Annotated in this window: 52 protein-coding genes (2 of these 52 only partly in view); 14 read left to right on the forward strand and 38 right to left on the reverse strand. The window is 31.5% G+C overall.

Going from position 1 to position 57,671, the window contains the following annotated elements; genetic code table 11:
- Nucleotides 1–4,088: the 3' portion of a T9SS type B sorting domain-containing protein gene (locus ACFWU4_RS02760; protein WP_411124634.1), read on the forward strand. Its footprint begins 1,018 nt before the window's first position; only the last 4,088 of its 5,106 coding nucleotides appear in the window; its start codon lies off the left edge, out of view; it ends in the stop codon at nt 4,086–4,088.
- Nucleotides 4,089–4,111: 23 nt separating this feature from the next.
- Here ACFWU4_RS02760 and ACFWU4_RS02765 read toward each other — a convergent pair whose 3' ends face one another.
- The 6 genes from ACFWU4_RS02765 to ACFWU4_RS02790 all read right to left on the reverse strand — a co-directional run bounded on the left by ACFWU4_RS02765 (nt 4,112) and on the right by ACFWU4_RS02790 (nt 12,960).
- Entirely contained in the window at nt 4,112–6,238 is a 2,127-nt protein-coding gene (locus ACFWU4_RS02765) for a c-type cytochrome domain-containing protein (RefSeq protein WP_411124636.1), read from the reverse strand.
- Complete coding sequence (locus ACFWU4_RS02770; RefSeq protein WP_411124638.1) at nt 6,231–7,016, reverse strand: FN3 associated domain-containing protein; 786 nt, start codon at nt 7,014–7,016, stop codon at nt 6,231–6,233. The genes ACFWU4_RS02765 and ACFWU4_RS02770 overlap by 8 nt, the downstream gene beginning before the upstream one ends.
- Nucleotides 7,013–8,059, reverse strand: coding sequence for a 6-bladed beta-propeller (locus ACFWU4_RS02775; protein WP_411124640.1), 1,047 nt, complete (start codon nt 8,057–8,059; stop codon nt 7,013–7,015). The genes ACFWU4_RS02770 and ACFWU4_RS02775 overlap by 4 nt, the downstream gene beginning before the upstream one ends.
- Nucleotide 8,060: 1 nt before the next feature.
- Complete coding sequence (locus tag ACFWU4_RS02780; protein ID WP_411124642.1) at nt 8,061–9,518, reverse strand: DUF1501 domain-containing protein; 1,458 nt, start codon at nt 9,516–9,518, stop codon at nt 8,061–8,063.
- A 2-nt stretch (nt 9,519–9,520) separates the two neighbouring features.
- Nucleotides 9,521–11,884, reverse strand: a complete 2,364-nt coding sequence (locus ACFWU4_RS02785) for a PSD1 and planctomycete cytochrome C domain-containing protein (protein WP_411124644.1) — start codon at nt 11,882–11,884, stop codon at nt 9,521–9,523.
- A gap of 122 nt (nt 11,885–12,006) precedes the next feature.
- A complete protein-coding gene (locus tag ACFWU4_RS02790; RefSeq protein WP_411124646.1) occupies nt 12,007–12,960 on the reverse strand; it encodes an NAD-dependent epimerase/dehydratase family protein in 954 nt (317 codons plus the stop codon).
- A 214-nt stretch (nt 12,961–13,174) separates the two neighbouring features.
- Here ACFWU4_RS02790 and ACFWU4_RS02795 point away from each other — a divergent pair, with 214 nt between their 5' ends.
- Both ACFWU4_RS02795 and ACFWU4_RS02800 read left to right on the forward strand, forming a co-directional pair.
- Nucleotides 13,175–13,657: a hypothetical protein gene (locus tag ACFWU4_RS02795; RefSeq protein ID WP_411124648.1), complete on the forward strand. Its 483-nt coding sequence runs from the start codon at nt 13,175–13,177 to the stop codon at nt 13,655–13,657.
- Nucleotides 13,658–13,755: 98 nt separating this feature from the next.
- The gene (locus tag ACFWU4_RS02800; protein ID WP_411124650.1) at nt 13,756–15,822 is read left to right on the forward strand and encodes a M13 family metallopeptidase; all 2,067 of its coding nucleotides are present in this window, start codon (nt 13,756–13,758) and stop codon (nt 15,820–15,822) included.
- Between the two features lie 68 nt (nt 15,823–15,890).
- Here ACFWU4_RS02800 and ACFWU4_RS02805 read toward each other — a convergent pair whose 3' ends face one another.
- Nucleotides 15,891–16,601, reverse strand: coding sequence for a hypothetical protein (locus tag ACFWU4_RS02805; protein ID WP_411124652.1), 711 nt, complete (start codon nt 16,599–16,601; stop codon nt 15,891–15,893).
- Between the two features lie 71 nt (nt 16,602–16,672).
- On the reverse strand, nt 16,673–17,530 hold the full coding sequence (locus ACFWU4_RS02810) for an NAD(P)H-binding protein (RefSeq protein ID WP_411124654.1): 858 nt from the start codon (nt 17,528–17,530) through the stop codon (nt 16,673–16,675).
- A 64-nt stretch (nt 17,531–17,594) separates the two neighbouring features.
- On the opposite strand from ACFWU4_RS02810, the gene ACFWU4_RS02815 reads away from it, so the two are divergent.
- Nucleotides 17,595–18,083, forward strand: coding sequence for a CBS domain-containing protein (locus ACFWU4_RS02815; RefSeq protein ID WP_411124655.1), 489 nt, complete (start codon nt 17,595–17,597; stop codon nt 18,081–18,083).
- Here ACFWU4_RS02815 and ACFWU4_RS02820 read toward each other — a convergent pair.
- Genes ACFWU4_RS02820 through ACFWU4_RS02830 form a run of 3 tightly spaced genes read right to left on the reverse strand, consistent with a single transcriptional unit; the run spans nt 18,080 to nt 19,577 of the window.
- Entirely contained in the window at nt 18,080–18,430 is a 351-nt protein-coding gene (locus tag ACFWU4_RS02820; RefSeq protein ID WP_411124657.1) for a hypothetical protein, read from the reverse strand. The genes ACFWU4_RS02815 and ACFWU4_RS02820 overlap by 4 nt on opposite strands.
- Nucleotides 18,431–18,470: 40 nt before the next feature.
- Nucleotides 18,471–19,115, reverse strand: coding sequence for a spermidine synthase (locus ACFWU4_RS02825; protein ID WP_411124658.1), 645 nt, complete (start codon nt 19,113–19,115; stop codon nt 18,471–18,473).
- Nucleotides 19,116–19,577, reverse strand: coding sequence for a GNAT family N-acetyltransferase (locus ACFWU4_RS02830; RefSeq protein ID WP_411124660.1), 462 nt, complete (start codon nt 19,575–19,577; stop codon nt 19,116–19,118).
- A gap of 650 nt (nt 19,578–20,227) precedes the next feature.
- On the opposite strand from ACFWU4_RS02830, the gene ACFWU4_RS02835 reads away from it, so the two are divergent.
- Nucleotides 20,228–20,560: a single-stranded DNA-binding protein gene (locus ACFWU4_RS02835; RefSeq protein WP_411124662.1), complete on the forward strand. Its 333-nt coding sequence runs from the start codon at nt 20,228–20,230 to the stop codon at nt 20,558–20,560.
- Nucleotides 20,561–20,633: 73 nt separating this feature from the next.
- On the opposite strand, the gene ACFWU4_RS02840 is transcribed toward ACFWU4_RS02835, so the two are convergent.
- From ACFWU4_RS02840 to ACFWU4_RS02895, 12 genes are all read right to left on the reverse strand, one after another.
- A complete protein-coding gene (locus ACFWU4_RS02840) occupies nt 20,634–21,941 on the reverse strand; it encodes a T9SS type A sorting domain-containing protein (protein ID WP_411124664.1) in 1,308 nt (435 codons plus the stop codon).
- 231 nt (nt 21,942–22,172) lie between these two features.
- A complete protein-coding gene (locus ACFWU4_RS02845) occupies nt 22,173–22,577 on the reverse strand; it encodes a cupredoxin domain-containing protein (RefSeq protein ID WP_411124666.1) in 405 nt (134 codons plus the stop codon).
- Nucleotides 22,578–22,611: 34 nt separating this feature from the next.
- Complete coding sequence (locus ACFWU4_RS02850) at nt 22,612–23,160, reverse strand: carboxymuconolactone decarboxylase family protein (RefSeq protein ID WP_411124668.1); 549 nt, start codon at nt 23,158–23,160, stop codon at nt 22,612–22,614.
- 374 nt (nt 23,161–23,534) lie between these two features.
- A complete protein-coding gene (locus ACFWU4_RS02855) occupies nt 23,535–24,377 on the reverse strand; it encodes a helix-turn-helix domain-containing protein (protein WP_411124669.1) in 843 nt (280 codons plus the stop codon).
- A 53-nt stretch (nt 24,378–24,430) separates the two neighbouring features.
- Nucleotides 24,431–24,607 carry a hypothetical protein gene (locus tag ACFWU4_RS02860; RefSeq protein WP_411124671.1) on the reverse strand — a complete coding sequence of 59 codons (177 nt, stop codon included), beginning with the start codon at nt 24,605–24,607 and terminating at the stop codon, nt 24,431–24,433.
- A gap of 66 nt (nt 24,608–24,673) precedes the next feature.
- Nucleotides 24,674–25,198: a ferritin gene (locus ACFWU4_RS02865; RefSeq protein WP_411124673.1), complete on the reverse strand. Its 525-nt coding sequence runs from the start codon at nt 25,196–25,198 to the stop codon at nt 24,674–24,676.
- Nucleotides 25,199–25,257: 59 nt separating this feature from the next.
- The gene (locus tag ACFWU4_RS02870) at nt 25,258–25,806 is read right to left on the reverse strand and encodes a YceI family protein (protein ID WP_411124675.1); all 549 of its coding nucleotides are present in this window, start codon (nt 25,804–25,806) and stop codon (nt 25,258–25,260) included.
- Nucleotides 25,807–25,816: 10 nt separating this feature from the next.
- The gene (locus tag ACFWU4_RS02875; protein ID WP_411124677.1) at nt 25,817–26,179 is read right to left on the reverse strand and encodes a hypothetical protein; all 363 of its coding nucleotides are present in this window, start codon (nt 26,177–26,179) and stop codon (nt 25,817–25,819) included.
- 11 nt (nt 26,180–26,190) lie between these two features.
- Complete coding sequence (locus tag ACFWU4_RS02880; RefSeq protein WP_411124679.1) at nt 26,191–27,045, reverse strand: DUF5777 family beta-barrel protein; 855 nt, start codon at nt 27,043–27,045, stop codon at nt 26,191–26,193.
- A gap of 51 nt (nt 27,046–27,096) precedes the next feature.
- Nucleotides 27,097–27,843 carry a T9SS type A sorting domain-containing protein gene (locus tag ACFWU4_RS02885; RefSeq protein WP_411124681.1) on the reverse strand — a complete coding sequence of 249 codons (747 nt, stop codon included), beginning with the start codon at nt 27,841–27,843 and terminating at the stop codon, nt 27,097–27,099.
- Between the two features lie 28 nt (nt 27,844–27,871).
- Nucleotides 27,872–28,252, reverse strand: a complete 381-nt coding sequence (locus ACFWU4_RS02890; protein ID WP_411124683.1) for an OB-fold protein — start codon at nt 28,250–28,252, stop codon at nt 27,872–27,874.
- A gap of 9 nt (nt 28,253–28,261) precedes the next feature.
- Nucleotides 28,262–29,326: a hypothetical protein gene (locus ACFWU4_RS02895; RefSeq protein ID WP_411124685.1), complete on the reverse strand. Its 1,065-nt coding sequence runs from the start codon at nt 29,324–29,326 to the stop codon at nt 28,262–28,264.
- Between the two features lie 107 nt (nt 29,327–29,433).
- Between ACFWU4_RS02895 and ACFWU4_RS02900 the strand changes: the two genes are divergently transcribed.
- Genes ACFWU4_RS02900 through ACFWU4_RS02910 form a run of 3 tightly spaced genes read left to right on the forward strand, consistent with a single transcriptional unit; the run spans nt 29,434 to nt 33,189 of the window.
- Nucleotides 29,434–29,958, forward strand: a complete 525-nt coding sequence (locus tag ACFWU4_RS02900) for an RNA polymerase sigma factor (protein ID WP_411124687.1) — start codon at nt 29,434–29,436, stop codon at nt 29,956–29,958.
- Nucleotides 29,959–30,005: 47 nt separating this feature from the next.
- On the forward strand, nt 30,006–30,914 hold the full coding sequence (locus ACFWU4_RS02905) for a FecR family protein (protein WP_411124689.1): 909 nt from the start codon (nt 30,006–30,008) through the stop codon (nt 30,912–30,914).
- On the forward strand, nt 30,898–33,189 hold the full coding sequence (locus tag ACFWU4_RS02910; RefSeq protein ID WP_411124691.1) for a TonB-dependent receptor plug domain-containing protein: 2,292 nt from the start codon (nt 30,898–30,900) through the stop codon (nt 33,187–33,189). Before ACFWU4_RS02905 ends, ACFWU4_RS02910 begins: the two co-directional genes overlap by 17 nt.
- On the opposite strand, the gene ACFWU4_RS02915 is transcribed toward ACFWU4_RS02910, so the two are convergent.
- The 6 genes from ACFWU4_RS02915 to ACFWU4_RS02940 form a co-directional block, all read right to left on the reverse strand.
- Nucleotides 33,186–34,088 carry a histone deacetylase gene (locus tag ACFWU4_RS02915; RefSeq protein WP_411124693.1) on the reverse strand — a complete coding sequence of 301 codons (903 nt, stop codon included), beginning with the start codon at nt 34,086–34,088 and terminating at the stop codon, nt 33,186–33,188. The two genes, ACFWU4_RS02910 and ACFWU4_RS02915, sit on opposite strands and share 4 nt — an antisense overlap.
- Nucleotides 34,088–36,469 (reverse strand): hypothetical protein, encoded by a 2,382-nt coding sequence (locus ACFWU4_RS02920; protein WP_411124695.1) that lies wholly within the window; start codon nt 36,467–36,469, stop codon nt 34,088–34,090. Before ACFWU4_RS02920 ends, ACFWU4_RS02915 begins: the two co-directional genes overlap by 1 nt.
- 86 nt (nt 36,470–36,555) lie before the next feature.
- On the reverse strand, nt 36,556–38,952 hold the full coding sequence (locus tag ACFWU4_RS02925) for a hypothetical protein (protein WP_411124696.1): 2,397 nt from the start codon (nt 38,950–38,952) through the stop codon (nt 36,556–36,558).
- Nucleotides 38,953–39,203: 251 nt separating this feature from the next.
- Nucleotides 39,204–41,270, reverse strand: coding sequence for a methionine--tRNA ligase (gene metG, locus ACFWU4_RS02930; protein WP_411124698.1), 2,067 nt, complete (start codon nt 41,268–41,270; stop codon nt 39,204–39,206).
- Between the two features lie 108 nt (nt 41,271–41,378).
- Nucleotides 41,379–42,980 carry a DUF1501 domain-containing protein gene (locus ACFWU4_RS02935; protein WP_411124700.1) on the reverse strand — a complete coding sequence of 534 codons (1,602 nt, stop codon included), beginning with the start codon at nt 42,978–42,980 and terminating at the stop codon, nt 41,379–41,381.
- Between the two features lie 9 nt (nt 42,981–42,989).
- Nucleotides 42,990–44,447 carry a DUF1800 family protein gene (locus ACFWU4_RS02940; protein ID WP_411124702.1) on the reverse strand — a complete coding sequence of 486 codons (1,458 nt, stop codon included), beginning with the start codon at nt 44,445–44,447 and terminating at the stop codon, nt 42,990–42,992.
- Nucleotides 44,448–44,606: 159 nt separating this feature from the next.
- On the opposite strand from ACFWU4_RS02940, the gene ACFWU4_RS02945 reads away from it, so the two are divergent.
- A complete protein-coding gene (locus ACFWU4_RS02945) occupies nt 44,607–45,632 on the forward strand; it encodes an LD-carboxypeptidase (RefSeq protein ID WP_411124704.1) in 1,026 nt (341 codons plus the stop codon).
- Nucleotides 45,633–45,644: 12 nt separating this feature from the next.
- Here the strand turns inward: ACFWU4_RS02945 and ACFWU4_RS02950 are convergent, their stop codons facing one another.
- Nucleotides 45,645–47,750, reverse strand: coding sequence for a serine hydrolase domain-containing protein (locus ACFWU4_RS02950; RefSeq protein ID WP_411124706.1), 2,106 nt, complete (start codon nt 47,748–47,750; stop codon nt 45,645–45,647).
- A gap of 70 nt (nt 47,751–47,820) precedes the next feature.
- The gene (locus tag ACFWU4_RS02955; RefSeq protein WP_411124708.1) at nt 47,821–48,966 is read right to left on the reverse strand and encodes a helix-turn-helix domain-containing protein; all 1,146 of its coding nucleotides are present in this window, start codon (nt 48,964–48,966) and stop codon (nt 47,821–47,823) included.
- A 105-nt stretch (nt 48,967–49,071) separates the two neighbouring features.
- Here ACFWU4_RS02955 and ACFWU4_RS02960 point away from each other — a divergent pair, with 105 nt between their 5' ends.
- On the forward strand, nt 49,072–49,431 hold the full coding sequence (locus ACFWU4_RS02960; RefSeq protein WP_411124710.1) for a YraN family protein: 360 nt from the start codon (nt 49,072–49,074) through the stop codon (nt 49,429–49,431).
- A 414-nt stretch (nt 49,432–49,845) separates the two neighbouring features.
- Here the strand turns inward: ACFWU4_RS02960 and nadD are convergent, their stop codons facing one another.
- The 3 genes from nadD to ACFWU4_RS02975 are packed head-to-tail and all read right to left on the reverse strand — an operon-like array spanning nt 49,846 to nt 51,889.
- Entirely contained in the window at nt 49,846–50,424 is a 579-nt protein-coding gene (gene nadD, locus ACFWU4_RS02965; protein WP_411124712.1) for a nicotinate (nicotinamide) nucleotide adenylyltransferase, read from the reverse strand.
- Between the two features lies 1 nt (nt 50,425).
- Nucleotides 50,426–51,016, reverse strand: coding sequence for a guanylate kinase (gmk, locus tag ACFWU4_RS02970; protein ID WP_411124714.1), 591 nt, complete (start codon nt 51,014–51,016; stop codon nt 50,426–50,428).
- Between the two features lie 15 nt (nt 51,017–51,031).
- Nucleotides 51,032–51,889: a YicC/YloC family endoribonuclease gene (locus tag ACFWU4_RS02975; RefSeq protein WP_411124716.1), complete on the reverse strand. Its 858-nt coding sequence runs from the start codon at nt 51,887–51,889 to the stop codon at nt 51,032–51,034.
- Nucleotides 51,890–52,020: 131 nt separating this feature from the next.
- Between ACFWU4_RS02975 and ACFWU4_RS02980 the strand changes: the two genes are divergently transcribed.
- Nucleotides 52,021–52,500: an acyl-CoA thioesterase gene (locus ACFWU4_RS02980; RefSeq protein ID WP_411124718.1), complete on the forward strand. Its 480-nt coding sequence runs from the start codon at nt 52,021–52,023 to the stop codon at nt 52,498–52,500.
- Between the two features lie 3 nt (nt 52,501–52,503).
- Here the strand turns inward: ACFWU4_RS02980 and ACFWU4_RS02985 are convergent, their stop codons facing one another.
- From ACFWU4_RS02985 to ACFWU4_RS02995, 3 genes are all read right to left on the reverse strand, one after another.
- A complete protein-coding gene (locus ACFWU4_RS02985) occupies nt 52,504–53,541 on the reverse strand; it encodes a hypothetical protein (protein ID WP_411124720.1) in 1,038 nt (345 codons plus the stop codon).
- Between the two features lie 94 nt (nt 53,542–53,635).
- Nucleotides 53,636–54,529: a DMT family transporter gene (locus tag ACFWU4_RS02990; protein ID WP_411124722.1), complete on the reverse strand. Its 894-nt coding sequence runs from the start codon at nt 54,527–54,529 to the stop codon at nt 53,636–53,638.
- The gene (locus ACFWU4_RS02995) at nt 54,522–54,875 is read right to left on the reverse strand and encodes an arsenate reductase family protein (RefSeq protein WP_411127217.1); all 354 of its coding nucleotides are present in this window, start codon (nt 54,873–54,875) and stop codon (nt 54,522–54,524) included. The genes ACFWU4_RS02990 and ACFWU4_RS02995 overlap by 8 nt, the downstream gene beginning before the upstream one ends.
- A 124-nt stretch (nt 54,876–54,999) precedes the next feature.
- Between ACFWU4_RS02995 and ACFWU4_RS03000 the strand changes: the two genes are divergently transcribed.
- Complete coding sequence (locus ACFWU4_RS03000) at nt 55,000–55,455, forward strand: DinB family protein (protein ID WP_411124724.1); 456 nt, start codon at nt 55,000–55,002, stop codon at nt 55,453–55,455.
- Between the two features lie 3 nt (nt 55,456–55,458).
- Entirely contained in the window at nt 55,459–56,706 is a 1,248-nt protein-coding gene (locus ACFWU4_RS03005) for a cation:proton antiporter (RefSeq protein WP_411124725.1), read from the forward strand.
- On the opposite strand, the gene ACFWU4_RS03010 is transcribed toward ACFWU4_RS03005, so the two are convergent.
- Nucleotides 56,703–57,422 (reverse strand): DUF3298 domain-containing protein, encoded by a 720-nt coding sequence (locus ACFWU4_RS03010; protein ID WP_411124727.1) that lies wholly within the window; start codon nt 57,420–57,422, stop codon nt 56,703–56,705. The two genes, ACFWU4_RS03005 and ACFWU4_RS03010, sit on opposite strands and share 4 nt — an antisense overlap.
- Nucleotides 57,423–57,542: 120 nt before the next feature.
- Here ACFWU4_RS03010 and ACFWU4_RS03015 point away from each other — a divergent pair, with 120 nt between their 5' ends.
- On the forward strand, nt 57,543–57,671 hold the start of the coding sequence (locus ACFWU4_RS03015) for a cystathionine gamma-synthase (protein ID WP_411124729.1). The gene runs 1,011 nt beyond the window's last position; only the first 129 of its 1,140 coding nucleotides appear in the window; it begins with the start codon at nt 57,543–57,545; the stop codon falls past the right edge of the window.

Genomic DNA, 57,671 nt, shown 5'->3' on the forward strand with positions numbered 1-57,671 from the left:
CAACCACTAGTGAAGCCAATCAAGGTATGTTTTTTGTACCTCCATTAAGTTGTGAGGCACGAGGTAATTTAGACAATATAGCTAATATTGAAAATATTGGTACAACCGTTTATTCTGGCGGTGTTTCTGTAGTTACCAAAGTTGGCGCAACGGTTACTATTAATAATTTACCAATTACTAATTTTAATACAACTGGACCCAGTGCAGTAACAGGAAATACTGAATATGTTACTTATAAAGTTACTGGCTTGGCAGGCAATATATCAGTACAAGGTAATGATGAGTTATATTGTGCATATTTTAATTTTAATGGAGCAGCAACATCTGGTAGCTTTTATTCTGGTTTTCCATCAGCACCAGAAATTAATTTTAATGCCAACTTTGAAGCTTTAGGAAATTGTATACCTAATGTGACACTTTCTGCTGCAAACACTCAGAACTTTGATAGTTTTGAATGGTTGTTTGATGATGGATCTGGAATTGGTTTTGTTAATCTAGGTATACCAACACCCGATTTAACACCTTTACAACCAGGAACTTATAAACTTGTAGGTATCGTAACCTGTTCAGGTTTAGTTTTAGAATCCTCAGAAGTTCCGGTAAGCATATGTCCTGATGATACAGACAATGATGGGATTATTGATAACCTTGACATTGATAATGATAATGATGGTATTTTAAATTGTGAAGAGTCTAATGGTAACGTTACCATTGATATTTCAAATTTAAATCAACCAGAGTTTTTATTTATTGATGGCTCTATAAATAGTGCCCTTGCTACTGGTATTTACACCCAGTCGAGTTCTTCAGCAAATACAAATACCTTTACAGGAAATACGATAGGTGATTTTACAAGTGTTGTAAATGCTGCAAATTTGGCTGAGAATGATTATACAGTATCATTTGCTGAATTGGTTAGCATTAAGTTTTCTGAAGACACTACTATTAACCATCTTATAACAGAGGGCGAGTATTTTACTGTGAAAATTACACCAATAAATAAAAATATAACACTGGTAGATAATGATGACAGATTACTTATAGATTCTAATTTTGATGGTGTATTTGAAACAGGAGTCACTTCAATTTCTGGTTCTGAAATAAGATTTAGAATAAATCCGTCTCCAAATGGTACTGAACCGTATCAATTTTTTGCTGATAATATTGATGGATTTTCATTTATACATAACTTAGCTAATGCCACTGAAATTTCTACTTACAGGGCTAATATTTCACTTACTTGTTATAAAAAAGACTCCGATTTAGACGGTATAGAAGATGCCTTGGACCTAGATAGTGATAACGATGGTATACCAGATTATATAGAATCATTAGGTAATAATTTTGTTAATTTATCTGGTACTGATGCAGATAATAATGGGTTAGATGATATTTATGATGGTACAACATTACCCATTGATACAGATTTAGATGGAATTTTAGATTATTTAGACTTGGATAGCGATAATGATGGTATTCACGATTTGCACGAAACAGGCCAATTGGGATTATTATCAGATACAGATACTAACGGTATAGTAGATGGACCAGCACTAAATTTTGGCGCAAATGGTTGGGTAGACGATGCCGAAACATTTGTAGATAGTGGATTTTTAGGGTTTGTTCTTAATGATTTAGATACAGACACTAACTTTAGTTATATAGATTTAGATAGTGATGGCGATGATTGCAGTGATGTTATAGAAGCAGGTTTTTCTGATGGTAATACAGATGATTTATTAGGAGATTTTGCGGTTATAGTTGATGGATTTGGTTTAGTTGTAAATGCTGCAGATGGTTATATAATTCCTAATACAGATTACTTAGATGCTGCACCACTATCTATATCTACTGAGCCTATTGATACCGAAGTTTGCGAAGCTTCCGAAACAAGCATAGTGGTAATTTCTGATACTGCTGAGACCTACCAATGGGAAGTAAGTACAGATGGTATTAATTGGATTATTATTAATGATGATGTTATTTATAGTGGCACCCAAACTAATACATTAACTATTACAAACTCACCACTAGTTTTTAATAACAATTTATATAGGGCACGATTAAATAGAGTGGGAAATAGTTGTGATTTTTATACTGAAGAAATTACGCTTACAGTTTTTGCATTGCCAATAATTAATAATTTTGTCCTTTTAGTTCAGTGTGACGATGATAACGATGGGTTTAGCCCTTTTAACCTTAATGAGGCAAATGCTTTAATCTCTAATAATGCTGCTAATGAAACTTTTTCTTTCTTCATTAGTGAAGCCGCAGCTATAAATGGTGACGAGTCAGGTACAGATTTTATAAATAATCCAACAGCTTATATAAATCAAAATGTGAGTAGCGGCTTAGTTTGGGCAAGGGTAGTTTCACAGTTTGGTTGCGTAGTAGTTTCAGAAGTAGAATTACAAGTTTCTACAACTGCCATTCCTAGTAGTTTTCAGAGGACGTTCAATGTTTGTGATGATTTTCTGGATATCAACGGAAATGATAATTCCAATAATGATGATAATGACGGTATTTCAACTTTTGATTTTAGTAGTGTTAACGCCGAAGTTTTAGCTTTTATTCCAGCTGGTCAAAACCCGTTACCGCCAAGATATTTCAGAAATGAAGCAGACGCATTAGCCGAAGTTAGTGAGATTATGGATATTTCTAATTATAGGAATATTGGTTACCCAGGAACGCAGCAAATCTATATAAGAGTAGATAGTGCTATAGCAAATGATTGTTTAGGGTTGGGAACGCATATTACTTTAAATGTAGAAGAATTACCAGTCGCAAATGCAGTAAGTATTGAAGCGGAGTGTGATGACGATAATGACGGTCTTTTTCCGTTTGATACATCTCAAATTGAGCCAACCGTTTTAAATGGTCAATTACTTACAAATGTAACAGTAACTTACATTGATGCAAATGGAATGCAATTACCAAGTCCTCTACCTAATCCATTTTTAACTAGTAATCAGACGATAACTATTAGAGTAACAAACAATGTAACAGCAGATCCGAATGGAGCTTGTTTTGATGAAACTACTTTAGAGTTTGAAGTGTTTGAGTCACCAATTGCTAACTCTGTTAGTATAGCACCAGTTTGTGATACGGACGATATAGATTCTGATGGTATATTTAGTTTTGATACTTCATCAATTCAGAATGATATTTTACAAGGGCAGACCAATATGGAAGTCCGTTATTATAATAATTCTGGTGAAGAATTATCGAGTCCGCTACCTAATCCATTTATTACAGATACGCAGACGATCACGGCAACGGTTATAAACCCTTTAAATGACAGTTGCACAGATAGTACGTTATTAGAGTTTGTAGTAAACACACTGCCTGAATTTTCAATAGAGACTCCGCAAATTGTGTGTTCTTCAGATCCTAACTTTACAATTATTTTAGATCCAATAGAAGAAAACACAACTGAAGTTTATGCTTATGAATGGGTGTTTGAAGATGGCATATCACTTTCTAACGCCTCAACGCTAGAAGTTTCAATGGCTGGTACTTACACTATAACCCTCACAAAGACTGACGGTACGGGTTGTTCTAGATCTAGAGATGTTTTTGTAGATGCGTCTGAATTGGCCACAATAACTTTAGATGATATAACGGTAGTTGATATTTCAGAAAATAACAGCATAACTATAAATAATGCTAACAATAATTTGGGTTTAGGTGATTACGAATTTGCTCTAGATGACGAAAACTTGTATCAAGACGAACCATTTTTCAATAATGTTTCTCCAGGTTTTCATACCATTTATGTTAGAGATAAAAATAGGTGTGGTACAGTATCAATAGAAGTTCCTGTAATAGGTTATCCTAAGTTTTTCACACCTAATGGTGACGGTACAAATGACACATGGAATTTAAAAGGCATAAATGAGAGTTATCAAGGCAGAAGCAGTATAACTATTTATAATCGCTATGGAAAAGTGATTACCACATTTCAGGCTTTTAACGGAGGCTGGGATGGCAGATATAATGGTGCTAATTTGCCAAGCAGTGATTATTGGTTTAGCGTCATACTCGAAGATGGGAGACAATTTTCAGCACATTTTGCTTTAAAACGTTAATTCATTTTAAAATAAATGGTCCTTTACCAGAAGTAAATCTCATCAACAAAAACCCAAGAAGGATTACCTGCACTTGGATGCCAACTTGGAAGCTCTTTGTGATTTTTTACTTCAATTTTAAAAAATCTCCCTGTTATTTCTGGCATTGTAATAGTGAATTTTTTTTTTCTTAGGTTGGTATCTTTGTTTTTACGCTCTATTTTTAAATCACCAATTTTTTTAAACCTACCATTTTTAGTGTTTGAAACATATATATTAATAGTTGTTGGATATAAAATCCAACTACCAATGTCCTCTAAAGAACTAATGGTAATATTATTAACCTTTTTAGACATCCCTAAATCTATAGAAGTGCTTAGATTTTTTCCAAAATACCCAACCCAATTTCCGTCTCTAAAGTCTGTACTACCTTCTGTTAGATCAAATAATTTACTTTCATCAGAATAGTTTTCATCTGGTTTCTGGGTTACAGTAAAGTCAGTTATCTGTTGCAATATTTTAGCGTAGTTTATTATTAGTGGTTCACTAGGTTTCCAATTGTTTTTAAATACACGTGCTTTTAATATTTTAGAATCGTCTAGAACTAACGTTTTATCAAAAACAGGGGATTTAACTGTTGGTGTTTCACCATTTAGAGTATAACGAATATCTATTTCCTTTAGCCTACTTTTTATGTCTACATGTATTGTATCCACAAAAATTGTTCTATTGGTATTGACAAATGGCATTTCAAGTTGACTATTCATAAAGCCTTTAGCAATGCGATGTTGAATATCTATATTATGACTTTTAATAAGTGTTTCTGCTGTTTGTTGATCTAATCCAGTTTCCCAAGCGTAAATTGTTTTAGGTTGAATACTAATTAGTAAATCTGAAATCCCTTTATTCGTAACATCAGTTTGAAATAGATTGAGAACCTCTAGCTGTTCTAGATTTTTAAGATTCCTCAAAGTTCTATCTGTGATTAAAGTTTTGTCTAGTCGTAATGACTTTAAATTTTTTAGTTTATTCAGAATGCTAGACATATTATCGTTAAAATCTGTAGCATTTAATTCTAACTCTACAATTTGTTCTTCTAAAGGTTTAAGAAAATCAAAAGTTTCTTTAGTAGGTTTTGTGTCTAATAACTTTACATTTAATTCTGCTTCTCCAGAAACTAATTCTAATATTCTAAAACCGCCAGTTTTCGCTATTTCAATAGCATCTTTAGAAGCTTTTGGTATTTTAATTTTATCAAAAATGAGATAGTTTTTTAGTTTAGCTTTAAGTGAATCATTTTCTGAAATTGAGGTTGCATATTGCTTAAAGTCTATACCATTATTTATCCAATGTTCTATTAACCAAATTTCATCTTTGGTTAATTGTTTTTTTCCTTCGGGTGGCATATGTTCTTCATTGGATATAGCCAATTGAGTTCTTGAGAATAATAAACTATTTAGCGCATTTCCTTCACTTATAATTGGGCCACTGACTCCACCATTTAATATGGTAGTGGGAGAAATAAGAGAAAGTTCGCCTTTTTGTTTACTAGTATTGTGGCATTGTACACATTTATCATCTAAAATTTTTGCAATGACATCGTCGTACATTCGCAAACTATCAATAACTTCAATTGTATTTTCCCTTTCTGGTGCTTTAGCATATTCGGTTAAAAAATTATCACCATGAGTTAGTATACTACCGTAATGACCAGCTATACTAATTGTAATTAATGAAGCGATGAATAAAGTTAAGAATAACTTGTTAGCTTTTAAGTTTGGTTTTAAACTTATAAAATATAACATATTGATAAGTAGAGCTGTGCCAATACCAGTATACAAGTGTATATCTAGTGTGTTATTATTATAGCCACCTTCTAACGATAAAAAGTAACCTAAGAAACACGTCAATACTGAAAATAAACCCGTGAAACCAAGTAGATTTTTAATGGTATTGTCGGGATATTTATTCTGAATTCTTCCTAAAACATCTATAAAGAAAGTTACCATTAAAGCACCAATTGGTAAATGCAGTAACAATGGATGAAAGCGTCCTATAAATAGAATTAACCTCGGTGGCTCATTTGTTTTTAAACCATACAAAGTAGCTATGCCAAAAATTAAAATGACAATTAACAACAAGGTTTTATATGTTTGACTACCTCTACTCATTAAATATCCATTCGTCCATAAATAACCAAGCGGGTTTTCCTTTTCCAGGATGCCATTGGGGTAAAATACTATTTTTAAATATTATGTCAATCGAACTAATATCACTATTAATAGGTATTTCTAAAGCTGTTATACTTGTTTCTGCAAATTCATTAATTAAAGGTATTTTAGTTGCAATTGAGTCAGTTTTGTTCAAAATCAAATAAATTTCTTCGGGTGGAAAAATCCATGATTTTGTATCTACTAAATAGCCTACAGTTAACCTATTGATAAAGGTATTTTTTTTAAATTTAATATTTGCATGAGAAATGCTGTCGAATCCAACCCATTGTTTATCCTTAAAATTTTTAGTCGCTTTTTTGTTATTTATAAGTGTATTATAACCTAGACCTGGATAAGCTGAATTTTTCTTTGTTTGCCAATTTAATTCATTTGGCATGATACCTTTTTTAAATATTTTGAGTGTGCTCGTTTTACTTGGCAACCAGTCTTTGTGGTAAGCTTTAAACTTATAGATACCTTCTTTATTAACTTTTATGGGTTGATTATATATTAAAGATGATTCAGAAGGATCTGAACCGTTTATTGTATAAAATAAAGTACAACCTTTCATCTGCAGTTCTGCCTTAATTATAACTGAAGAGTCGATAATAGTATTGGTCGCTTTAACTCTTGGTGCAACCAATTCAATAGTGCTGTCTTGCAAAAATTTATTAGATTTTTTATCGTTACAACTTGTAAGTACAATTAATATAAAAGCAAACCAACTTAATTTCATACTCTTGTTAATTTAATAGGATAGGTTTGTCCAGAATTCCACTGAGCAACATAAAGATTTTCGTCATCATCAATACAAACATCATGAGGATGTTGAAACAATCTTATAGTTTGATATAACTCATCTAATTGACTATTTACATAATTTGGCTTGGTTGCACCAGGACAAGAAACAACTTCATTTTTTTCATTCATAATTAATAAAAACCCCGAGTCTTCATTGTGAGAATTTTTAGAACGCAAAACAGCAAAATAGATATTATTTTTATGAATTACGGGTCTACAAATTAAAGCTCCAGGAACATTTATAGTTTCTAAATAGTCTCCCTTTAAGCTAAAGCGTTTGAGCTGATTTAATTCTCTTGCCGTAATTAATAATGATGGATTATTTTTATCTCTATCATCATAGCAAATGCCATGTGCATTTAAAAACTGATTGTTTTCTGTGCCCTGTCCACCAAATATATTTAGCAATTCGCCTTCATTATTATAATGCGTAATGTATTGTTTACCATAACCATCAGCTACATAAATGTCCCCGTTTTCCGTCACTGTAGTTTCTGTTGGTTTAAATTCTTTTTTGTCTAAATATTTTCCTGTTTCGGAAGGAAAATCAATAGTGAAAACAACTTTTCCATCTATGGTAGTTTTTATAATTTGATGACGTTCATAATCTGTAATTAATAGAAAATCAGTTCCATTTTCTTTTACTAATGATAATCCATGAGCTCCAGGATATTTAGTTCCCCAAGTTTCTAAAAGTTTACCAGATTTGTTATAAATAATGACGTTATTTTTTACATGGTTAGTCAATAAAACAATACGTCCTTTAGAGTCTTGAACCATTTCGTGGCAATCATTAACAGGTGTTTTTAATGCATTAAGTTGCCCCCAATTTAGATCTACTTTATAACGGTGTGAGTTGTGACCAATGATAATATCTTTTGACACTTTTTCTAATGTAAAAGCATTAGCAATATCAGGAAAAGTTAAGCAGCCAAGAGTAGCATAAGAAGCTTGTTTTAGAAATTTACTTCGTTTCATATTAAACTAGTAAGTCATTTACAACATGGCCAAATACGTCAGTTAACCTAAACCGTCTTCCTTGGTGTTTATAGGTGAATTTTGTGTGATCTATTCCCATAAGATGCATCATTGTTGCTTGCAAATCATGAACATGAACAGGGTCTTTAGCGATATTATAGCCAAAATCGTCTGTTTCCCCGTAAGAGAAACCTGGTTTTACACCTCCACCAGCCATAAACATTGTAAAACATCTCGGATGATGATCTCTGCCATAGTTGGTATCTGTAAGTATACCTTGGCTATAATTAGTTCTGCCAAATTCACCGCCCCAAACTACAAGCGTATCTTCTAAAAGACCACGTTGTTTTAAATCTGAGATTAAAGCAGCAGTAGCTTGGTCAATATCTTTGGCTTGTTTAGAAATATGAGAAGGTAAATTATCGTGTTGATCCCATCCCATATGATATAGCTGAACGAATCTTACATCTTTTTCTACTAACCGTCTCGCTAATAAGCAATTTGCCGCATAGGTTCCTGGAACGGCAGCATCAGAACCATACATTTGTATAATGTGGTCTGGTTCTTTATCTATATTCATAGTTTCTGGCACGGAAGTTTGCATGCGATAAGCCATTTCATATTGCGCAATACGACTATTTATTTCTGGATCACCAAATTCTTTTTCTTGCTTTTCATTCAGTGCAGCAATGTAATCGAGCATTTTCCTGCGTTCGCTTCTTGTCATACCTTCAGGATCTTTTAAATAAAGTACAGGATCCTTTCCCGAACGAAATTGAACACCTTGGTGCAAAGAACTTAGAAACCCATTTCCCCAAAGTCTAGAATATAATGGCTGAGCTAATTTACGTCCTGTACCTCTAGATAAAAGCACACTAAAGGTGGGCAAATTATCATTTAAACTTCCAAGACCATAACTCATCCAAGATCCTATACTCGGACGACCCGCTTGTTGAGAACCTGTTTGAAAAAAAGTAATAGCAGGATCGTGATTAATAGCGTCTGTATGCATCGATTTTATGAAGCAAAGTTCATCAACAATCTTTGATGTATAAGGCATTAAGTCACTTACCCAAGCACGAGATTCGCCATATTGTTTAAATTTAAATTGACTTCCAACTAATGGAAAACGTTCTTGTCCCGAGGTCATACCTGTTAACCGTTGACCCTTTCTTACAGAGTCTGGTAGGTCTTGGCCACGCATCTTTGTTAGTAAAGGCTTGTAATCAAACAATTCTAACTGTGAAGGCCCACCACTTTGAAATAAATAGATAACGCGCTTAGCCTTGGGTGCAAAGTGAGGCAGATTGAGACCTTTTAATGGGGAATCCTCTGATTCTACGAGAGAAGAAAATGGATCTAGCATGGATGCAACTGCTAAGCCACCAACCCCAAAACCTAATTTTTTAAGGAAATGTCTTCTATTATTATTTAAGAAATGTTTATTTACCTCTTCCATTTTTATCCTTTTACTATAGCTTCATCTAAATTAAAAATAAGACTAGTTAAAGTCCGATAAGCATATAATTTTTCTTTTGGAATACGTTTAGCATTTTCTTCTAATGCTTTACTTAATTGAACATTTTTTGTTTGGTCATATTCATTTTCTGAAAGTTTTAAAAAATCCAAAAGGCTTTTTAATTCTTCTTCTTTTGGTTGTCGAGATGTAATTTTTTTAAAGATCTGTGAGATGCGCTCACTGTCGGAAACTTTATTATCTTTTAGAACTTGGTATGCTAACGTATTTGATGCTTCAATTAGTTGTGGGTCATTTAGCATTACTAAAGCTTGAAGCGGTGTGCTCGTTTTTTGTCTATTTACAATACAAAAATCTCTATTTGCAGCATCAAAAGTAATCATAGCTGGCGGAGGCACGGTTCTTTTCCAAAAAGTATATAGACTTCTTCGATATAGGTTTTCACCGAAATCCATTATGTATTCAGTGAGACCTTGACCAGAAGTAGTTTCTGCCCAAAGTCCTTCGGGTTGATATGGTTTTACACTAGGTCCACCTATTTTTTCCACTAACAGACCACTTACAGCAAGTGCATTATCTCTAATCATTTCAGCCGATAATTTTTCTCTAGAACTTCTTGCAAGCCATTTATTATAAGGATCTAATTCTATAAGCTCAGGAGATGTTTTAGTTGTTTGCTGATAAGTATGGGACATTACAAAACGTTTAATCATTTTCTTGGTATCCCAACCTTCCGTACGATAAGTTATTGCTAACCAATCTAATAATTCTGGATGCGTTGGTAAAGCACCTTGATTACCAAAGTCTGAACTTGTTGACACAATACCTACACCAAAAATTTGTTGCCATAATCTATTTACAGCTACTCTCGCGGTTAACGTATTATTGTCATCAAACAACCAATTTGCTAAACCCAATCTATTCTTTTCATAACCTTCAAAAGAAAGAACAGCCAATGGTGTATTTGCTTGTACTTCTTCACCATATACATCATAAGCTCCACGTTTTAAAACATAAGTTTTTCGACCTGGTTTGTTATCCTTCATTACCATTAAGGTAATTTCTTTTATTGAATCGGGTTTATTGATAAAGTGAAGTACATCATCAATTTCTTTTTGTGTGATTTTAATATTTGGTTTTGGCAATTCACCATAATCAATTCTCCCTTTTTCATCTAGTTTATTAAAGAAACTATAAAAGCTAAAGTATTCTTTTTGAGAAATAGGATCGTATTTATGATCGTGACATTGGGCACATTCCATAGTTAAACCTAAAAGTGACTTAGAGACTGTATTGGTTCTGTCTAATACATATTCATTTCGATATTCTTCATCTATAACACCGCCTTCTTGAGTAATTTTATGATTTCTGTTAAAGCCAGTAGCTAATATTTGTTCTAATGTGGCATTTGGTAATAGATCACCTGCAATTTGCCATTTTATAAATTCATCGTAAGGTATGTTTCTATTAAAAGCGCTAATTACCCAATCGCGCCAAGGCCACATTACACGTTCTAAATCGTCTTGATAACCATGCGTATCTGAGTATCTAGCGATATCTAACCAGCTAGAAGTCATGTGTTCACCATACCTTGTAGAAGCAATAAGTCTATCGACAACTTTTTCATAAGCATTTTCGGAAGCGTCAGATAAAAAATTATCAATATCCTCTAAAGTAGGTGGTAGACCTGTTAAATCGAAACTAACACGTCTTATGAGTTTTTCTTTCTTAGCTTTTTTAGAAGGTATTAAGCCCTTTTCTTCTAGTTTTTTTAAAATGAAATTATCTACTTCATTTTTTACTAAATGAGCTGTTTTGACTTTTGGTATATCATTTTTTTTTGGTGTAACAAAAGCCCAATGATCTTTCCAGATAGCACCTTGTTGTATCCATTTTCTTAGAATTTCTTTTTCATAGTCGGTTAAAGATAAATTAGAATCTGGTGGCGGCATTAATTTAATTTCATCTTTAGAATAAATTCTATTAACAAGATGACTATTTATTGTATCACCAGCTACAATAGCATACCGATCTAATGATCTACCCAAAGCAGCATACGCGCCTTTTTTTGTATCTAAACGAAGACCTGCTTCTCTTGTGCCTTCATCTGGGCCATGACATAGATAACAACGGTCAGATAGAATTGGCTTTACATGAAAAATATAGTCTACTGTTTCTGGTAACTCTTGGTTTGCGACTAATGAAATTTCAGAATCTTTTGAGGCGACGACATTAGTATTTGCTGAATCTTTAACAAGATATTTATACCCTAATACCAATACAAAAGGAATCGTAAAATAGAGTAACAGGCTAAAAGGTTTAGACTGCTCTTTTTTTGAGTCTTTCAAAGCAAATTTTTATTAATCTGAGTTGGTATCTAAATCTATTTTAGATAGCACTGCATAGCGTCTACAAGATAATAAATAAAATAAGATATCGAATTAAGAACATTGTTTTTAGATCAGCTTAATTAATCGTTGTATTTTTTTCTTAGCGCTTTCAGCATTTCTGCAGTCATAGTATCTAAATTGAAACTATGTTGCCAATTCCAGTCTTTTCTTGCAGCAGTATCGTCAATTGATGACGGCCAACTGTCTGCGATGGCTTGTCTAAAATCGGATTGATATGCAATGGTAAAATCTGGCATATGACTTTTTATGCTTTCGTAAATTTCCTTTGGCGTGAAAGAAATAGCAGAAAGGTTATAAGAAGATCTAATCTTTATACTTTCAGCTGGAGCCTCCATTATATCTATTGTTGCTTTAATAGCATCATCCATAAACATCATAGGTAAGCTCGTGTTTTTTGATAAGAAACAAGTATATGCTCCTTTCTTAATAGCTTCATGATAAATTTCTACAGCATAATCTGTAGTACCTCCTCCAGGCATAGCCTTATGGCTTATTATACCAGGATAACGAATGCTTCTTACATCAACACCATATTTATTATGGTAATATTCGCACCAACGTTCACCAACTTGCTTTGTAATGCCGTAAACTGTAGTAGGTTCGCAGATTGTATATTGTGGTGTGTTCTCTCTAGGAGTAGTAGGACCAAAAACAGCAATACTACTTGGCCAATACACTTTTTTAATAGTACCTCCTTTAGCTAAATTTAAAACATGAAAAAGGGAATTCATATTTAGATCCCATGCTTCCATAGGATATTTTTCTCCAGTTGCACTTAATAAAGCAGCCATTAAATAGACAGTGTCAATATTATGACTTACGCAACAATCCTTTATGGCATTAAAATTTTTAGCGTCTAAAATCACAAACGGACCAGAATTCACCAGTTCTAATTTTCTAGTATTAATATCACTAGCAACCACATTATCTACACCATGAATTTCTCTTAGTTTAGTAGTTAATTCGGTTCCTATTTGCCCACAGGCACCAATGATTAAAATTTTTGAAGACATTCTATTAAATTAAATTATCCTCAAAAATAGTAAGAATTTAGGTGTCCAAAACTTAAATTTTTTAAAAAATAATGAATTTTACTAATAAATTGATAATTTAATGATTTAAGATTATACTAGAAGTTGAAAATTTTAGTTTAATTATATTTACAATCTAATTGCATGAGTTATGAGAAGGAGTTTAATCCTAATAAATATTATTTTATTAGTGCTGATGAATTGCGGAAACGATTCCGTGTCGTCTGAAGTTGCTAATGCAGAAGTTTCTAATCAAAAAACAGTAATCACTGCAAAGGCTATTGAAAATTTTAGTTATAAAGATTATGTGTTGAGTCCGGATGGTGAAAAAGCGGTTGAGAAATGGGAGAAATACCAAGAATTGGGGATTCAAATAAATTACTTGAGAAAAGCAGACCTTTCTTTTTTTAATGGTGATAAGGCGTTGTTAAAGAAGTTTATTGCAGAATTTATTGCTGATTTACCTCCTGATTTTGATACTAAACCGATAGTTTCTAGAACAATAGTAATTAAGACTACGCTTTTAAAATTAAATGAAAATTTAACTTTAGACAACATAGATGGAGCACTAAAATTAGAGAGTGTTAAAGAGGTTATGATTGCTTTTTCTAATCTAAATTATCAAATTAATAAAAAGATAATAGGTGATAAATATGAGCAAATCAAATCAGATTTTTAGTGATTTTATCTCATAAAATTGTATTTGTTTGTAACAATTACCTAATTAACAGGTCTTATACATAACAATATTTAATTTTAATTAACTAAAATCAAATTATGAAAACCAATCTTAATCGCGTTCTAGCGATATCAGGTTTGGCATTTTTTACTATTGTAGGTTGTAAGGAAGAAGCCAAAAAAGATTCTGCTATGGCAGAAGAAAAAATTCCAGGAATTATATTGGAAAACATGGACACAAATGTGAGCCCAAACGAGGATTTTTACAGTTTTGTAAATGGAAATTGGGTGAAAACTACCAAAATTCCTGACGATAAAACGCGATGGGGAGGATTTGGAGTACTACGTGAATCTACAAAAGATGATGTATTAGCAATATTAAAAACGTCTAAAGAGTTAGGTAAATATGGAGAAGGAACTGACCAAAAGAAAGCACTATTAATATTTGAATCTCAATTAGATACGTTAGCCCGTGATGAGGCAGGTATTGAACCTTTAAAACCAATACTTGCAAAAATTAACGGCATAAAAAGTATTAGTGACATGCAAACCGTTGAGGCTACGACTTTAGGAGTTGCCACACCTTTCGCTGGCCTTGGCGCTGGTCCAGATTTAAATGATAGTAGTATGAATACAGCATGGGTTGGTCCTGGTGGAACAGGGTTACAGCGCGATTATTATTTAGATCAAGACGATAAATCTAAAGAGATCAGGGAAAAATACAGAGCACACGTGTCTAGAATGCTTCAATTTATTGAATATAGTAAGGAAGATGCTGATGCTGCAGCTGTTAAAATTATAGAAATGGAAACACAGCTTGTAGAACCAAGACTAGATAAAGTTGCAGCTAGAGATGCTCGTAATTATAATAACCCAAGGTCTATTGCAGAGCTTCAAGATATGTGCCCAGCAATAAATTGGAATAAAATGATTGCTGATTTAGGTATTGAAAAGAAATTAGATACCGTTTTGGTTGCGCAGCCAAAATATATGATTGCACTAAACGATTTTTTAATGAATACATCAATTGATGATATTAAGACATTAATAAATTGGACAACAATAGATAACGCTGCAGGATTTTTAACAACGGAAATTGAAAAAGCAAATTGGGAGTTTTATGCTCAAACATTAAGTGGTGCTAAGAAACAACGTGACGCTGAAGAGCGGGCTTTAGGTACTGTTACGGGTTCTGTAGGTGAGGCTATTGGACAATTATATGTAGAGTCGAAATTCCCACCAGAGGCAAAGGAAAAAGCTGAAAAAATGATTGCTAACGTGATTACAGCTTTTCAAAACAGAATTCAAAAGTTAGATTGGATGACTGAAGATACTAAGACAAAAGCCATTGAGAAGTTAGATAAGTTTACGGTTAAGATTGCCTATCCAGATGAGTGGAAAGACTATTCAGATTTAATGGTGAAAGAGGGTAATACATATGCCGAAAATATGATGGCAATAGGTCATTGGTCATTAAAAGAAAACCTAGCAGATATTAATGAGCCAATTGATAAAAAAGAATGGGGTATGCCACCACAAATGGTAAATGCCTATTATAGTCCAATTAATAATGAGATTGTTTTTCCGGCTGCTATTTTACAACCACCTTTCTATAACTACACAGCTGATGATGCTGTTAATTATGGTGGTATAGGTGCGGTAATCGGTCATGAAATATCACATGCTTTTGATGATTCAGGATCGCGTTTTGATGGTGATGGAAATCTAAAAAACTGGTGGACAGATAAAGATCTTGAAGAGTTTACAAAACGTGGCACTGCTTTAGCTGAACAGTATAGCGCAATTGAAGTTTTAGATAGTGTATATGTTAATGGGCCCTATACTCTAGGTGAAAATATTGGTGATCTAGGAGGCGTACTTGGTGCATATGATGGATTACAATTACTGTTTGAAGAGGAGGGTAGACCTGAAGATATTGATGGGTATTCTGCGGAGCAACGTTTCTTTATGTCTTGGGCTACAGTTTGGAGAACATTAACCAGAGACGATGCTATGCGAAGGTTAATTAAAACAGACACACATTCTCCTGGTAAAGTAAGAGCAACACAACCATTAAAAAATATAGATTATTTTTATGAAGCTTTCGATATTAAAGAAGGTGATGCCATGTATTTAGCGCCTGAGAAGCGTGTAAGAATTTGGTAATTTAAACTAGAGAATAAAAAAATGCAACTCTCTTTGAGTTGCATTTTTTATTTAAAGTAATTAATTTATTAATTCTTTTGTGCTGCGGCAGCAGCTTGTTGTGCTTTCTGATTCTCTAGAGCTTGTCTGCTAACTTTAGCTAAATTAAAATTAGGATCAATAGCAAGCGCATCATTCATTAATTTTATAGCTGAATCTACATTTGCAGTCTTATTTTCTGAGAATGTTAATAGACCTTTTAAACAAAATAATGCGGCCTTCATAGATGTCTCATAAGGCTGTTGTTTTTCATAAAAAGCACGTTTCATATCGTCTTTTACGTTAGCAAGGGCATAATCAATATTTACTTTAGCACCAACTAAATCTTGTACTTGTATTTTAATATCCGCCATTTCATATGCTAAAAAGACATTAGGATTTCGCTTAAATAAAATTTCGTAATGCTCTATTGCCATTTTTGGCTGATTTAAATTCTTAAGAGCCAAAGCTTTTACTTCAACATTCATATCAGAGTCTGTTGTATTTTTTTCAACACCAATAGTATTTAAAGCTTGGACATATTTTCCTTCAGAAAGGTATAAGTAGGCTAAAGTATCTTTTCTAGCAACTGATGGTTCTAAAATATTAAGATGTGTCATGGCATTAATAATACCTTGAACATCACCTTGTTTTTTCATTTGCTGATAATAAGTTTCATAGTGCTTTTTTAATTCCGTATTACTCTGGGCAAAAACGCTTACTGAGAATAACATAACGATTGCAATTGTAATCTGCTTCATAATTTAATCTAAATTTAATGCGCCAAATCTATAAAAATTAATAACAATAGGTCTTAAAAATCTATTAATTTCTATGGCGCTTGTTGAAATGTATAATTCAAAAGCTGTACCAACTTTGAACTATCAATTATTTTTCCATAACTTTTTTTGTCTAAAGTAAACTCTGGCAGCGTTAATTTATGGGCTTTACAATAGGCAGAATAATACGCTTGTTTTTTAGGATGATGCGGATGTGAAGCATTTAGTGTCTCATTCCAAAGATTAGTTTTTAAGATAATAGAGATGATTTTTATACAATCTGTGCGATGAATTAAATTGATAGGAGCATCGGGATTGGAAATATTATTTCTTCCTGACAAGAATTGAGCAGGATGTCTTGAATCATTAAATAAACCTCCAAAACGAAGAATTGTCGTGTTAAAGTTAAGATTATTTTGAAGTATATGTTCAATTTCTATGAGTTGTTTAGAGCTGTTAGAATCACTATTAGGTTCAGACAAATGCGTGATTTGAGGAAAATTAGATTCATCTTTAAAAATAGAAGTAGAACTGATATAAAGTACGTTTTTAATATTTTCCTTTTCTATAGCCAATATTAAATGGCGCATTTCAGAAATATGATTTTTATTGGGATTCTTTCTTAAACCCGGAGGAACATTTATAATAATTGTTTCACTTCCATCAAGAAATTGGGAAAGATTTCCTTTAATGCCGTTCTCATGCAAATTAATCACATAGCCATTGATAGCCGCATTTTTTAGCGTTTCAATTTTAGCGTTCGAAGTAGTGGACCCTTTTATAGTATAACCTTTAGCAATTAAATGTTTTGCTAAAGGAAGACCAAGCCAGCCACAACCTATAATACTAATTTGTTGAATCAATGATTTAATATCTTTTGGGAATAAAAATAAGGAACTCAGATTTGACATTTGTTGATTTTGCTAAACAATTAATTTTCAGTAACTTTAAATTGAACTCAAAAATTATAACGTCATGGGAATTAAAAGCTTTCAAGGTGCACGCAAGCAACAGAAAGATACATCACAGCCAACCTTACTTAAAGTAAAGGACTATATGACGACGAGTCTTATAACTTTTAAACCAGAACAATCGGTGCAGGAAGTTGTGGAGTCTTTAATAAAGTATAAGATTTCTGGTGGACCAGTAGTGAATGATAAACAACAATTAATTGGAATAATATCTGAAGGAGATTGCTTAAAACAATTAAGCGAAAGTCGTTATTACAATATGCCATTAGAGCACGACAAGGTAGAAAAACGTATGGCCGTTGATGTAGAAACTATCGATGGTAATATGGATGTTTTTGATGCTGCCAATAAATTTTTACAATCTAAGAGAAGGCGCTTTCCAATTGTAGAAAATGGTAAATTGATTGGTCAAATTAGTCAAAAGGATATTTTAAAGGCAGCACTTCATTTAAAAGGAGAAAACTGGAATAGCACTACAAAAAGCAGTTCTTAATCATCGCGTTTTACCAAGGCGTAGTAATCACCTTCTAATGGCAAATAGCCTTGGTCATAAACAAAATAATAGGTTGTACCTACTTTGGTTGTGTAAATACTAGTAAAGTAATTAAAATCAAACCCCTTTTCTATTAATTTGCTTCGAGAGCATTTTGTCTTTTTATTAGGATTTAAGAGTTCTAAGATTCTATAATTTTTTCTTAATCGATTGTTTGTATTTCTAATAAGGTTTTTAGAATCCTTGTTAATACGGTTATTATGAGTGTTTCTGCAACCATCACTGCAGAACTTTTTGTCTACCCTACCAATAATTCGATCTCCGCATTCTGGACACTGTCTTTGCATACCACTAAATTAAGTAATTACAATTTAAAAAAATAGTTCATTATAAACCTCTAGCTATAATAATAGTATTTGTTCCATTAACATTAGGGTACACATCTACTGTAAAGACCTTGGTTTTTAAAAACTCAATAACAGCTTTAACTTTATTAATTTTAGTGTTTTGTACAGATGCATTAAATATAATTGAGCCTTTTAAAGATTTACAGCTGAGTACATTTTTCCAAAACTCTACTGATAGAAATTGATCTGGAACGGATAAATCTATATAAATATCTACAATTACTAGGTCGAATTTCTTTATATTATTTTTAACAAAATGAAAAGCATCTTGGCAATGAATGTTTAATAGGTCATTTTGGGATACACCAAACTCTGTCGTTGCAATATCAATAATTACAGAATCTATTTCTACGGCCTCTATCGATTTAGTGAATTTAAAATCGTTTCGTAATGTTTTAATGACGCTTCCGCCTCCCATTCCTAAAACTAAAACCGAATTCACTCTATTAAGATTAATTTTTTCTATTCCAAATTTTAGTATACGCTGTAGCGCACCATAACTGTATATTGCATTTTTAGAGTTGAGGTGTTTTTTACCATTACACCATACAATTTCTAATGTGCCACTGTATTTAGATGTTATAGTCTTTTTTGATGGAATAATATAGCTTAGAAGCTGTTTCATTTAATAGCTGATTAGATTTGTTTTTACAAAAGCCGTTTTTCTAATCCCGAAATCAGTCTTCCATTCTTTTGTTTCTTTAAAACCTAACTTTTTGTATAATTGAATTGCTGGATTGTTATTGGTGCCTGTTTCTACAGTATATAACTCAGACTTAAAATTATTAAAAACGTAATTTAATAACGATTTGGCAATACCAAGTCTAAAGAAATTTGGATGAACTACAAGGCTACATATATCTGTATGGGCCTTATAATTTTTAATTTCTATAATACCAGTTAAGTTTTTATCCATATAATAACCAAAAAAAACAGTATCCGTTTTTTGATAGCTTTGAATAGGTTTTTTAAGTGGAGGAAAATCTGTTGCCTTTAATAATTTTGCTTCAATACTATAAGATAATTGAAATACTTTGAATATTGCATTAGCAATTTCCATTGTTTCGTTTTGCAGCTTTTTTACCATAAATGGTTAGTTCTAAAAAGTTAATTTTTAATTAGATAGTCTAGTTTTATAACTTAAAATAAATGTATATGCGGTTTCCCTTTTCAAATAAGAAGTTCCTTCGGTTTTATATTGGTTAATTATGAAATTACAGTTTCATCTTCAGGGTTTAATTTATAGATTGATTCATTACCTGCTATTTCGCCAAGCCATAGAAATTCTGTATCGAATTCAAGTTCATTGGTGGAACCGACTTAAATAGGTATATCAATTGTTCCTTCAATTATAGATTTAGTTTCATTGTAAATCACAATCTCAGATTCACAAGACTATTATTGATCGTGGGAGTTAATATCTACCACATTGAGTTTATTGAAATCGTAACTATCATTGTTGCAAGAAACAAATGAAAGTATTGAAATAATTAATCCTAAATATGTTTTTGTGCAAATTGTATGCAACATAGATATGCGTATGTCCTAGTAATTTTAAAAATACAATAAATCATAATGAAAACAAACCATTAGTTAATTACAAATGACAACAAACGTTTACAAACGAATTTAAATAGGTAATAACCGACTAAAATTTTAATGTCCTCATAGATTTGCAGTGTTGAATCGATGAAGGTTCAATAGTATTAACTGTTTAACACATAAAATTTAGAACACATGAACACATTAAGAAACAAAGTACAGTTGATTGGTAACTTAGGAAATAACCCAGAAATTATCAATTTAGAGTCGGGTAAGATGCTAGCAAAATTTTCTATAGCAACTAACGAGAGCTACAAAAATGCACAAGGTGAAAAGGTAACTGATACACAATGGCATAATATTGTGGCTTGGGGAAAAACAGCTCAAATTGTAGAGAAGTTTATTACAAAAGGTAAAGAGGTTGCTATCGAAGGTAAATTAACAACACGCTCTTGGGAAGATAAAGATGGTATTAAACGCTATATAACTGAAGTAATTTGTAGCGAACTTTTGATGCTTGGAAAATAATATTTATTTAAAAAGACTATAAAAAAAAGAGATGCCAGTTGGCATCTCTTTTTCAGTTCTTAGTTTAAATCCTTTAGTTTTTAATTACCTTTTTTGTAATACTTTGACCATTTGTAGTATTAGTGATTTTAACAAAGTATAGCGCGTTTTGTAAATTATCTAAATTAGAAATTCTAATTGATCCGTTTACAGATGATGTAGCTTCAGTTCTAACTATACGACCGTTAATATCAAAAAGATTAATATTATAATCACCACTAAGGCTATTAGATAAATTAATAGTAAGTGTTGACGTAAATGGATTTGGGCTTATTTCTATGTTATCAAGCTCAAAATCGTCTACAGAAAGTGTAGCACATAAAGACCAACCCATATCTTCAAAAAATCCTAAGGTTATTGGTCCAGGGTTATGATTAGCTTCACCTGGTCCTATTTGAGGTGTCATTAATGAGTTTACATCTCCCGCTACGTATGTTGCTTCATTCCAATGTGCATAACTAGAGCCTCCACTATAGGTGCTAGGTGCATAAATTTGATTTAATGTACCTGAATTAGCTGCCGTCGATTGTGGACCATTACAAAACAAATCGCCACCAACAAACTCATCATGAAGGTCTGTTGAAGGATCTGGAAAAGACAATATTGAGGCACCAGTTCCATTTTCTACGAAGACATCATAAATGGTTGGGTTAGCTGCCGCTGTTACCCTTATAGAACCAGTCGTTCCATCACTAGATCTTAACGAGGTAAAACCTAATCCGTGTCCAAGTTCGTGCAGTACAATAGAAACAAAATCAAATTGTCCGGCAGGTGGATTGGCATCCGTACCAAAGTAAAAATTAAAAGAGCTACTGAAGTTACAGCTAATATCAGTAGATGTACCAGTATCTGGGCCAAACATACCAGAATCACTATCTCTATTATTTAGTTTTTCCCATAAAGCAACAGGATAAAATGTATTTGGAAGAGTACCTGGCGCACTAGAAGTTAAAAAATTAGTAGGACCAGCCGACCCTAAAACTCCAGCTCCAAGTGCTGTAAAGTTAGCGTCTATTCTTATAGCTTTAGGAGATTCTAGTGTATTTTTCCAGATTTCTACAGCGAACTGAAAAGCAGCCTGTGCTTCAGGTGTAAAACCAGTATAGGCAACAAAAATGTCAGAACAAGCCGTACCTCTCGCTATTTTATCAATAACTTCTTGAGATCTAAAGACAGAAGATGGACCAGTATAATCACGCTCATAAAGGATGCATGAAGGTTCAGTTGGAGTGTAAACTTCTCTAACAAACCCGTTATCTTGTGCTGTGGTTAGTTGCGTAAAAAATACTATACCAAGTATTGGCAATATTCTTTTAAATAATTTTGATGTAAAGTTTTTCATAGACATGAATTTTTGCTTTAAAAATAATATAATTTTAGGTAATAGCTTTTATTGTGTTTAAATAATAGATAAAAGTGCAATTTTGTATGGCTATAAAGATAAATATTTAAGGGCTATAAATAATAATTTCCGCTTTTTTCTAAATAAAGCTGGAGCCTTATTTTGTAAAAAAACAAAGCACGACTTCTGTTCTGAAATCGCGCTTTACCTTTAGCTCTGTAGGCTGCTTATTTACTCAACAACCAAATTGTATTGTGGAGTAGGATTCATTGGGCAGAAATAGACATATTCGCCTTTCGCTAAAGCTGTTACCTTAGACGTTTCTTTTTTGTTGTTATCTACAACTTTTGTGACATAGGCCGTTTTAATATGATTTTCTGGGTTAGAAGCATCTTTACCCTTTGGCACTAATACAAAACCAACTTGATGACCGACATTATTATTTGATATTTCAAAAATATAATTTCCTTCTTTTAAGTTCACTTTTTTCTGAGTAAACTCTCCTTTTGTTTGTTCTAATGAGACAACTGTTGCTTTAATGTCTTTCATCATAACATCTTTCTTCATGCTATCCTGAGCATTAGTTATTATCGTAAATGTTAATGCCATTACTAATGTTGAAATGATTTTTTTCATAATTCTTGTTTTTATAATTTATTAATGTATGTTCTTAAACTGTTTCTAATTTTAAGGGTTGAGCAACCGGAAAGTCTACAGGGACTTGAGTTGTGCTATGTACATAATTTGATATTGTTTTATCGCCAACCAAGGAAATAGCATCAATTAAATTTCCTTTATTATAGCCAGCGTTAAAAAAGTTGTTAAGCACTATTTCGTCCGTTTTACCTCTATTTTCGGTAATATTTTTTGCAAGTTTTGCTAAAGCATCTAATTTTTTATTCACAGTAGAATAACCTGCTCTTAATTCTAAGATTTGTTCGTCTGTAAAGCCGTTCATTTTACCTATAGCAGTATGCGCAGATAAACAATAAATACAATCATTAACTTGGCTTACAGCCAGGTTTACAACTTCTTTTTCTTTTGCAGATAATGATGTTTTGGCATTAGCAAACGTTAAGTAGTTTTCTAAGGCTGTATCACTATGTGCATAAGTAGCATATAGGTTAGGTATAAAACCTAAACCTTTATTAAGATTGTCGAAAATTGCTTGATTGTTGTTACTTACTTCTTCTCTTGTTGGTACATTAAATGTGCTCATAATTTTAAATTTATACTGTGTTTTAATCAGTGTGTTTGTTACTATTTTGTTAATACAAAGTTGTGATATATTAGGCTGCTATGACATGTTTGTTATTCCTTTCGACTTGTCATTATTTCCCTTTTTGTTTTTTAGCCGATAAAAGGTTTCTCAGCATCACAGTAATAATCGTGAATATGTTTTTGCTCACAATGTGTCTTAGGAATTATTGTGCTAATAATGCGTTTAGGGTTACTTCTAAATATTTCAATGAGATTGAATATTGATTTGTTTTTAAATTTCATCTTATTATTGTTTTAGTATTACAATGCAAAGATGGAGTAGAAGTGACTTTAATAAAATGAACAATCTGCCCAAGGACTTGTCAATTTTTCCTAATGTGTAGATCTAAGATTCTTTTTATAATTTGAAGGGGATTGTTGCGTATATTTTTTGAATAAACGACTTAAATGGGAGGCATCTTCAAAACCAATTTCGTATGCTATTTCTTTCGCAGTTTTGTCTGTATATGTTAATAAACGTTTAGCTTCTAAAACAACTCTTTGATGAATAATTTGAAGCGGACTTCTATTTAGTTTTGCAAAATTATTAGATAATGTTTTAGGTGATCTAAAGAGCTTATCTGCGTAAAATGAAACACTATGCTCTGTTTTAAAGTGCTGCTCTACTAGAAAGTTAAATTCACGAAGCAAATCTACCTTTGAGCTTTTTGGAGTTTCAATAATACCTTCTTTAGCTTTTAGTAAGCGTGTACTTTTTATAATGAATCTCGCCATTAACATACGTAGCATTTCCGCTTGTATATTGTCTTCAGTTTCTAATTCATCAATAAATACTTCGTGTAACGTTTTAAATTTTTGTTGCTCAGTTTTATCTAAATGAATTATGGGGATATTGGTATTACCAAAAAATAAAATACCAACACAACTTACTTCTTGGTCATGATCTTTAATACAATAGAATTCTCGATTAAATTGATAAATAATTGCATTACTACCACTAATATATTGAAGGTATTGTATTGGTGTTAAGGCTAAAATACTATGAGGCTTAATTGTAAAAGGAATACTATCTATAATGATTTCAATAGCTTCAGAATTTGCCCAAATGAAAGTGTACAATTCGGTCTGCTTGGCCGTAGCGAATAATTTTAAATCTATTTCATTGCCAATATTAAAAACAGCATTGGTAGAAAATTCTTTAAAGTTGTAAATCATAACTGCTAAGTCTATTTTGCAGGAAGAACATTACAAAAAAATAGAATATTATATTAGGCAACTTTTTTAATAAGGTCAAAACAAGGGCATTTTTTACAGCGTTTATATTCTGCTTTTTTATATTTTTTACAACATTTAGATTTTACTTTACCAAGAGTTTTATAATCATTAGCATTAAGAATTTTAATGCGTTGTTTTTTAAGCTTTTTGTTCTTTTTTTTCTTGCCCATTTAGAGTGTTGTAAATCACTATGGCAAAAATAGTTATTTTTATTTATTCTAAATAAAATTTAACAACTACATACCAGGATTTAAATCTTGTGCGGCAGAATTAACTGTTAATTGCTGTATATCTCTATCAAATAAATATAAACCACCTTTATCGTCTCCAATCATATTTATTTTATCCAAGATAGTTCTTGCCACGGCTTCTTCTTCAATTTGCTCAGCAACGTACCATTGGAGAAAATTATGCGAAGCATAATCTCTTTCTTGCAAAGATATATGCACCAATTCATTAATACTTTGAGATACGAAAATTTCGTGTTCCAATAGTTTTTCAAACATTTCTTTAAAAGAATTGAAAGTAACGTTTGGTGCATTTAATTCTGAAACATGCGCATGTCCGCCACGCTCGTTAACAAACTTTACAAGTTTAAGCATATGATCGCGTTCTTCATCTGACTGATCGTACATAAAGTTAGAGATACCCTCTAATCCTTTTACCTCTGCCCAAACTGCCATAGCAAGATAGACTTGAGAAGATTCAGCTTCAATTCGTATTTGTTTGTTTAATGCAGATTCAATTGTTTTTGATAACATAGCTTTATGTGTTTTAAACAAAGATAAACAGTTATAAACACAAAAGAATATAGATTTAATTACTTTTTAACTAATTCAAAACTAAAATTAATTGACACTTCATCAGAGAGTTTGTTCGCAACTATCTTAGGGATTTCGATATTAAAATCTGAAACTAAAACTTTAAAATTACCTGAAATAAAAATCTGATCTTCAACCTTGTTAATTGTTAAATTGATAGTATTTATTTTTTTAGTTACTCCGTGAAAAGATAGAGTACCATCAATAGTAAATAATTTATCTATTTTGGTAATCGTTTTTAAGCTGAAGTCTTCTAGTTTACCTCTAAATGTAGCTTTGGGATAACTATCAGATTCCGCATAGTTTTCGTTAAAATGTTCTTCCATTAGTGCATTTTTAAACCGAAATGCTTTAACAAGAGCTAGTGCTGCAAAGTCTCCATTCTCAGTGTTTAGTATGGCTGTAACAGATTTATTTTTTGCAGCAACTTCCTCAAAAGAAGGTACAGATGCTTCAAAAGTTAGCAGTCCTGTCTTGGTTAAATATTTGCCTTGCGCAAATACGCTTATATTAATTAATAGTAGTCCTAAAAATGTGATTCTTTTCATAATTAAAAGTTTAATTTTCTATAAGACCGTCAGTTTCCCACTGCATAATAAGATCTATTAAGTTCTGAGGTAATCGCGGACCTCCTAAGGGCATAACTGACGATAAATCGTTTGTGGAAATTCTGCCAATCAGATTTCTGTTTTGTACGGCATCTTTTACAGAATTAAAGTCTGTTAATGCGTTAGGTGCACCATTAACAGGTGGATTATTATGGCAAATAATACAATTATTATCAATGATCGGTTTTATATTTACAAGATAGGTGACCGTATCCTCGATTGAGATATCTTCAGTCAAATCATCTTCACTATTATTAGAACAGCTAAAGGCTAATAAGAGTAATAGTACAGGAATAATATTTTTCTTTTTCATAAAACTAATTTTTAAAATACACGACTTAAATTAAATCCAAAATAGATATCACCATTGCTCCAATCACCTGTTGCCTGACCCAAAAAACCATTTGTGTTCATAGCCTGTGCATTAGAAAAATGCATTTGAAAGACATGACCACCAGTCTCTAAATCAAAACCAACTGATAAAGGATTTTTAAAAGGAGAATTGTCTGCTCTATTTAAGTGCCAGCCATAATCTATATTAATAGACCAGCGTTTTGTTAACTTATGTCTTCCGCCAAAACCAATGGAGTATTGTGAGTTGTCTTGTTCGTCTATAGTTACAAAATTGTCATGGAAAAATGTAGGAGCCAATTCTAATGATAATTTTGAATTTACTTTTTTAGATATTAAAACTTGTGAGGTATATCCAAGACGATCCCTAAATTTTAGCTTTGGTAAATTTTCTTTTTCCAACGCTGTATTTACAAGCAAAGAATTATAAGCAACGATGGTAAATGGAAAACCATTTTCTTTTTGTCTTATTAATCTATATTTTATAGAAGTTTCATAAATTTTTTGAAAAGAACTTCTTGAAATTCCAATATTTATTGCATCTGTGAGACCGTAAACAAAGTTAAGTCTAGTTACCGCATCATCTAATCCAAAAAAGCTATCAAATCCATTTTCTATGCTTCCGAACCTATGAGAAACTATAAGGGTTAATTCTTTTTTTGCAACGAGTTTAGTTGATTCAAAATTCACAATCTTTAAGCCCTTAAAAGCCGCAGTTGCATAATTATTGATTACCGAATCTGTATCAATCTCACTTAATAAATCGTCTTCTTGAGCCTTTAAAATTAGGCATGAGAATAGTATTACGAGTATAATAGGATATCTCATATTTATAAATTGAATGTGTAAAATGTTTGTTTTAAACGCTAATAACTGCTGCTATTGTTTTATAAATCGTTTAGTCTCTTCTCCATTTTCTGACGAAATTTTTAGAAGGTAAACTCCACGATCTAATGCGGTAACATCTATTTGTAAAAAATTGTTAGATGCTATAATCTCAGTGATAATTTGTTTTCCTAATAAGTCATAGATTTCTATTTTACCAGTTGAAATTACTTTCTGAAATTCGATATTTAACTTTTTCTCCGCAGGATTTGGAAATACTTTAAAAGTATTTGAAAGTCCTATGTCACTAACACTAAGTGTACTCCAATTGGCGACTCCATTTTGAGTACCATTGCCATTATATTGAAAAGGAGGTGCATCGGTAATAAATGTATCAGCAACCCAAAGACCAGCAGCTACTGCTACAGACTCTCTGCTATTTGCAGCGCCTGTTCCCCATTGTAAAAAATCTATTATAGCTGCACTCGACCCAAAGCTAGAACTATTGTATAAAGCAAATTCACCACTTGCGACAGGGAAATTTATTGAACTCGCTATATTTAGTTCTTCACCAGGATCTAGTGATGTAACAGTTGTCATATTACTTAATTGTGCATATGCAGGACGCACACAAAACCAGTATCCAGAGATTGGTGCATTTGATGACCCGAAATTTTTAAGTGTTACGGAATTTGTTGCAGGATCTAACTTCAATATTCTAACCTGAGCTGTTAAATTTGTAAAACAGAAAAGTGATAAAACTAAGAATAGTGCTAATGTAATTGTGTAATTTCTTTTCATGATTTTTCTTTTTATAGTTGATTAATTTTTATTTAATAATAGAACATTGGTCTAGTTTTACTTGTTCTAAGAGATCATCATAGCCTATAACTCGACCTTTAATTATTACAGTATTATTTTTTTCTAATGAGTTATTAATAGTATTTAAAAATTGACAAAAGACGCTGTCGTTTATTGTAATATCATTAGTATTTATTTCTGATATTAAGCCAGAAACTTCAATTGTTTTATTTAAAAATTGCTTCTCTGCGGACTCAATGTCTTTAGAAAATAGTTGGGTTATTTCTGAAGACGTCATTGTGAAAATAGCACTTTCTTTTTCTATATTTCGATGGTCTTGATAGATATAATTATAGCCTATATAACTGGCAACTAGCGCTATTAATACTATGATAATCCACTTACGCATACCCTCTAATTAGTTACAGTTATTTTTATATTGTAGTCTATCGTCTCCGCCTACAGTTAAATTAATTTCAGTATCAATACTGCAATTTTTAATTTCTTGTAGTATCCAATTATTATTGCATAATGGCAAAGCTGGTACGTCTATTAAGACCTCTAAATTATTTCCTAAACCATTTGCCGTCCAAGTACCATTTGCTGAAGTAGAATTCCAATAGACAATCATTGTACCATTATCAAAGAAGTTAAATGTATAGCCGTCGTATACATTATCATAATCTGTGGCATCGCGTTTTAATCTATTTACGGTCCAATCCGCACAACTCACTAATAAATCTTCTATTCCGTTGGAAGTACAGTCATCACAATCATCATCACTAAAGTCATAGTCGTCATCTTCATCACAAGAATTTATCGCGTTTTGTATTGTCGATTCTAGTTCATTAAAATTGTTAATACTAACACTAGTGTTATTCGAAAGTATTACGCTAATAGGAAAATCTAGAGTCGTTATAACTACTGTATCAATATTCTGAATAAAACTGAAAAATTGATTATCATTTTCGAGAATAATGGTATTTAATAATTCATTATTTGGATTAAATGTAGATGCTTCAAATGGGTATTGAAAGTCAATACATTCAATATCCATATCTTCAATGTTTTCTCCGTTACAATTATTAGTAAACGTATTAAATTCTGTTATACTGTTAATTTCTACCTCAGAAAAATCTTCTAATACAATTGAAATAGGAAAATTAATATCTAAACTGTCTATGTCTGAGTCCGATTGATCAAAAACACATTCGATAACGGCGTAATCTTCTAAAGAATCAATAGTTAATTGCTGACCGTTTACAATAATAGTATATGGGAAAGCAATATCAAAGCAGTTTGCTCTATCTACAATATTATCTATGGAGCCATCATTAGAAGTTGTTCTTTGTATTAAAGAAGCTATGTTAGAATTTGCTTGTAGAATTTCATCTTCAGGCGCTTGTATAAATTCGGTCTCCTCTTTTCTACATGATGAGAAAATTACTATAATACCTAATAATAAAGCTGTTTTTAATTTCATGATGGCTTGTATTTGTTTTGTGCCATTTAATATATAACAACTAACTTTTAAAAACTACTGAACTTTTTTAAAAAAATATTTCAATACCTTTATCTAAACTAATTATTTTGCCAGAAAATCTAACAGAAGATATTTGCGAGGAAGCTGCCTTTGAGCGTGTTTATAATAAGTATTCAAATGATGTTCATAATTTTTTATATTATAAATATGGCACACAGTTTAATCCGCGAGATAAAGCACAAGAGGCCTTTATAAAGTTGTGGGATAATTGCAAGAATGTAACATTTGCAAAAGCAAAGTCCTTTTTGTTTACAGTTGCTAATAACTTAATTTTAAACGAGATAAAGCACCAAAAAGTAGTTCTTAAGCACCAAAAAATTAAACCAAAGCATTATACCAATGAGACGCCAGAATTTGTTTTAGAGCAAGAACAGTATTTAGAAAGATATAATAACGTATTGGCAAGTTTAAAAGAAGAGCAACGTGTTGCTTTCTTATTAAGCAAAGTTGAAGGGAAGAAGCATAGCGAAATCGCTGAATATTTGGGTGTAACTCAAAAAGTAGTAGAGTATAGAATTTATAGTGCATTTAATATTCTTAAAAAAGAATTGGAAGGATTTAAAATAAAATAATCAGGAGTTTTTAAAAGTTAGTTGTTATATAATTAATGAGATAGTTTATGACTGAAGATGATTTATTAAAAAAATGGTTAAATAACGAACTTACTGATGCAGAAAAACAGGCGTTTAGTGAGCGAGATGACTATGCTATAAATCAAAATATAATTGAAAAAGCGCAACATTTTAAAGCATCACAATTTTTTGAAACAGATAATTTTGAAAAATTTAAAACGAACTATCATAATAGGTCTTCCGTAAAGCGATTAACATGGGTAAAATCATTAATGCGAATTGCAAGCGTTTTAGTTGTGGGTTTAGCTATCTATTTTTCTTTCTTTAATACAAATATTATTGAGCAACGGACTTTAGCAGGCCAAAAGACAGATATAAACCTTCCGGATTTATCCAAGGTAATTCTCAATGCCGATTCTGAGATTACTTATGATGCCAATGCGTGGGATTCTAAAAGAAGTCTTAATTTAAAAGGCGAAGCTTATTTTAAAGTTGCTAAAGGGAAGACATTTGATGTTATTACAGCAAATGGGGTAGTTACCGTTGTTGGTACCCAGTTTAATGTGAAGACTCGCGACAATTATTTTGAAGTCATCTGTTATGAAGGTATTGTTAAAGTGGCATCAGGTACTATTACTAGAAATTTATTAGCAGGGGATTCTTACCGCATACTCAACAAATCCTTTAGTGAAGATAAAACGGATGATGTAAAGCCTCAATGGACTAATAATAAAAGTCGTTTTAAATCTATTCCTTTAGCTCAAGTAATTGAAGAATTAGAACGTCAATACAATATTAAAGTAGACTTTAAAGACACAAATACAGCGCGCTTATTTACTGGTGGTTTTGCTCATAATAATCTCAAAAATGCGCTTTCTGCCATCACGCAACCAATGAATTTAACTTTTGAAATTAGTTCGTCTAACCAAGTACTAATTCATGGCAATACAAACTAAGCGGCATATACTAATTCTGCTTTTCAATTTTATCTTTTTCTTTCAATCTCATACACAAGAGACTGATAAAACCCCTTTACTCGAAATTTTAAATACGCTTGAGATACGTTTTAATATTCAGTTTAATTATGCAGAAGATTCAATTTTAAATATTAATATTAGACCTCCTTCGGAAAAATTGTCATTAAAGAAATCGTTGATTTATTTAGAAACTAATACGTCATTTCTATATAAACTAACGGATGATAATATGGTTTTAATTATAGCTAAGGTTACTGGTATTAATCTTCAGCAGTTATCCGAGGTAATGGTATCTGGTTATATTGTAAAAGGTATAAACAAATTAAATAATGGCTCTTTTGAGATTGACATTTCAGATTTCGATATTCTTCCTGGTTTAATAGATACAGATGTATTACAGGCGATACAAGCTTTTCCTGGCATTCAGAGTATAAATGAGACTGTTTCAAATATAAACATTAGAGGAGGGACGCATGACCAGAATTTAATTTTATGGGATGATATAAAGATGTATCAATCTGGTCATTTTTTTGGTCTAATATCAATGTTTAATCCGCAAATAACGCAACGCGTTAGTCTAACAAAAAATGGTTCTTTTGTTGAGTTAACAGATGGAGTGTCTGGAACTATATCAATGGAAACCGACAAAGATTTAAGCAAGAAATTTAAAGGTAACATAGGTGTTAATTTTATCGATGCAAATGGTTTTGTTGATATTCCGATTAACGACAAATCGTCATTACAAGTAGCAGCACGAAAATCTATAAGTGACTTTACTGAAACTCCGACTTACAATAATTTTTTTGATCGTATTTCGCAGGATACAGAGGTAGAAAATAATACGATGAGTATTATTAATTCAGATAAAACGTTTGATTTTTATGATGCATCGCTGCGTTGGATTTACAAAATAAATCCAAAAGAAGAATTACGTGTTAATTTTATAAATGTAGCAAATGCATTAGTTTTTAATGAAAATACAACCGTGGATTCTGTAGAAGATTCTAAAGAAAGTAGTTTAACCCAAAATAGCATTGCAGGAGCTATAGAATATTCTAAAGTTTGGGATAGTAAATGGCAAACAACTTTTGAAGCTTATGAAACAGATTATAAATTAAAGTCAATAAATGCTAATGTAATAGATGCACAGCGATTTTTGCAAGAAAACAAAGTATCTGAGACAAGTATTAAAGTTAAAACCAACTATAAAATTAACGAAGGGTTAAAACTACTTAGTGGGTATCATTTTGTAGAAACCGAAATTACAAACTTAGATGATGTTGATATACCACGTTTTAGACTTTTAGTTTCGGAAGTGATAAGAACTCACGGATTATTCTCACAATTATCATATAAGTCTAAGGATAGAAATACTAATTTATCCACAGGACTTAGATACAATTATATTGACAAATTTGAGAAGTATTTACTAGAACCAAGGCTAAGTTTTTCTCATAAATTCTTTAATCATTTTTCAGTAACGGTTTTAGGTGAGTTTAAGCATCAGAATACATCTCAGGTTATTAATTTTCAAAACGATTTCTTAGGGATTGAAAAACGTAGATGGCAATTGTCTAATAACAGCGATATTCCTATTATACAAAGTAGACAGACATCTTTAGCTTTGTCTTTTAGTAAAAAAGGATGGCTCATAAGCGCAGAAGGTTATTATAAAAAAGTGAAAGGAATTACAACGCAGAGTCAAGGTTTTCAAAACCAGTATGAGTTTGAAAGAACCAGCGGGTTTTATGAGGTTAGAGGTATAGATTTTATTTTAAGAAAACAGTTAAACAATTTTAATTCTTGGCTCAGCTATTCTTTTATGAATAGTGATTATAATTTTGATGACTTACCAGAAAGGACATTTCCCAGTAATTTTAATATAAGACATGCTATTACACTAGGAACTAATTATATAGCAGAAAAATTTAAGTTATCAGCTGGGTTAAACTGGAATTCTGGGAGACCAACAACCCAACCTGTAGTTGGAAATGAAATAACGGATGCTATTATTAATTTTGGTGCTACTAATTCTTCAGAATTACAAGATTATCTTAGAGTAGATATTTCTGCATTATACGATTTTAAATTAACAAGGAAAACAAAAGCGAATATTGGTTTGTCCGTTTGGAACCTCTTAGACAGAACGAATATTATTAATAGTTTTTATCGCATAAATAACGGTGAAGTTGCAGAAGTACAGCAACGCTCTCTCGGTATTACGCCTAACCTAGTTTTTAGAGTTAATTTTTAAAAATAAATGTCTTGTGCTAATCTAAAAGTATTTGCATGCGCATCAACTATGGTATTTATATTAGGGGAATACCCTCCTCCCATACTACACATAACCGGAATTTTATAATGCTTACATTGCTCTAATACAAATCTATCTCTTTCTTTACAACCTTCTATAGACATGCCTAGCTTACCCAATTTATCAGTTGAGATAACATCTACACCACATAGATAGTAAATAAAGTCTGGTTTTTCGTCTTGTATGAGTTTTGGCAATGTGTTTTTTAACAGTTTAAGATATGTCTCGTCATTGGCGTCGTTTTCTAAAGCGATATCAAAATCACTTATCTCTTTTTTAAAAGGATAGTTATTTTTACCATGCATAGAAAAGGTAAAAACCGAAGTATCGTTCTTAAATATTTCTGCAGTACCATTACCTTGATGCACATCTAAATCTACAATTAGAATTTTACGAGCTAATCCTTTGCTTTGGAGATACCTAGACCCAATTGCTTGGTCATTTAACAAGCAAAAAGCTTCACCTCTGTTTGAATATGCATGGTGTGTACCACCTGCTATATTCATAGCGACACCATATTTAGTTGCATACTCACTAGCCTTAATTGTACCATCTGCAATAATGACTTCTCGCTCTATTAAGATTTCGCTTAGTGGAAAACCTATTTTTCGCGCTGCACGTGGGTTTAAAGTTATATTTACTAAATCATAATAGTACTCAGGCTCATGGACTGCCAAAATATACTTGTCATTTGGTTTTGTAGGTTCAAAAAAATTATTGGTATTACAGGTACCTTCATAGAGCAATTGTTGAGGTAGTAACTCATATTTATCCATAGGGAAACGATGACCCTTTGGAAGTGGATATTTGTAAATAGGATGATGTGCTATTTTTAGCACTATAGATTATCTATAATAATTTCTTGAGAGATAAAGGTATCATCATTTAAAACACCTTCAACGAATAACTTAAAGCTATTCTTTGTGTTTAGTACATTAAAGTTAAATGAGCCATCTTTACTAAACTCTAAGTTAGGTTTCCAATCAATGGTTCCAAATTCATTATAAAAAGAAGAATTATAATATTTAAACTTGGAGACGTAAAAGGTTTTTTCCTTGTTAAATCGCAAGGGTACATCATAAGTTTGAATATTATCATTTTTGCCCTTAGATTTATAATCATTTGAAGTGTAAATTTTAATAAAGCCAGCTTGACCTCTTATGCCACCACCAACGCCATAAAGCTCGTATTCTATGTAGTCAATATCTTGCATATTTAAAAATGTTAACAGACCAAAATCTGAAGTAGAACTGGTTGTAAGAAGTCCTTCATTTAAATATACCAAAGGAACATTTGTTCCCCAATTAACACGTGGATTAGTGATACTTAAGGTGCCAGAGAAATAATCAAATTGTGTATTAAAACCAAGGCGTTGTAGATACAAATCTAATCTTTGGTTTCTTAATTTTATTCTGTCATTAATAACGTCTACTTTAGATCTAATTGCTTTGTTGGCTAATGCTTCTGCACGTGTAAATTCTTTGCTCGCTTCAATAACGACTTCGTCTAATTGCTCACCATATTCCCAAGATTTATCTAATTCTATTTCTTTACTGTCTTCAATTATTGAAGTAAAAATTGCTTGTGGAGTTTTATATTCTAAATTAAAATCGGGAAACTTTGAAGGGTAAAATTGAGGATAGATTGAAGGTTTTATTTTAAATCCTTTTTTTCTTGAATCAATATAACCGATTCTGAATAAATCATCATCATTTGGAAATACAGTTTTGGCAGTAAATTCTGAATCTGTTTCTTTAAGTTCAAATAACTGTGAGGATGAGGCTTCTAATGGATAAAGGACATATGTTCCTGGGTTATCTCCGTTAATATTAGCTACCATGTCTATTCCACGTTCAAAAGGATACATAAAAACAGCATTGTAATTAAAAATTGTGTTCCAGTTGTAGCTACTCCAGCCCTGAGTTAATAATAACAATTCTAGATTATAGTTACTTTCTCTGGTGTCTTTAAAATATTGTGAAGCATTTTCAATAGTGCCTTTAACATAAGGTTGAATAAACAATTGTGATAATATATTATTATGATGATTATATGATTTAGTATTACTAGGTAATATTGAAACACTAAGATTAGTTAATTTAGAGATATCAATATTTTTAAGCTGACCTTTTACATTAATACTGTCTTTAAGTTTTGTAGATGCTACATTTGTAAGACCACTCGTCTTTATATTTTTTAAATTAAAATATAGGCGTTCTAAAATTGGCTGATTGTTTTTAGAAAAAATAGTAAATATATTCATACCTGGATACAAATTCTCAATAGGATAGCTAAGAATAATTTGTCCCTTACTATTTAGCTGAAACTCTGTAATCTGCATTTCGCTTCCATCGTGGAGAGCAATCTTAAATATATCTTCGCTAAATTGTTTTAGAAATAAATCGTTGGCATCCAATTTAACAATAACATTAGAACCAAGGCTATTCAATGTCATTGCTATTCCGGCAGATTTAATGTTTTCAATTTCTTTTTTTATTGTAGTTCCATTGGCGTTGAGTTCTGCATAATATTTAATGTTGGCTTTAGGATTAAGAATTACCTTAGCCATACCAGTATTATTTAGCTGAAAATTTGAGATGACCATATCGTTTTCGTCAATGATTTTGCCAATAGCATTTTTAATACCTAAACCAAATTGATTTTTTGCTACAATACCAATAACATTTTGAACATCATAAGATATATGGCCACCTTCTCCAAGTAGCTGCAAATCAATCTGCAATTTTTCTGATGCAATGGGCTTTATTTCTTGTAAATTATCAGCATCAATAACTTTAAATGTCTGCTCAAAATGGTTAGACTCATTAAAATTACGCATCCAATTAGTATAGGCTTTAAAGGTGAAAACACCACTTTTAAAAAGACTGTCGATCTCAAAAATATTAGATGTAATTCCATCATCGACTTTTAGAAGTTTCTTTTTTATTACATTTCCTTCTAAATCACTTATTGTGCAATAAAGGTTCTTTGTCATTTTTGAAGATCCTTTAGCATACTTATCGAAAATGTAGGTTGTGAATCCCAGCATTTCTCCTTCTATATAAGTAGACTTATTGAGATGAGCATAAGCAATTTCTCTTGGTGCTTCTGTATAATCTGAGTAATTATCAATAATATCTTCAGCATCTTGTGCAAATCCAAATGTAGAGCATAAAAGAAATAATGGGAATATTTTAAAGAGGTGAAGCGTTTTTATCATGGCAACTGGTTTTGTGTAAAATTATTAAAAACTGTATCTAAGCTTTTGATTTTAACGAATCTTTAGAACTAAAACTTCTAGTGAAATTATCTATTGACTGTTATTTTCTGAGAAATCAGTTGGTTTTCATTTAGAACACCTTCTATATAAAGTGTGATGTCTGTAGACTTAATATTTGGCACTTTAAATTCTGCAATACCGTTTTCAATATCTAGTTTTGGTAACCAACCAACAGTTCCATATTCCTTAAAGAAATCTGTCTTGTAAGAATAATATTTAGGAGTATAAAATGTTTTGTCTTTGCTAAAATTTAAAGGTGCCTCGTAGGTGACAACATTATCTATAGGATTTAATTCATTGTAACGTGTGCCAGTAAAGATTTTAATGAAACCAGCATTACCTCTTATTCCACCTCCAATACCATACAATTCATACTCAATATAATCAATTGAGTCCATCGTAAGAAAGGTTAAAATACCAAAATCAGAATCTTTACCAGAGGTTGTTAATAGTGCTCCGTCCAAGTAAACTAAAGGAGTTTTGTCTTTCGAAGTACCTCTAGGGTTAATAATACTTAATTTACCAGAAAATATATCAAAGTCTGTAGCCCAACCTAGGCGTTGCAGATAAAGATCTATACGCATGCCTCTAAGTTTTATGTTTTCTTCAATAAACTCAAATCGAGATACAATTGCTTTTTGTTTTAATTCTTCGAACTTTGTATATCTTTTATCTGCTTTTACAACAACTTCATCTAGGGCTTCCACTTTATTTATATCCCAAGATTTATTCTCATTTCTGCCCTTTACATAATAGTCATTGAGGGTATATGACTCTTCTATTATTTTATAATCTTTCGAGAATAAAGGAAAAGAGTTTGGAAAATATTGCAGTGCTAAGGTTGGTTTTTTATTAAAACTTGTCTTTTCATTTTCTATAAACCCTATTCTTAATTTTTCTTTCTCATTTGGGAAAACAGATTTTATAGTAAACTCTTTTTCGTTATTTGCAATATTAAATAATTGGGTATTACCACTTCTGTTTGGATATACTAAATATGTTCCGTTTTTACTCTTATTTATATTAGCTACGATATCTATACCACGCTCAAAGGGGTAAATAAACTTATCATTATAATTAAAAATTTTAGTCCAATCATAGCTAGACCAACCTTGAGTTAACATTAATAAATCTAAGTTATATGAAGCTCTTTTATTGTTGCTATCAAAATACATTGCTCCATTTTCAATCGTAGAATTAACATAAGGTTGAATGTATAATTGAGAGAAGATATTGTTGTTATGATTATAAGACTTTGTTGCAACTGGCAATACAGATACACTTAGGTGCGATGAGTTATCGGAGTTTGTGAGATTTTTAAGATTAAGTTTTACAGACAAACTATCTTTAGAAGGCTTCACTTTTACTTTAGTTAATTCTGTTTTCTTAAAGTTATTATTAAAGTAAAGACGTTCTAAAATAGGCTGATCATCATTATTAAATACTGTAAATATGTTTATACCAGAATTTAGTTCTTCCTTTGGGTATAATAAAATGGCTTCTCCGTTTTTATTGAGACTTACATAAGTCAGCAACATATTATGCCCATTATGCAGTCCTACTTTAAAGTTTTGATTAGTGCTGTTTTCTAAAGTTTGTTGATTTGTTTTTAGGTTTAGGATTAAATTTTCTTTAGAAGGTAATACGGACATTACCACTCCTAATAGCTTAATATCATTTATAGGTTTTTTGAGTGTTTTGGTAGCTGTTTCTAAGGTTATAAAATAGGATTCCTTAGAGTTAGGAATAAAAATTGTTTTTCCTACGCCTACTTCATTCAATAGAAATTTAGCAACTACATTATTAGAACTATCTAAAATTACGCCACGTGCATTTTTTATGCCTTTTCCGAACTGATTTTTAGCAATAATACCAACGGTGTTTTTAACATTATAAAGTATGTGACCACCTTCACCAAGAATTTGAAGATCAATATCAAAATCTTTAGGTGTTATCGGTTTTATTGTATTGTTATTATCTGCATTTATAACTTTAAAGGTTTGTTGGAAATGATTAGGTTCGCTGAAATTGCGCATCCAGTTTGTATATGCTTTAAAAGTAAATACACCTGAAGATAATGTGCTATCTATATAGAAAACATTTGAGGTTACACCATTTTCTACTTTTAAGAGTTTTTTCTTTATTACATTTCCATTTTCGTCATTAATGGTGCAATATAGATTTTGAGTTTCCTTTGAAGTTGACTTAGAGAATTTATCAATAATATAAGCCGTAAACCCCATCATTTCACCTTCTATAAAGGTGGATTTGTTGAGGTGAACATAGGCGAGTTCTCTAGGAGCCTCAGCGTATGTAATATAGTCGTTGAGAACATCTTGAGAATGCTGTGTAAAAGACTTATTGATAAACAAAAAAGCGATAACTAAAAATGAAGTTTTGAGAGGAAGTAGTGTTTTTTTCATGATAGCTGGTTTTAAACCAAAAGTTACACAAAAACTATACCATAGACAGCAGTTTTAACTATATTTTATAGTTAAACATCTAATTATCAAAGGGGTTATATTCCATCGCTTTGTAAGACGCGTATTTTTTTGATATAAGCTTTATTTGTTAAAACCGTTATCAATAACTATTTCTATTATGATAAATAGATGATATAGCACTTAAAAATAGGCCTAGTATTAAAGTTTTTATTTCAGATTTGGTTTGTCCACTAACTAATCTTTAGTCCATTAGAGACCTCGTTTATATCTGGATTAACAAATACTAAGTTGCCACCTTCGTCTTCAGTCATTAAAATCATACCCTGACTTTCTACACCACGAAGTGCGCGTGGAGCTAAATTGACTAAAACAGTAACACGTTTCCCAATAACTTCATCTGGTGTAAAGCTTTCTGCAATACCTGAAACGATAGTTCGAGTATCCATACCTGTATCTACTTTTAAGACTAATAGTTTTTTAGTCTTAGGCATTTTTTCTGCTTCTAAAATAGTACCGACTCTAATGTCTAGTTTTGTAAAATCATCAAAAGTAATTTCTTCTTTTTGAGGTTCTATCACTTTTTTAGATGCCTCGTTTGCCTTTTTGCTAGCTTTTAATTTTGCCAATTGTGTTTCAATTTGAGAATCTTCAATTTGTGAAAAAAGTAAATCTGCTTTTCCTTCCTGAAGTTGGTGCCCACTAGGTAATAAGATCTCTTTTGTAGAAATAGCGTTCCATGAAGTATCGAGTTCACTCCCCGAAATATTTAAAATACCTTTTAATTTGGTAGATGTAAATGGTAAAAATGGTTCACTCAAGGTTGCTAATGCCGAAGAAATCTGAAGGGCAATAAACATAACAGTTTTAGTGCGCTTAGGATCGTTCTTAACCGTTTTCCATGGTTCTTCATCTGCAAGATATTTGTTACCTAGTCTTGCTAAATTTATAAGCTCCTGGCTCGCTTCTCTAAAACGATAACGTTCAATAGAACTAGATATCACAGCAGGATATGCTTTCAATTTTTCTAAGGTCGTTTCATCAATATCCTTATAAGTTGAAGGTTGTGGCACAAAACCATCATAGTATTTGTTTGTTAATACTGAAACTCGATTAATAAAATTTCCGAAAATAGCTACAAGCTCGTTGTTGTTTCTTGCTTGAAAATCTTTCCATGTAAAATCGTTATCCTTTGTTTCAGGAGCATTAGCTGTTAGCGCATAGCGTAAAACATCTTGTTGATTAGGAAAGTCTATTAAATATTCTGGTAACCAAACTGCCCAATTTTTAGAAGTTGATAATTTATTACCTTCTAAATTTAAAAACTCATTTGCAGGTACATTTTCGGGTAAAATATAAGAGCCTTCCGCTTTAAGCATAGATGGAAAAATAATACAGTGAAATACAATATTATCCTTGCCAATGAAGTGAACTAAAGTAGTTTCTTCATTTTTCCAATAGTCCTCCCAATTTTTTCCTTCACGCTCTGCCCACTCTTTTGTAGCAGAAATGTAACCTATAGGTGCATCAAACCAAACATATAATACTTTGCCCTCTCCTCCTTCTACAGGTACCGGAATTCCCCAATCTAAATCTCGCGTTACAGCTCTTGGTCTTAAGCCATCGTCAATCCAAGACTTTACTTGGCCATATACATTTGGTTTCCAATCTTTTTTATGCCCTTTTAAAATCCACTCTTTTAGGAATTCTTCATGCTTATTTAATGGAAGAAACCAGTGCTTAGTTTCTTTTAAACTTGGGACATTACCAGTTATCGCTGATTTTGGATTTATTAAATCAGTTGCATTATGGCTTGTTCCACAATTTTCACATTGGTCTCCATAACTTTCTTCATTACCACATTTAGGACAAGTACCAATTACAAAACGATCTGCTAAAAATTGATTTGCTTCAGCATCATATAATTGCTCAGAAACTTCTTCTACAAACTCATTCTTATCATATAAGGTTTTAAAAAATTCTGAAGCTGTATCGTGATGTATCTTTGCTGAAGTGCGCGAGTAATTATTAAATGTTATACCAAATTCTTCAAAAGATGTTTTGATAATTGCATGATATTTATCTACAATATCCTGTGGTGTAACACCCTCTTTTTTTGCTTTAATAGTAATTGGTACTCCGTGTTCATCACTTCCGCAAATAAAAGCAACATCGTTACCTGTTAATCTTAGATATCTCGCATATATATCAGCAGGTACATAAACACCGGCTAAATGGCCAATATGAATAGGACCATTTGTATATGGTAATGCTGCTGTTATAGTATATCTTTTAGACATGAATGTTCGATTAATATGAAGCGCAAAATTACAACTTTACTCCTAAGTTAAAAAACGAAAAGCCTTCAGTTATCACTGAAGGCTTTCTTTTCTTTGTTTTATTAATTTTTATCTTATTATGAGGGACTTACTAAAGTTTTGATTACCTACAGAAATGCGATAAATATACTGACCAGTACTTAATTTCTTAGCAACTGTATTTTTTACGCTTATGCTATGTTCTCCTGCGAATAGCATTTCATTTTTAAGGGTTGCGATGGTTCGTCCCATAATATCGTATAGCTTTATTACCGTATGTTGTGTATATGGATTTTTTATATAAATAATACTATCGGTTTCTGTGTAAATAACTTGATGTTTAAATCTGTTTTGATTAAAATCATCGACACTAAGAGCATCACAATTAAATCCGAGATCAACTCTGGCATAAGTTGTATTTAATAAGGCTTCGTTTACCAAGTTAGAATCTACACACAACCATTCTTGTAAAATACTAGCATAAACTTCTCTAAAATCTTGAGTATACCCTAAGTTACCGCTACTTTCATTTAAATCGGGATGCTGTCCTACAAAGCCATTACCTTCAATAGCAGGTCCAAATAGCATTAATGGTGCAGCTTTACCGTGATCGGTTCCATTAGAACCGTTTTCATAAATACGACGGCCAAACTCACTAATTGTCATTGAAAGAACTTTGTCGTCTAAACCAGCTTGGGCTAAATCCTCATAGAATAGTTTAATTGAATTGGCTAAGTCGATTAATAAATTTCTATGATTGTTAACTTGGTTGGCATGGGTATCAAAACTACCTAAGGTTACCATATATACCTTTGTACCTAAGTTACCTTTTATAAGACGTGCAACGATTGAAAGTTGTTGCCCTAATTCTGAATCCATATACTCAGAACTATTAACTCCCTCAGTATAGGCTTCATGTATAGTCCCAGCATACTGATAGGTGGTATTTGTAGTACCTCTCATAAATTGTAATTGATCACCATAAATACAATCTGGAAAACTAGACATGTCATGCACTGTTCCACTCTGAGCAATAGCTTCTAACTGATTTGGATTGGCAACTGAAAAGGCATAATTATTAGAATCCCCTTCAAATATTAAATTACCTATACTACCAATTTGTACCGCAGCAGGTACACTAGGAGGGTTAATTAGATATTCTGGATAAAGTTCTTCAAAATGTCTTCCTAGCCAACCTGTTTGAGCGCCGTTTGTTTGGTCTGTTGAAGCCCATATATCTGATCCTGCAAAATGGGATTGACTTTGATTTTCGTAACCTACGCCATGCACAACCTTCATACCTCCTGTGTCCCAAAGATTTAACAAATCGTTCATATATGTCGGAAATCCGAAGTCGGGTGTTAACGCTGTAACCTGACTTTGAGTGTGTCTAATATTAGGTCTATTTGCTGCATAAGTGTCGTAATCGTAAAGAGGAACAATAGTATTAAGCCCGTCATTACCACCTTTTAGTCTAATAATAACAAGAATTCTGTCTGTTTCAGAATTACTTATTGCCGCTGCTAATTTTGAATCGCTAGATGCTGAAAGCGGCATACCTCCTAGCATCATTGTACCAGCACCAGTAAGACCTAAGGCCTGTAAAAATGATCGTCGATTCCATTTTTTGTGCTCTTCATCGTGAGCGCTTGTTCCGAATTTTGAATCTTGTTTTGGGTCGTGATTGCACATAATAGTAGGTTATTTGAGTTGAAATTCTGGGATTTTAATAAGGTGAAGCAATAGTAAAACTACTTGATAAGGGACAGATTGGTATTGTAAATTCCATATTTGGTCTTCATAATAATTTTCTGGAAGGTTATGCTTAAATACGTCAGTAGCTGTTTGGTATTCTATAGGTGAAAATAAATCTAAAGGAACAAAACGATCAATAATACTTTTGGTAACTACATAAGGATCGTTACTATTACCTGAGCTTTCAATAGCAAAAGTTCTAAGTTCTTCATTAAAATTATTCCATGTATGCCAGATAGTCCATTGGAGAATTTGCCATCTACCAGTAAGTGTACTAGAGTTAATCCAATCTCTGTCCATTTGCCAACCTGCAACATCAATAGGCTCAAACATTTGTTGCCCTAACATATTATTATACCACAAGAAGCCTTCAAACTGATCTTCTTGCATACTGAAATTGGTAATTTTTAAATATGACATTGTCATATCATAAGGACTCTTAATTTGGGTGCCTATGGACTTAGTATCAAAGAAATGTTCACTCTTAAATAATGTTTTTAAAATATTTTCAATATTAAAATCTAAAACAAATAGTACCGCCATATCACTTACTACATCTTCATTTACAGTTGCGCTTACAAAATAAGAATACAATTTTCTGCAAATATGTTCTGCAATTTGCGGCGCTCTTTGTTGAAACAGAATATTAATTACATCGTCGTATGTCCAATTCCCCGTTTGATCAAAAATAGTTTTGTCGTTATTATCAAATGTGCTATTGTTATAATTTATGGGATAGGTCCAATTTTGTCTATGATTATAACCTGTAAGTGCTCTAGAAGTTTCTACAATATCTTGTTCGGTATAACCATTATCAACACCAAGTGTAAACAGTTCATATAATTCGCGAGCATAATTTTCGTTAGGGCTATTATTTGTGTTTTCATACCCATTTAAAAAAACAAGCATAGCACTTGTTATACCAATATCTCTTACAAACTCTTGAAAATTACCTAAGGCATATAATTCAATAGTCTTGTAATATTCATACAAATGGTTACTCGTGTAATAATCTTCTAACCGTGTTACAAAATGATTACTCCAAAACATCATTAATCGCCCTTTTAAACCTGTAGTCTGCATCTGATTCATAACCTCTAGCATAACTTCTCGATGGTTGGCTTGGGTTTGGTCATCAAAATCTAGCCCTAAATTAGCATAATCATCATTAGTAAAATTTGCCCAAGTTGGTTCTGGCCAGTTAGGAGCATTTAAAGATTCATTAACTAATTGGTCTATAAATTGACTTGGTGATGAGATTAATGCATTGGTAATCATAGATTTACTAGCATCATAGCCAATACGTCTAAATGCGTGTCTTACCCTTTCCTCATTCCAAGGATTTTCAGTAGATGGTACATACGGTTGCAATGTACCTGTGATACAGGTTGTAAATGTACTCATAAGTAGGAATTTTAATTAAACTAGTTTAAAAAATGCAAGGGACTTAACTAATATACGGTTTGTTAGATTAATTTGGATGTTTTTAGTTAAAATTTTATTAAAAATGTAAATTACAAATACTTCAAATATTACTTTTTATATTTACACAAAGTGATATTTATGACTTTGAGATACTCAATTGTTTTTTTGTTTTTTGGATTACAATTAGCTCTAAACGGGTTAATATTTGCACAAGTTACAACCGATAATTCTAAAGAAATGACATCAAATCTGATTCGCCCACCTTATTTAAAAGTAGGTGATACGGTTGCCATTGTGGCACCATCTGGTATATTAAACAATCGTGAACGTGAAGTACAGCAAGCTGTAGATTTATTAAAAGATTGGGGTTTGCATCCTGTCGTAGGTAAGCATGTGTTTAGTAAATCTAATCATTTTGCTGGAGCTGATTACGAGCGTTGTGAAGATTTACAAAGTGCCATGGATGATCCAAAAATTAGTGCTATTTGGTGTGCAAGAGGAGGCTATGGCACGGTTAGAGTTTTAGATAGACTTGATTACGAAAAATTTAATCAGAATCCGAAATGGGTAATTGGATATAGTGATATAACGGCCCTGCACAATCAATTACATAATGAAGGTTTTGAATCTTTACACGCTTTAATGTGTGTAAGTTTAACCAAAGATCTAAATGAGGTTAAGAGTGCTTTAGAGACCTTTAAATCTGCTTTATTTGGCAGCCCAATAAACTATACTATAGAAGGCTCAAATTATAATAGAATTGGTAATACTTCTGGTGAGCTAGTTGGAGGTAATTTAACGATGCTTCATACAATGTTGGGTTCTAAAGAAAGTATTGATGTTTCCGGCAAAATTCTTTTTATTGAAGAAATTGGGGAGTATAAATACCATATAGATAGGATGCTTCAGAGTTTAAAACGTGCTGGCTATTTTGATAATTGTAAAGGTTTAATAGTTGGTGATATGTCTAGAATGCGAAAAAATACTACCCTTTGGGGAACTTCTGTTGAGCAACTTATTTTAGACGCATTAAAAGATTATGATTTCCCAGTTACTTTTAATATGCCCGCAGGACATGAGAAGGATAATAGAGCATTGATCTTAGGAAGACAAATAGAATTGAAGGTGAGTAAAACAAAATCTAGTATTTCCTTTATAGAGTAAATTAAATTTAAATCACTCAATTTCTTCTAAGATTTCGTTAGATATTTCTTTACCATATTTATCAATAGAAACAAACCAAACATTGGTTTTGCACGATCTGTTAAACACATCTGAATTTGATGTACACTTTTGAATGGTCCCTTTAATTAAAAAACCATTTCCTGTTTTTTCGGCTGTATATCCATATTCATTTCCAAATGTGCCATAAGTGTTTTGCCAAACTTTATTTCCCTCTTTATCGGTTTTTATTACAAACATATCATAATTGCCCTCACCATAAGAACTTGTAGAACCAATGATTAAATATCCATCTTTTATTTCTAAGATAGAACTTGCCTTATCATAGCTATTACCGCCAAATTGTTTAAACCAAATTTCATTTCCGTCAGATTCATTTTTTGTTAAAAGAATATCTGAGGTATCACCATGATTACTCGAAATTGTAGTGACTTGTATGTAACCGTTATCAGTTTTAATTTTTGGCTGAAACTTTAAATTTGTCTTTTTGATAAATCTATTGTTTTTTGCCCTACCTAGGCTTAAGAATATCTCAGATACTCGCCCAAATTGGTCTCTATTTGCTTTTAAAGTGAAATTACGAGAAAGTAATTCATTTTTATTAAAAACCTCAACATCTCGCTCACCGTTCCTATTTGAAAAATTTATTTTTAGTTGATTTTCATTACTCAATGATAATTGAAAGCTCATTCCTAATTCTGCACTAAAATAAGTGCCAACAAAACTTTTTAAATCTGTAAAAGACACTTCTTTTTCTTCATTACTTCTTTTATAAATAGATGTTTTCCCTGATGGCTCAAATAAAACCATCTCCTCCTTATAAAAAACTAACTTTGTTTTTAGGTCATAATCGAGATGAAATTTATTCTTTGTTTCTGGTATAAGTTCAATACTAAGGTTTTTTCCTTGTTTAAAATAAATTTTACCTTCTTCCATTACAATTCTGGTCAAATAATCATTTTTACTATGATATTGACCTACAATTTGTGATTGGTTATTTTTTTCTTTTTCAAATAATCGACCGTTGTACAGTTCTTTCTGTTTTATTTCGGGAAGTAGAAGGCGAGCAACCTCTCTAATAATTAAGTTAGTTGATATATTACCATTATTGCTCATCGCAAAAATGCTTAATTTCTCGTCTAGGAAACGAACCATTTGTGAGTTATAGCCACCAGTTGCGCCACTATGATGTACTGCTTTTCGGTTTAGAAAGTTACTAAGTTCTAACCCAAAACCATAGGTCTCAATTTCACTATTAGGAATAGGTAGTTGACTTTTTATTAATAGTGTGTTTTTATTTGCATTTTGTACGGCTTGCTCAAATAGCAATTGGTCTTTCAAGGTAGTGTATAAAAATCCTTCTCCCGCAGTTTTTGTTACTGTTGGTGTTTGTAGCCAAATACCGTCACCCCAATCACCATAAGGTTCTGCTCTATTAGGAATGATACCTGCGTAACGTTCAATAAATAATGTTTCTTTCATTCCTAAGTTACGGAAAAACTCTTTTGAATAATCTGTAAATTTTCTTTCCGAGACTTTTGCAATAATTTCTGCTAATATAACATAGCCAGAATTGCTATAAACATATTGTGAACCTGGTTTATAAGCTAAGTCTTGTTGTTTTTCTAAAAGATTTATAACATCATCATTTTTGAGACCTACCTTTTTCCACCAAATGTCATTTTGTAATCCCATAAGATCACAATAATCTCTAATTCCACTTGTATGATTAAGAACATGTCTAATTTTTATTTTATCAGTTACTGATTTATAAAGTGTAGGAAGATAATGTCTAATATCATCTTCTAAATCTAGTTTTTTACGTTGTGCTAGATCTAAGATCATTAATGCTGTATATTGTTTTGCAGTGGACGCGATGTTTGATTTTGTTTTCTCATCCATTTTTATTTGATACTGTAGATAGGCCAATCCACGATATTTTTCATAAATGATTTCGCCATCTTTTACTATGCCAACCATTAACCCTGGATCATTGTCACTAATTTTTGAGTTAATTATTGAGTCAATCTTTTTTAGTTCGTTTTGCGAAAAAGATGAAATGGAAATAAGAAGGATTAGAAATTTGATTATTTTTTTCATGATGAATTAATATTTGATTCAAAGATCTAGTATAATCCTCGATTAAGCGCTTCAAATCTTGATTTGAGACCTATTTTTTATCTAATTTTTCTAAATATGCCTTAGGAGATAAGGATGTACTTTTTTTAAACGCTCTATTAAATGTTGCTTTACTATTAAAACCACAATCTAAGGCTATACCTAATAACGTTGACGTGGTTTGCTCACCATTATTTAGTTTATTTTTTATAGCTTCAATTCTGTAATAATTTACAAAATCATTGAAATTCATATTAAATCCCGAGTTTACAACCGTAGATATAGTTTTTGCTGTTGTGCCTAATTCATTAGCAACGTCTAAAAGTGTTAAACGTGGATTTTCGAATATATGTTCTTCAATCATTAAATTAGAGAGCTTCTCTTTCCATTTTGAAATATCTTGTTCAATATTATTTGGTTTTATTTCGTTCTTTGAAACTATATAATCTTCTTCAAAAACGTTAACCACTATAAGTTTTTCATTTCTTAAAGTTGTTTGTTTAATAATATTACTGTAACCTGTAATAGTTATATAATAAAAAATAAATGAAAAGGCTATATAGTGCCAGAATTGGCTTCCAAAATTTCCCCACTCAGGATTAAGAATAAAGAATAATACACGTAATATTAAAATTCCTAAAAACGCAATCATGAAGTTACGAATCCATATAAAGAGTAAAGTATCTGCATAACTAACCTTTTCTACTACAAGTTTTCTGTAGCTAAAATAATAACGCAGACTAAATGTTAAGTATAAAGCCATAGATATAAGACCAGCTATTTGATACCAGTTTGCTAAGTCTTTGTCTCTGCCATCTTCATAGAAATAATACGCATCTAAAATTAGCTTATCAGTTACAAATATTATTAAACTGTAAATAGCATATAGTAGTGCAGGAATAAAATGAAGATAATCTTTGCGAGTAATTTTAAATGTTGGGTTTAGAAGACTTTTAGTATAGAAATAAACTACGGGCCCGATTAATAATACTTGCATAAATGGAACAAAAAAAAGAATTTCTCTTGTGACACCGCTCGAGTACCAATTTGCATAGCCAAGCATATATGGAGAGATGTACATCGTATATAATAGGAGTAATAAGCTAAGCCATTTACTAGCTTTATTATTATAACTTAGACCTTTTCGTAGTAGTAAAAAAGAGAAAACGATGCCATGAAAAAAGAATACTAAGAGCAAAGAACTTTTTTGATTAAAGCTAAAAGGAAAGTCAAATATTAAATAGATGTCTTGTGGTATTAAGTTTATGACTTAAAAGTAATACTATTTTTTTATTTTAGTGAAATGGCACAACATAATGAATTAGGAAAACAAGGGGAGCAGTTAGCAGTAGATTTTCTAATTAAAAATAATTACGAAATCATAGAACGTAATTACCGTTTTGATAAGGCTGAGGTAGATATCATTGCCAAAAAAGAAAACATACTGGCCATAGTAGAAGTTAAAACACGATCTACTCTAGATTTTGGAAATCCTCAAGATTTTGTAAAGCCAAAACAAATTAAAAATTTGGTAAAAGCAGTCGATGAATACGTAACTGAAAATGACTTAGATATTGAAGTGCGTTTTGATATTATAGCAATTGTAAAAGAAAAAGAAAAATTTATAATAGAGCATTTAGAAAATGCTTTCTATCATTTTTAAAGAAAAATATTAGTAATTACAACCAAAAGACTGTAGAATAAAATATTCACAATCTTATTTTTTGTATTTAAAGCAACGAATCGTTTCATCTCTTTCTTAAGAATAGGAAAAGATAGAATAAAAGCAGTTGCAACTACTCCAAGACCAATAAACCAATATAGAGACTCAGGATAAGGTAGTGTAACGTTTGTTATTAAAAATAAAACAATTAAAACACTAGTAATCAAAACACGCTTTTCGTTATTAGAATTTAAATTATTTCTAAGAACAATGTTCCTGGTTTTGAATACTATAAACGTAATAATTAGGGTAAGAAAAATTAGGGTAAAAGTCATTTATTTTGTTGCTTGTTATAAGAATAAAAATAGCGTATTCTTTGCTTAATAGTTTAGTTTTAAGAGATTTAATTTAGAATTATTTGTAAAAATTCATTTCGTCTATATAATGCCACACATTATCGGGTAACATCGGTTTTACGTTTCTTCCAGCTTTAATTTCTTGTCTAAGAAACGTCGAAGATAGCTCCATTATTGGCGCAGAAATGTTAAAAATCTTAGAATGATTTTTAAATTGAGTTTCAATGTTACCTTTAGATAATCTCGGGTAAACATATATACTATGATTTTCTAAAATGAGTTCGTAGTTTTTCCATTTATGAAAACTCTTTAAATTATCCTCTCCCATTATTAAATCAAATGTGTGTTCAGGATATTTTTCAAAAAGGTAAGTCAAAGTATCGATGGTATAATTGGGTTGCTTTAAACCAAATTCAATATCACTTGGTCTAAGTTTTTTATAATCTTTAGTTGCTATATAAACCATCTCTAAACGTTGGTGATTATCTAGCAAGGTACTTTTCTTTTTAAATGGACTTTGAGGTGTTACGACAAACCAAACTTGATCCAAGTCACTGTGCTCAGCTAAATGGTTGGCTATAGTTAAGTGCCCAATATGTATTGGGTTAAACGTACCAAAATACAATCCAATCTTCATATTAATTAGCTAAAAATTCTGAAACCAGTTGATAGGCATTTTCTAATGCTTCATCTAGGTTAGCGTTTATAACTATTTCATCGAATAAGGGAGCTGTAGCTAACTCAGCAGGTGCCTTTGCTACTCGCATACTTATTTTTTCTTCACTTTCTTCTCCACGATCTTTTAAACGTCTCACTAGTTCATTTAAATCTGGAGGTTTCACAAAAATTGCAAGTGTTTGTTCTGGGAATTTTCGTTTTATTCTTAATCCACCAGATACGTCAATATCAAAAATAACGTGCTTTCCTTTCGCCCAAATTCGAGCAATTTCAGTTTTTAAAGTACCGTAAAAATTATCTCTATAAACCTCCTCCCATTCTAAAAACTCATCATTCTTTATTCTGTTTTTAAACTCTTTTAAGGATAAATAATAATAATCCTTACCATGAATTTCATTACCTCTTTTTTCTCGGGAAGTAGCCGAAATAGAAAATTCTAAGTTAAGACCTTTTTGTTTTAATAAATGACGAACGATTGTTGTTTTACCAGAGCCAGATGGCGCTGACAAAACAATTAATTTACCTTGTTTTTTGGTTTTTAATTCTGACACTAGTTATTTTTTTTATTATAATACATTCAATAACTGTTCCTTTATTTTTTCGAGTTCGTCTTTCATTTGCACAACTAACTTCTGCATAGGTGCATAATTAGACTTTGAACCGATAGTATTAATTTCTCTACCAATTTCTTGAGAAATGAAACCTAACTTTTTTCCATTTGAGTCTTCAGAATTCAAAGCTTGAGTAAAATAATTTAAATGATTATCTAATCTTACTTTTTCTTCAGTGATATCGAATTTCTCAATATAGTACACAAGTTCTTGTTCAAATCTATTTTCATCTACTTTTTCTTTAAGATCAGCTACACCTTTGTTTAATCTAGCCCGCACACCATCGATGCGGTCAGGATCCATTGTTATTACAGCATCGAGTAATGTACTTAATGTAGATATTCTGTTTACGAAATCTTGTTTTAAAATAGCTCCTTCATCTTTGCGGTATGCTACAATTTTAGAAATAGCTTCGTCAATGCCATTTGCTATTATTGACCATTCTTCTTCATCGATATCGTTACGTTCTGTTGTAACGGCATCTGGCAAACGGATTGCCATTTTTAATAATTCTGTAGTATCACCGTCAACAACATCTTTAAGTTGTTTGATATATTCATTAACAACAGTTTTGTTAATGCTAGAACTTGTATCTTCTCCTGTGATTTCTACAAAAAGAGAAAAATCAACTTTACCTCTCATTAAATTCTTAGCAACCTGCTTTCTTATGCCGAGTTCCTTAGCACGATACATAGAAGGCATACGAGCGTTAACGTCTAAACTCTTACTATTAAGCGATTTTAATTCTATAGATATCTTTTTTGTTGGGAGCTGTAATACAGCTTTCCCATAACCAGTCATTGATTGTATCATTAAATGATATTATTTAAGTTGCACAAAGGTACAAAATTGAATAGTTAACGACCTATTTAAATAGTTTGAAAAGCCTTCAGTTAGCATTACAGACTTTTATAACTTTGTAATCACAAATCTAAATTAAACTTATGTATAAGAAACAGTTTGAAATTCGATGGAGTGATGTAGATGCCAATAGCCATCTAGCCAATTCAGCGTATACTAATTTTATGAGTCATGCAAGAATGTCATTCTTTAGTGAACAAGGATTTTCTATGCCAGAAATAAAAAAGCATAGTGTGGGACCTGTAGTTTTCTACGAGCATATGTATTATTTTAAAGAGTCGTTTATTGGAGCTCCAATAACAGTAACAATCGAGGTTTCTGGTTTAAGTGAGGACGGTATGTTTTTTATGTTTGAGCATAATTTTTATAATGAAAAAGGAGAAAATCTAGCCTATTGTGAAATGCAAGGCGGTTGGATAGATTTAAAAGCAAGAAAATTAACTAGTTTGCCCAAAGACTTATTAAAATTAGCTGAAAAATTTCCTAAATCGAAGAGTTTTAAAATACTTACAAAATCAGATACACGCGAGCATGGTGTAAAACCAAAACCAATGGTACTATAATCTCTATTTAAATGGTTGATGCTGTTTAAATGATTTTATCTTTACGTTTTTTATAAAAGGTTTTAAAATCTTATTAGGCAAATAACGTTTATGTTTACAATAACAGGTTAATGTTTTTGGTACAGCACCTAATGTACTTTTAATTTCAGAAGCAGTTCTGCCTAAATTAATCTGATTAGATTTTGTACTAATACCAAGCCTAACATAGTCATTTAATATTCTAGGATATATTGCAAGTTCTTTATTTTTAGAATAATCAATTCCAATAAAATGAGCATCTAAGTTTTTTCCATTTTGCATTGCGGATAGAAATCCTACAAGCTTCTCATTGAAAAAATAACCTTTTACAATAAATTGATCTTTAAAACTGTTTTTAAGATTAATATAGGTGTCTAAATTTAAGATTTGAGCATTAAAATCAGCATTATCAATAGTGTTTTGATATAGCTCTTGTAGCTGTTCCTTATAATTTTTAATATCTGATTTTGTAAATATAATTGCTTTTAATGCTTCACTTTTTGCATCAGCTCTATTTGCTTTTACTCTATATTTAGATTTTAATTGATTTGTATAGTCCTCAAAGGATAACCAACTAGTCTGTAAGTTAATAATCATATTGGGTTCTACCTGCATTGAGGCATAGTCAAATGAGGTTAAATGATCTGTAATGTACAGTGATTTTTCTTCAAAATCTTTTATAAAAATAGTATGTAATCTTTTACATTTATATAGTTTTTTTACTGCCTTAGCAATGGCGTTAAAAGTCTCAATTTTTGGTTCTCCTTCCTTTAAAAATGTTCCGTATTCTCCGCTTAAAAAAACATTTCCACAAAACAAAACACGAATTTGATTGTTACAAAACATATTGTTAACTATTCGTTTAATCTTATTAGACATTTTAATATTTTGTGTAATTGTTTCAATTCCAATAGTTACAATTTGGGTATTAGCAAAAGCTACAGCTTTTTCATTTTTTAAAATAAAAATATAATTAAATTCTATATCACTATTAGCAATTTCGAAAGCTCGTAAAAAGTCCAAGGAGTAATATACATTATTGCAACAATCGAGATTATCCCAAAATGATTGGGGAATGTTATCTATGCTCTTAAATATTTCTGATTTTAATGACAAATTAAGTACTCTTCTTTGATTTCTTAGAAACTAAATATACTCCTAAGAATATTACGAGCATAGCTATAATTTTTACAGCATCTATAAAGTCTACACCCATTGCAAGTGCAAAAAGGCCAGCAATTACGGGTTGTAGATATATAAATATACCAACTGTTGATGCTTTCAACTTGTTAAGCGCTATCGGATTAAATAAATAGGTGCCAAAGGTAGCACCAATAATAACAAATAAAACAGAGAAGGTAGTGTATGGCTTAAAAGACTGCCATTCTACTGCGTCTAATTCATTGTACCCAAATGGAATTAAAATTATTAGTCCAAATAAAAACAACCATTTGATAAAAGTAAATGGATGATATTTAGCTGTTAATTTTTTAATTAAAATAACATATATGCTATAAGAAATAGCATTTAACAGTATAAGTAAATTTCCTAAAGGTACATTATCACCAGGCCTTGCTGACTTGCCGTAAATAGTTAAAATTAATGCTCCAATAACACCCAAGATTACTCCTAAAATCTTCAAATTGGTAACCTTTTCTTTGAGCATTATAGAAGAAAGAACTAAAATAATAATAGGTACTATTATCATTATAGAAGAAGCATGTATTGGCGAAGTATACTCTAATCCTTTAAAGAAGAAAAGCATATTAATTACTACTCCGAAAATTGCAGCAATAAAGAATTTGAAGTAGTCTTTTTTATCAACTTTTTGCTTAGGTAGAAAAAGACTCATTAACCAAAATAAAATAGTGGCTCCAGCAACTCTTAATAAAACAAAGCCAAATGGTTTAATGTAATTTTCATTCATTACTCCTTTTGCAATAGTGTAGTTAAGTCCATATAATAACTGAACCATAAATACAGCAAAAATTGCAAATCCTCGACTATTCATGTATGGCTAATTTTGCGGCTTCAATAGTTTTTTTTGAATTACCAATAAAAATTTGATTGTCAAATATGATAACAGGGCGTTTAAGAAATGTATAATGGTCTAAAATATAAGTTTTATAATCTTCTTCGGTTAAAGATTTTTCTTTAAGTTCCAATTCTTTATAAAGTCTTGCGCGTTTGCTAAATAAACTTTCATAACTTTCTGCTAGTTCTCTCATAACTTCAATTTGCGAGTTAGTTATAACCTCTGTTTTTATATCTTGAAATTGAAAATCTGTAGGAAGAGAGAGTTCTTTAATGATACGTTTACAGGTATCACAGGTACTTAAATAGTATACTTTTTTAATATTCATTTTTTTATTAATACGTGGAACTTTAACTTTTTATAATCGACTTATGATTTAAATTTGAAAGTACAAAGTAACCTTAATTAATACTAATTTTAACTACATTTAATAAAAATATAATCACATGGAATACGCATTTGATATTGCTCTAAAAAATAGGAAATTATTAAAAACATTTATAGAAAATCACACCTTAGAAGAACTGAATAAAGTGCCTCTAGGTTTTAATAATAATATTATTTGGAATATTGCACATACAATTGTCACACAGCAATTATTGGTTTATAAGTTATCAGGTCTTCCTATGCTGCTATCAGAGGATATGGTTGATGCTTACAAAAAGGGAACAAAAACGGAAGGTGATTTGTCCCAAGCAGAAGTAGATGCGATAAAAGGATTGCTTTTTTCTACGATTGAAAAAACCAAAGAAGATTATGACAAAAATATTTTTCATACATATAATCAGTATACTGTCACCACAAAAAGTATATTAAGTAACGTTGAAGAAGCACTTGATTTCAATAATTTTCATGAAGGCATTCATTTAGGTTATATTTTAGCACTTAGAAAATCACTTTAAATAATGGAATATTACTCAATAGCAACAATTTTAATAGTCCTCTCAGGTATATTTGGATATATAAATGTAAAGTTTTTAAAACTTCCAATAACCATTGGTCTAATGCTAATAACAATAGTATTTACTGTTGCGGTTGTTGTTATAGCTCAATTTGATAATAGCCTACTTCTAAGAGAAAAAGCATTTATTTCTAGTATTGATTTTGAAACTGTTCTACTAGATATTATGCTGAGTTTTCTGCTCTTTGCTGGTGCATTGCATACTAATTTTAATCAGCTAAAAATACAACGTGGACCAATTTTAGCATTTGCAACTTTAGGTGTTTTAGTATCTACTTTTTTAGTTGGTATAGTTATGTTTTATGTATTACAATTAATAGGATTAAATATAGAATTTATATACTGCCTTTTGTTTGGTGCTTTAATTTCGCCAACAGACCCTATTGCAGTGCTAGGAATACTAAAAAAAGCTGGCGCTCCAAAAAAACTAGAAACAAAAATAGTTGGCGAATCCTTATTTAATGATGGAGTAGGTGTTGTTGTGTTTCTTACAATATTCGCTATTGCAGCTCAACCTAATGCAGACATAGTTTTTACAGATATCGCTACTTTATTTGGTAAAGAGGTATTTGGAGGTATTGCTTTGGGTTTAATTCTGGGTTGGGTGACTTATCGTTTAATGAAATCAATTGACAATTACGAAGTGGAGGTTATTTTAACAATCGCAACTGTTATGGGAGGTACAATGTTAGCACACAATTTTCATTTATCTGCACCATTAGCTATGGTAACGGCAGGGTTAATTGTTGGTAACGATACTGTAAGAAACACTGCTATGTCCAAGACAACCGAAACATATGTAGATAAATTTTGGGAACTCGTGGATGTTTTGCTAAATACTATGCTGTTTGTAATGATTGGTATGGAAATGCTTATTTTAACCTTAGAAGGTAAATATATTTATGCAGGTTTATTAGCTGTGCCTATTATTTTAATGTGTCGTTATATTTCTTTGTGGTTACCAATTAAATTCTTTTCTAAACGACTAGACTTTGTTCCTAAGACCAATCTTATAATGACATGGGGAGGATTAAGAGGAGGGATTTCTATTGCGTTAGCATTAAGCCTCACTCAAGAAATGCATAGAGAATTATTTTTGGTAATAACATACATTGTAGTAATAGTCTCAATTGTTGGCCAAGGTTTAACGGTTGAACCTATTATAAAACGGCTTACTAAAAAAACAGTTTAATTAATTATTAGTTGGTCTTCCAATTCATCAAAAGGGATTACAAATTCGGTATAACCTTGAGCGTATGAGGCCACTTCATAGGTGTTGTAAAGTAGAACTAAACCGTCATCGCTAAAACCTATATTCTCGGGAAGTTGAAATGGTTTACCAAAAAAGTAATCTTCCATTTTTAGATTTTCATCTCTATTTTCAAGATTTTTCAAAAAATATGTTTTGGCTATTGTTTCAAACACTTTAGAATTTTTTAGAATGTCTTTTTGATTCAATATGTCCCCTGTTTTGGCATTTAAGTTCAAAAATTTAATTTTATCATTTCCGTGAGCACCACCTTTATATTCGTAGGTACTTATTGCAAGTGTTATAACATCTTCAGATTGGTATGTTTTTTCGGTTTCAATGTGAAGTTCCCAAATTGGTTCTGATTCTTCGGGAAAATCACTTTTGAATTTAAGGTATTCTGTATCAAAATCTTCTAAAACAGCTCTAAGATTGGTTTTCTTTTCGGGGAAACTCAGCGTTGAGATTATAGTTTCTTCAATCTTAAAATTAATTTTTTTACTTATTTCATCATTCTCAGAAGCTTTGTCATAGATGACTGAAATTTCAGATTCAAAAGAATTTTCAATAGATGTAATTTCAAAGTTAACGGGCTTAAATTCGTTGCTGCAAGAATTAATTAGTAATATAATGACGGAAAATAAAATAATACGCTTCACAAGAATTGGGTTTTGTTAAACTGTGAATAAAGGTATAGCATCGATTTAAATAGAACGAATTATAGATTAAATTTGTTTTAAGTACTTGCTTTTTTTTGGACAGATTTTAATACTATTACTATGAAATTTAATACAAAAACAATACATGGTGGACAGCAATGCGATCCTGCTTATGGATCAGTAATGCCGCCAATCTATCAAACTTCTACATACGCACAATCAACACCAGGTGGTCATAAAGGGTATGAA

Source organism: Winogradskyella sp. PE311, from assembly GCF_046545555.1.
In the GTDB taxonomy this organism is placed as follows: Bacteria; Bacteroidota; Bacteroidia; order Flavobacteriales; family Flavobacteriaceae; genus Winogradskyella.

Coding starts and splice junctions, on each gene's coding strand:
- ACFWU4_RS02805 (WP_411124652.1), bottom strand. CDS start 16,601: ATGAAGCAGATTACAATTGCAATCGTTATGTTATTCTCAGTAAGCGTT.
- ACFWU4_RS02815 (WP_411124655.1), top strand. CDS start 17,595: ATGGGAATTAAAAGCTTTCAAGGTGCACGCAAGCAACAGAAAGATACA.
- ACFWU4_RS02810 (WP_411124654.1), bottom strand. CDS start 17,530: ATGTCAAATCTGAGTTCCTTATTTTTATTCCCAAAAGATATTAAATCA.
- ACFWU4_RS02790 (WP_411124646.1), bottom strand. CDS start 12,960: ATGTCTTCAAAAATTTTAATCATTGGTGCCTGTGGGCAAATAGGAACC.
- ACFWU4_RS02825 (WP_411124658.1), bottom strand. CDS start 19,115: ATGAAACAGCTTCTAAGCTATATTATTCCATCAAAAAAGACTATAACA.
- ACFWU4_RS02845 (WP_411124666.1), bottom strand. CDS start 22,577: ATGAAAAAAATCATTTCAACATTAGTAATGGCATTAACATTTACGATA.
- ACFWU4_RS02990 (WP_411124722.1), bottom strand. CDS start 54,529: ATGAATAGTCGAGGATTTGCAATTTTTGCTGTATTTATGGTTCAGTTA.
- ACFWU4_RS02940 (WP_411124702.1), bottom strand. CDS start 44,447: ATGAGTACATTTACAACCTGTATCACAGGTACATTGCAACCGTATGTA.
- ACFWU4_RS02850 (WP_411124668.1), bottom strand. CDS start 23,160: ATGAGCACATTTAATGTACCAACAAGAGAAGAAGTAAGTAACAACAAT.
- ACFWU4_RS02870 (WP_411124675.1), bottom strand. CDS start 25,806: ATGAAAAGAATCACATTTTTAGGACTACTATTAATTAATATAAGCGTA.
- ACFWU4_RS02820 (WP_411124657.1), bottom strand. CDS start 18,430: ATGCAAAGACAGTGTCCAGAATGCGGAGATCGAATTATTGGTAGGGTA.
- ACFWU4_RS02905 (WP_411124689.1), top strand. CDS start 30,006: ATGACTGAAGATGATTTATTAAAAAAATGGTTAAATAACGAACTTACT.
- nadD (WP_411124712.1), bottom strand. CDS start 50,424: ATGAAGATTGGATTGTATTTTGGTACGTTTAACCCAATACATATTGGG.
- ACFWU4_RS02925 (WP_411124696.1), bottom strand. CDS start 38,952: ATGAAAAAAACACTACTTCCTCTCAAAACTTCATTTTTAGTTATCGCT.
- ACFWU4_RS02960 (WP_411124710.1), top strand. CDS start 49,072: ATGGCACAACATAATGAATTAGGAAAACAAGGGGAGCAGTTAGCAGTA.
- ACFWU4_RS03005 (WP_411124725.1), top strand. CDS start 55,459: ATGGAATATTACTCAATAGCAACAATTTTAATAGTCCTCTCAGGTATA.
- metG (WP_411124698.1), bottom strand. CDS start 41,270: ATGTCTAAAAGATATACTATAACAGCAGCATTACCATATACAAATGGT.
- ACFWU4_RS02895 (WP_411124685.1), bottom strand. CDS start 29,326: ATGAAATTAAAAACAGCTTTATTATTAGGTATTATAGTAATTTTCTCA.
- ACFWU4_RS02775 (WP_411124640.1), bottom strand. CDS start 8,059: ATGAAACGAAGTAAATTTCTAAAACAAGCTTCTTATGCTACTCTTGGC.
- ACFWU4_RS02875 (WP_411124677.1), bottom strand. CDS start 26,179: ATGAAAAAGAAAAATATTATTCCTGTACTATTACTCTTATTAGCCTTT.
- ACFWU4_RS02770 (WP_411124638.1), bottom strand. CDS start 7,016: ATGAAATTAAGTTGGTTTGCTTTTATATTAATTGTACTTACAAGTTGT.
- ACFWU4_RS02840 (WP_411124664.1), bottom strand. CDS start 21,941: ATGAAAAACTTTACATCAAAATTATTTAAAAGAATATTGCCAATACTT.
- ACFWU4_RS02795 (WP_411124648.1), top strand. CDS start 13,175: ATGAATTGCGGAAACGATTCCGTGTCGTCTGAAGTTGCTAATGCAGAA.
- ACFWU4_RS02880 (WP_411124679.1), bottom strand. CDS start 27,045: ATGAGATATCCTATTATACTCGTAATACTATTCTCATGCCTAATTTTA.
- ACFWU4_RS02800 (WP_411124650.1), top strand. CDS start 13,756: ATGAAAACCAATCTTAATCGCGTTCTAGCGATATCAGGTTTGGCATTT.
- ACFWU4_RS02780 (WP_411124642.1), bottom strand. CDS start 9,518: ATGGAAGAGGTAAATAAACATTTCTTAAATAATAATAGAAGACATTTC.
- ACFWU4_RS02885 (WP_411124681.1), bottom strand. CDS start 27,843: ATGAAAAGAAATTACACAATTACATTAGCACTATTCTTAGTTTTATCA.
- ACFWU4_RS02855 (WP_411124669.1), bottom strand. CDS start 24,377: ATGATTTACAACTTTAAAGAATTTTCTACCAATGCTGTTTTTAATATT.
- ACFWU4_RS02830 (WP_411124660.1), bottom strand. CDS start 19,577: ATGGTAAAAAAGCTGCAAAACGAAACAATGGAAATTGCTAATGCAATA.
- ACFWU4_RS02890 (WP_411124683.1), bottom strand. CDS start 28,252: ATGCGTAAGTGGATTATCATAGTATTAATAGCGCTAGTTGCCAGTTAT.
- ACFWU4_RS02950 (WP_411124706.1), bottom strand. CDS start 47,750: ATGAAAAAAATAATCAAATTTCTAATCCTTCTTATTTCCATTTCATCT.
- ACFWU4_RS03000 (WP_411124724.1), top strand. CDS start 55,000: ATGGAATACGCATTTGATATTGCTCTAAAAAATAGGAAATTATTAAAA.
- ACFWU4_RS02920 (WP_411124695.1), bottom strand. CDS start 36,469: ATGATAAAAACGCTTCACCTCTTTAAAATATTCCCATTATTTCTTTTA.
- ACFWU4_RS02835 (WP_411124662.1), top strand. CDS start 20,228: ATGAACACATTAAGAAACAAAGTACAGTTGATTGGTAACTTAGGAAAT.
- ACFWU4_RS02980 (WP_411124718.1), top strand. CDS start 52,021: ATGTATAAGAAACAGTTTGAAATTCGATGGAGTGATGTAGATGCCAAT.
- ACFWU4_RS02945 (WP_411124704.1), top strand. CDS start 44,607: ATGACTTTGAGATACTCAATTGTTTTTTTGTTTTTTGGATTACAATTA.
- ACFWU4_RS02765 (WP_411124636.1), bottom strand. CDS start 6,238: ATGAGTAGAGGTAGTCAAACATATAAAACCTTGTTGTTAATTGTCATT.
- ACFWU4_RS02975 (WP_411124716.1), bottom strand. CDS start 51,889: ATGATACAATCAATGACTGGTTATGGGAAAGCTGTATTACAGCTCCCA.
- ACFWU4_RS02860 (WP_411124671.1), bottom strand. CDS start 24,607: ATGGGCAAGAAAAAAAAGAACAAAAAGCTTAAAAAACAACGCATTAAA.
- ACFWU4_RS02910 (WP_411124691.1), top strand. CDS start 30,898: ATGGCAATACAAACTAAGCGGCATATACTAATTCTGCTTTTCAATTTT.
- ACFWU4_RS02935 (WP_411124700.1), bottom strand. CDS start 42,980: ATGTGCAATCACGACCCAAAACAAGATTCAAAATTCGGAACAAGCGCT.
- ACFWU4_RS02865 (WP_411124673.1), bottom strand. CDS start 25,198: ATGTTATCAAAAACAATTGAATCTGCATTAAACAAACAAATACGAATT.